Genomic DNA, 57,671 nt, shown 5'->3' with positions numbered 1-57,671 from the left:
ACTCAGCGGGCGCAGCTTCAGGTAGGCGTAATCCTTTGTCGCGGCGGCAAACACCGCAGAATCTTCCGCCGTAAGCGGGCGCTGGTCAGAATAGCCTCCCATGAGCATCTCGTCCGTCTTGCCCGCGGCAAGGTTCGCGAGGAACGTTTCCACTTCGGCCTTCGCAATCGAATCGCCATCGTCCCTGGACATGCGCTTGTTAGAAACACCCATCGCAAGCGTCACGTTTGCATTCGGTTCAAGCGTCTTGAGTTCGGCAGCAGACGCCTTGCGTCCGCCACTTCCGTATGTGCAGAACGGCACGACCACCTTGCCCGAAAGGTCGTTCGAATCGAGGAACGTGTAAATCGGCGGGGCAAAACTCCCGAACATGATGGGGTACCCCAGATAGACCGTATCGTACTTCGCAAGGTCGAGTCTTGCGTTGGCAAGTTCCGGCCACTGCTTGCTTTCGCGCTGGGCACCCACCGCGGCAATCGTGCTATCGTACGTCGAGGGGTAAGCGTTCACCAGCTGGAGTTCAATTTCGTCGGCTTTCACCGCCTGCTGCAGGACCCCAGCAAGTTTTTTCGTGGTTCCCGTCTGCGAATAATACACGACAACCGACTTCGACGCAACAGGCTTTGCCGCCTCTGCAGCAGGCTGTGCGTTACCCTCGCCCGCCTTGGACTGTTCCTGCCCCTGATTGCAAGCACACAGCGCAAACGCGGCTGCCACCATCAAACCGATTCTATACTTCATAGGAATCCTCCGGTTTTTTTTCAATTATAATATTTTCGTGGGGCTATTGCGCCACGGGCGAAACAATTTATTTTTTACAAGAAATTCCCTCTGAGATCGCGAAAAATCGCTAAAAACGGACAATTAAAAAATCGGAACTTTTTGTTTCAGTTTGTTTACACCTTTCCCTATATTTTTAGAGTATTTTTATAATAGTGGATTAGGGCAAAACAAGGAGTAACAATGAAAAAGAGACTTACAATCTCTGGTCTCGCGCTTGGCGTGACCCTTCTTGGCGTTGGCTTCTCAACCACCTTCGCCGCAGATGAAACCCTAAGATCCCTCGCCGAAAAAAACGGCATCTACATCGGCGCCATTCTGAACTCGCAGTGGTTTGGTGGCGGCCTTCCAGGCAACTACGAACAAATTCACAAGACGCAATTTAATATTGTCGTCGCCGAAAACGAGATGAAGTTCGACGCGACCGAACCTAGCGAAAACAGGTTCAGTTACGGCAACGGTGACAAGATGGTCAAGTACGCGAAGCAGAACGGCATGCGCATCCGCGGCCACGCCCTCGCCTGGCATAGCCAAGTCCCGAACTGGGTAAACAACTACAAGAACGACAAGAAAAAATTGCTCTCCGTTCTCAAGAACCACATCAACAACGTGGTCGGCCACTGGAAAGGCCAGGTGGACGAATGGGACGTGGTGAACGAGGCCATCAGCAACAACGAGCCCCAGTGGCGCGGTTACTCCGTATGGTACCAGGGAATCGGCCCCGAGTTCATTGACTCTGCCTTCGTGTGGGCGCACGCCGCCGACCCCGATGCGGAACTCTGCTACAACGACTATAACCTCGAGCAGGGTGTCAACCCGAAAGCCAAGGCAGGGTTCTTGCTGGAACAGGTGAAGCGCTGGGTCGCAAACGGCATTCCTATCCATTGCGTGGGTTCACAGACGCACGTCGAGGACACCACTACCGACAAGCACTTTATCGGTTCGCCGGACAGCCTCCGCTCGCTTGCCAGGGAACTTGCAAAGCTCAACATCAAGCTGAAAATCACCGAGCTCGATATCGGATTCAAGAGCGGCATCAACGTGAGCCAGAGCGACCTCGAACGCCAGGGAAAGACCTTCCGTGAATACCTGGACATTATCCTCGAAGAGCCGAATGCGGACACGTACCTGATCTGGGGCGTATCTGACAAATGGAGCTGGCTTGGCGGGCTCAACAGGCAAAAAGGACTTATCTACGACGACAACTTGAAACCGAAGCCGGCATTCGACAGCATTATGGTGAGGCTCCAAAACTTCGAGCCACCGCAGGACACCGCCGCTACAGATACGACTGCAAACGATACGACCGTCACCGACACGACCAAGAAGGACACGACTGTGCAGGACACCTCCATCGCGATTCCGCAGACTGCAGGCCCGGGCAGTGTCACCATGCACGTTGCCGGACATACACTGTTCATTACCGGCATGAAGTCCGCGAAGGTCGACGTGTTCGATATGCAGGGTCGCCCGGTATTCAGCGGCAAGTGCGAAAAGGGCGCTGTCGACCTGAACGTCGCCGAAGGGCTCTACATGGTGCGTGTGCGCGAAGGTTCTAGAAACCTAGTGCAAAAAATCGCCATAAAATAAGACATTACACCTCTACACTAAAAGGCTGCGACTCCAGTCGTAGCCTTTTTCCGTATTTTAAACAGGCAAAACAACGACTTACAACACTTTTGCCGCGCCCGACGGCCTTTTTCTCCTTTTTTGGGTTTATTTTTAGCAAAAAATCGGAGAGAACGATGACATTCAAAAAATCCGCAATAGGAATCGCACTCGGCGCAACCCTCTTGGGCGCAGGATTCACCAGCGCCATTGCCGCAGAACCGACCATCAGGGAACTCGCCAAGGAACGCGGCCGCTTTATCGGCACCATCCTGAACAGCGAATGGTTCAACGACGATATCGAACCGGAATTCGAAGAAATTCACAAGACGCAGTTCAACGTGGTCGTTGCGGAAAACGAAATGAAGTTCGACGCCACCGAACCGGCCGAAAACGAATTCAACTTCACCAAGGGCGACAAGATGGTCGAATACGCGAAGGCGAACAAGATTCGCGTGCGCGGCCACGCCCTCGCCTGGCACAGCCAGGTTGCCGCATGGGTCAGCAGCAACTACGCCGGGCAAAAGGAGAAACTGCTCGCCGTCCTCAAGAACCACATCGAGAAGGTAGTGGGGCATTACAAGGGACAGGTCGCCGAATGGGACGTAGTGAACGAGGCCATAAACGACGAGTATAACGCCGACTGGCGCTCCAGCGGTTCCGTATGGTACGAAGGCATCGGCGCCGAGTTCCTCGATTCCGCATTTGTCTGGGCGCACAAAGCCGACCCGAATGCAGAACTCTGCTACAACGACTATTCCCTCGAATGGGGGCTGCGCGAAGGCTCCAAGGCAAGCTTTGTCGTGGAACAGGTGAAACGCTGGAAAAAGAACGGCATTCCCATCACCTGCGTAGGCACGCAGACGCACATCGAGATTGCGCACGAAACGACACCGCAGAATGTCCGCGCCCTCGCCAAGGCGTTCGCCGAACTCGGCGTGACGCTCAACATCACCGAACTTGACATCGGATTCCCGAAAGGAGAATCCGGCAAACTCACCGCCGCCGACTATGCAAAGCAGGGACATCTGTATCGCCAGTTCATGGACGTGTTCCTCGAAGAACCGAATATGGGCGAATTCGTAATCTGGGGACTGACCGATGCGCACAGCTGGCTCGACGAGCAGCAGGGCAAGACGGAAGGCCTCCTCTACGACAAGCAATACAAGCCCAAGCCCGCTTATGACAGCATCATGGTAAGCCTCAAGGAACACCCGGCCGCAAATGTCGTCTCCCCGTATAGCGACATAGAAATCGTCGACCCGATAGACACCACCGGGACGGATTCGACCGACGTCGGGGACTCAACTATTGCGGTTAGGACGGTCGCCGGCCTTGCCGGTAGCCTTTCCATGCATGTTTCCGGACACACACTGTTTATCGCAGGCGCAAAGGCAGCGAAGGTCGACGTGTTCGACATGCAGGGCCGCTCGGTATTCAGCGGCAAGTGTGAAAAGGGTTTCGTTGAATTGAACGGCATTCCGGAAGGGCTCTACGTGGCACGTGTGCGCTCTGGGTCGGCAAGTTTGGCGAAACGTATCGCCATCAAGTAAAAAAAATGCTATCTTTGGCGCGACTTGTGCAGGTTGCACAGGCATTTAACGGAGGCTAAAATGGCTCTACAGTTCTACAACACCGCATCGCGCAAGAAAGAAGTATTCACTCTCCCGGAAGGCGTTCCCGCCGTGCGCATGTACTGTTGTGGCCCGACGGTGTACCATTTCGCCCACATCGGTAACCTCCGCACCTACATTTTCGAAGACTTTTTGGTCCGTACGCTCAAGTACTACGGCTACAAGGTGAACCACATCGTGAACATCACCGACGTGGGCCACCTCACCAGCGACGCCGACTCCGGCGACGACAAGATGGAAAAGGGAGCCGCCCGCGAAGGCAAGTCCGTCTGGGACATCGCGAAGTTCTACACCGACGCGTTTATGGCCGACTGGCACCGCCTCAACATCCAGGAACCGACCCGCTGGACGCCGGCGACACAGCACATCCAGGAACAGATTGACCTGGTGAAGACCCTCGAAGAAAAGGGCTACACCTACCGCACCAGCGACGGCATCTACTTCGACAGCCTCAAGTTCCCGCGCTATGCCGACTTTGCCCGCCTCGACGTGGAAAACCTCCGCAAGGGTAGCCGTATCGACATGGGCGAAAAGAAGAACGCCACCGACTTTGCCCTGTGGAAGTTCAGCCCGAAGGACAAGAAGCGCGCTATGGAATGGGACAGCCCGTGGGGTGTCGGTTTCCCCGGCTGGCACATCGAATGCTCCGCCATGGCCATGAAGTACAACGGCCCGACCCTCGACATTCACTGCGGCGGTACCGACCACATCCGCGTGCACCACACGAACGAAATCGCCCAGAGCGAATGCGCCAACGGCGTAACGTTCGCCCGCTTCTGGATGCACGGCGAATTCCTGCGCACCGCTAGCGAAGAAAAGTTGGAAGACGGCACGACCGAACAGAAGTTCGGCAAGATGAGCAAGTCCAGCGGCGAATTCCTGACGGTTTCGCTCCTCATGGATCGCGGCTTCAACCCGCTCGACTACCGCTTCTTCGCGATTGGCAGCCACTACCGCAACTACCTGAACTTCACGTGGGAAGCTTTGGAAGGCGCCAAGGAAGGCCTGAAGAGCTTGCACAAGAAGACGGACCCGCTGATCGGTAAGGCCACCGCGATTACAAGCGAAGCCGCCAAGGCATTCCAGCAGGAATTCAAGGACGCCATCGGCGACGACCTGAACATGCCGCGCGCCCTCGGTATCATGAACACGATGCTCAAGAGCGATATCGATGACGGCGAGAAGGCTGCACTCGTGGCCGACTTCGACCAGATTTTCGGTTTGAAGCTCGACGAGCCCCGCGAAGAATACGCCAAGAAGGGTGCCAACGACGGCGTCGATGTCGCGAAGATTGAAGCGCTGATTGCCGCCCGTAAGGAAGCGCGCGCCGCCAAGAACTGGGCCGAAAGTGACCGCATCCGCGACGAACTCGCCGCGATGAATGTTGTCATCAAGGACAGCAAGGAAGGCACGACCTGGGAAATAAAGGCGTAATAGACTAGAATCAAGGGATGACGGCTGCGAGAAGCGCCGCCACCTAATCGTCATGGCGGCCCCAGAGCCGCCATCTCCTTTTTTATATTAACGGTATGAACATCAAGCAATTTGTCGTGAACCCCTTCGGCGTGAACTGCTTTATCCTGAGCAACGACGCCGGCGATGCGATTCTCATCGACCCGAGTGTCTGCAACGAGCGCGAAGAAGCGGCGTTGGCGAACTATATTGCCACAAACAACCTGACCGTGCGCCACCTGCTGAACACGCACCTGCACCTGGACCATGTGCTGGGCAATGCGTTTGTCGCCAAGACTTATGGGGTGCAGCCCGAGGCTCACGAAGAAGACGCCTTCCTGCTTGACCTGCAAGAAGAACAGAGCCAGATGTTCGGCCTCCCGATGCGCTCCCCTTCGCCCGGACTCGGCAACTTCCTTGCCGAGGGCGATGCCGTCGAGGTGCCCGGTATCAAGTTGCAGGTTTTCCACATCGCAGGGCACTCCCCCGGCGGCATCGCGTTTTACTGCGAAAACCCGGGCGAAGTGAACGGGCAGAAAGATGTTCCTCCCCTGCTGTTCCCCGGCGATATCATGTTTGCAGGCAGCCGCGGGCGCAGCGACCTCTTCGGCGGGGATGACGATGCACTTGTAAACGGAATCAAGAGCAAACTGCTCACGCTCCCGAAAGAGACAGTCGTTTTCCCCGGACACGGACCGATGACAAGCATCGGGGATGAGAGGCGATGGTACTAGGCAACCAAACAAGAATCGGGTGGATTGACGAGTTCAAGGGATTCATCCTGTTGCTCGTCTGCCTATACCATGTGGAACAGTCGTTCCCGCAGGCGCAAATGGGCATGTTGCACCTGAGCGCGCTCCGCATGTCGGCCTTCTTCTTCATCTCGGGAATGCTTTTCAGCACGCGGCGCTTCGGCAATTTCATGGATTACTTTATCCACAAGACGCGTGTCCTGCTCGTTCCCTATATATTGCTTTCGCTCCTTTTCCTCGCGCTTGACCCGGTCTTGTACAACTTCGACCTGTTCCCGAAGGCGCCGCGCATGACCGTCATGAACATCCGCCCGCATATTGCGAGCGTCTGGGACTACATCTACTGGAACCTCGCGAAGATTTTCGTAGCAGGAAAATCCTCCATCGGGTCGGGGCCGCTCTGGTTCGTGTTCACGCTGTATTCCGTGAGCCTTATATTTTACGGGGTTCAAAAGATCTTTCCGAGACGCGCCATCTTCTTCGTTTCACTGGCAAGCCTCGCCGGCGGTTGGATCCTGTACGCAAACCACATCCGTCTGCCGCTCGGGATTGAGCGCGACTTGACCGTACTGTTCTTCTTTGCAAACGGCTGGCTGTGCAAGGGCTTGTTAAAAGGCGGAAATGACAATAAAAGGAACGCCTTATTGGCAGCAGCGACCATCGTCTCTTTCGCCGCCTACGCCTATCTCGAAGTTCCAGACCCGAACTTCAGCATCATGAACAACGACCTCGGAAAAGACCTGCGGATTTTTGTCGCCAGTTCCTTCTTCGGCATCGCGGGCCTTATAGGAACATTCGTTCTCGCCGACAGGCTGCCGAACGCAGTCCCCGTCCGATTCGCAAAGGGAATACTCCGCAACATCTCGCGCAACGCACTCGTCATCCTCGCCGTGCACTGGTACACCCTGCTCGTGATGCGGCTACTGTTCAAGACCGAAATCAACAGGCCGGGAATCGCCTACCTTGCCATCCCCGTCGTCATCGCGGTCGTGATTGGAGCCATTCCGCTATTCCGCTGCAAGCTCTACAAACTTCTCGGCAAACAAAAAATTAGCGCCCGCGAAAGCCTAAATATTAAAGACTAGCGGGCAGCGCATTTTATACTCAAATTTCGCGCGTATCTCGTAAGCGCAAAAAAAATCAGAGGTAGCTCTTGTTCATGCGCGGGACTTCCGTCTCGTGCTGTTTCTTCGGCACATACACCTTGATGGCATAGACGTTCTGTTCCGTCTCCGCCACAATGTCGCCTTCCTGTAGGTCCTCGTACAGCTCGATTTCTATTTCCACGCCGTCGCGGGCAATGCAGCGCACCGACCGCGCCGTGAGTTCCTCGCGCAAGAGCGGGACATCGACAACCTTCTTGTAGGTTCCGTGATGTGTGGTTCCGAGAATCCTGTTGCAAAACATGCCCCAAATTTAACTACATTTTGCCACATGAAAAACAAGCTCTTCGTGATGAGCGCCGCGAGCGGCGCGGGCAAGACCACCCTCAAGGACAAGGTCATCGGCGAATTCCCGGACATCGTGTATTCCATCTCGGCAACGACGCGCAAGCCCCGCGAAGGCGAAGTCGACGGCGTGCACTACTTCTTCAAGACGAAGGAAGAGTTCGAGCAGATGATCAAGGACGACGCGCTGGTGGAATACAACCTGGTGCACGGCAACTACTACGGCACGCCCAAGTTCTTCGTGGAAGACATGCTCAAGCAGGGCAAGCGCGTCCTGTTCGACATCGACGTGTTCGGCAAGGTGAACTTCGACAAGGTCTACCCCGAGGCGACGGGCATCCTTATCCTCCCACCGAGCGAGGAGGAACTCGAACGCAGGCTCCGCGGGCGCGGTACCGACAGCGAGGAGGTCATCCAGACGCGCCTCCACAACGCAAAAAAGGAGATGGAATTCGCAAAAACGCAGGGAAAATACGAGTTCACTATCGTGAACGACGACCTCGAGAAGGCCGCAAACGAGCTCCGGGCCATCCTCAAGGGCGAGGCGAAATAGTTCAAATTTTGGCGATTTTGACAAAATTTCGCCATTTTTTGTAATTTTGTACGTTAGTTTGTATGTAAAGAACGGAAAAATTTACATTTCCGTCCTTTACACACAAATGGTTTATTTCTATATTGCCCCTGCAAAAACAACAACCCCCGTCTAACGGGAACCCCAACAAAGAGGTTAAAATGGCAACTGTTATCCGTCTCGCTCGCTTCGGCAAGCGCCACAACCCGATCTACCGCGCCATCGTCATCGACAACCGCAAGGCTCGTGACGACAGCTTTATCGAACAGGTCGGTTTCTACAACCCGAACATGAAGAAGGCCGAAATCCGTTTCGATCAGGAAAAGGTCCTCAAGTGGCTCTCCGTCGGTGCCCAGCCGTCCGACACCGTCCGCAACCTCCTGAAGCAGGTCGGCATCCTCGACTTGTTCCACGAGATCAAGGCCGGCCGTTCCATCGAAGGCAAGACCGCCACTCCGCGTGCCGAAAAGAAGAAGGCCGTGAAGCTCGGCCCCAAGGCCCTCGCCAAGATTGAAGCCGAAAAGGCTGCCAAGGAAGCCGCCGCTGCTGAAGCTGCCGCTGCCGCCGAAGCTCCGGCCGAAGCCGCTGCCGAGGCTCCTGCCGAAGCATAATCTTGCTTTTCTAAAGAGTCCTGTGCCCCGCGCACGGGACTTTTTTTATCCCGCGAACGCAACCAAACCCGCACCTAACACGTACTAACCGATGTCTGATTCCGAAGAGTACATAACCGTCTGCCAGCTCATGCGCACGCATGGCGTGAAGGGTTACATCAAGGCGATGCCCCTCACCCACGACATTACGCGCCACAAGAGCCTTAAGGACGTGCGCCTGAAGAAGACGAACGGCGAGGAACTGGACCTGCGTATCGAGGATTCCAAGCAGGCGAACGACATCTGGCTCTTGAAGTTCGAAGGCTACGACACGCCCGAATCGCTCGTACATTTCGTGAACGGCGACGTGATGATTCCCGAGTCCGAGAGGCTCCCCGCACCCGAGGGCGAGTACTACATCGACGACCTGGAAGGCTACCGCGTCCATACGGAAGACGGCCGCGACATCGGCGAAGTCCTCTCCGTAGAAGAACTCCCGACGGTCAACGCGTTCAATATCAGGTTCGACGAGGCATTCCAGTCCGAATTCAGCAAGAAGCCGGTCTTCGCCCCGTGGATTGACGACTGTGTGCTCGACATCGACGACGAAGGCGAGTTCATCGTGTGCGACGCGGCCTACCTTAAGGCGCTCTGCCCCGAGGACCACAGTTCCGAGGCTCGCCCGGAAAGCGACGGGGAGGCATGATGGTCATCGACTGCATCACCATATTCCCCGAGATGTTTTCCCCGATGAAGCAGTCCATCATGGGCCGCGCACAGGCAAAGGGCCTGCTGGAATTCAACACGGTCTACCTGCGCGACTTCGCGATAAACGACTACGGCCAGGTGGACGACGTGCCCTACGGGGGCGAACCGGGCATGGTGCTCCGGCCCGAACCGCTCGCCGCCGCTATCCGCAGCACAGGCGTGAAGCAGGACGGCGGAAAGGTCATCTACCTCACGGCAGACGGCGTGCCCTTCACGCACAAGATCGCAGAGGAACTCTCGCAAGAGAGCCACCTGGTACTCGTGTGCGGGCACTACAAGGGCATCGACGACCGCATACGCCAGACCGAGGTCGACATGGAGATTTCCATAGGCGATTTCGTGGTCAGCGGCGGCGAACTGCCCGCAATGCTGGTGACCGACGCAGTCGTGAGGCTCATCGACGGCGCCCTCGGGAACCGCGAAAGCGGCGATACCGATTCCTTCGCGCAGGGCGTACTGGGATGGCCGGTCTACACGCGTCCGGAGGAATTCGAGGGCAAAAAAGTGCCCGAAGTGCTCCTTTCGGGCCATCACAAGAACATTTCTGAATGGCGGAAGCAGGAATCCCTGAAAAGAACGCAGGAAAGACGCCCCGACATCCTTGAAAAAATCAAATTAAATGCTAAATTTGGCGACAAATAATTAAGAGGTACACATTATGTCCCTGAACATCGAAGCTATCCATAGCGAAAACGTTAAGTCCGACGTGCCCGCCTTCCGCGCTGGCGATACCGTCACTGTCAACGTCAAGGTCATTGAAGGCACCAAGGAACGTATCCAGCCGTTCAAGGGTGTTGTCATCCAGCTCAAGAACTCGGGCGTTTCCAAGACGCTCACCGTCCGCAAGATGTCCGGCTCCGTTGCCGTCGAACGCATCTTCCCGGTGAACAGCCCCCGTATCGACTCCATCGTTCTCGACCGCGCCGGTAAGGTCCGCCAGTCTCGCATCTACTACATGCGCAACCTCCGCGGCAAGGCTGCCCGTATCGAAGAACGCGAAGCCTAATTAGGCTTCAAAGGGTCTTTTCCCGATGAACGGGAATTCCCGACAGCAAGTTATCCCGCCCACGCGCTCCCGCGTGAAGGCGGGTTTTGTTGTATACTCTCCGGACTCAGGCAACCGCGAACTGGTCATCCTGGACGAAGGTGAACTTGTCGCCGTCGACAAGTCGGGTGGCATGCGCGATATCAAGTTCCACATGCACGCGGGCGACATCGTCGGCGTAGCCTCCCTCTTCGAAAACGAGCCATTCCGCTACACCATTGAGGCGGCCGAGGATTCCACGGTCACCATCATTTCTGAGGAATGCCTGGAATCCGAACTCAAGAATATCCCCCTCTGGCTGCTCGCCATCATCCGGAGCCTTTCCGTCAACACGCGCCTGCACAAGGAATCCGCACGCAAGACCCCCGTAGAGAACACACTGATGAGTCTCGCGGAATACTGCGCACATCTCGACTCGGGCGTGAAGTACCCCGTCGACACGCTCACCCGCGAATTCAACTGGCTCACCCGCATCCCGCCCGTGACCATCAAAGCCGACCTCAAGGCACTCCTGCGCCGCAACTTCATCGGGCTCATAAAGGAAGGTGACACGCTCCAGCTGGTCGTCCACAACGCCATGCTCCTGCAGATCTATTCGGACTACCTGTACGCCCGCGAAGAAGGGCTCGTATGGGAACCGCTCCGCCTGAGCCTCCCGCAAAAGCGCATCCTGGTGCACCTTACCACGCTAAAGGAAGGCGTCGAGATGGAAGCTCCCGAATGGATTCGCCTCCTGAACGAACGCGAACTGCCCATCGACGTGGCCCAGTGGATTACGCTGCAGGATCTCGGATGCTTCAAGCAGGGACTCTCGAACAAGTTCCACGTGGACATGAAGAAGATCGAATACTTCCTTACAGCGCTGCGCTACGACTCTAACCTGAGGGGGGCCGTCTGATGCAAGTCCGAGAAGGCGAATACCTGTTCCTCGAAGGCGACAAGGGTACAAGCCTCGTCGTAGTCAAGTCGGGCATGCTGGTCGGCATGTCCAAGCAACTGCGCCAGAGGCACTGGCGCAATTTCGGGCCAGGTTCCATCATCGGGGAATTCAGCCTGCTCGAAAGCAAGCCCAGGGAATACACCCTGCGCGCTGCAGAGAACAGCGAAGTCATCTTCATCGAGCAGTCGGCGCTCCAGCGCGAACTCGAACTCAAGCCGGGCTGGTTCCAGTCGACGCTTTCGTTCCTCGCAAACCACTGCCATATCGCCGAAGAAAACCAGAAAAAGAGCAAGATAGTGCAGGCCCTTCCCGCACTGCTGTTCCTATTCAGCAAGCATCTCGAGGCAAGCGGTTCAGACAACATAACGCTCGCTCTCCTCCAGAAAAAGATGCTCATGCTGGACAACACAGAATTTTCCGAAACCGAGAGACTCCTACAGTTGCTCGAGGAATTCGGCATACTCAAAATCGAAGGCGAAACCGTACGCGTATCGAACCTGCAGATTATCCCGCTCCTGTACGAGGCACTCCGTTACCGGGCAATCAATAAGCAGGTATCACCCAATATACTCTCTATCACGGAACAGCTCGTACTCACCTCCTTCGTAAAGGCCGTAAGCGAGAACGGCATTTCGATCAAGAGCGGGCACGCCACAGTCAGCAAGGAACTTTTCCAACAGCAGGCAAAGAAGACCATGTTCGGGAGCACGCTTTCCATGCGTACGCTCGCACCACTCCTGCAAAGCGGCATGCTGCAGTCCGAACCTGCCTTCAACGAGAATTCCAGCCTCGACTCCATCGAGAGCATATCTGGCGACTTCGACAGGATACTCGACCTGCTCGAACTGAACCGCATTTTCCCGCTACTAGACAAGAAACTCGTATAGCGGATTTTCTATATTTACGCACGAAATAAACATTCACCTTAAAATAAGGCCTAACATGAAACTTTCCGCACTCCTCGTGACCCTTTCCTCCATCGCCGCTTTCGCACAGGAAGCCGCAGAATCCGCCGAACAGCAGCCCGGTGGCGGCATCACGGGATTCCTTCCCATTATCCTCCTGTTCGTCGTGATGTGGCTCTTCTTCATCCGCCCGCAGAGCAAGGAAAGGAAGAAGATGGAAGAAATGCGCAAGGCCCTCAAGAAGGGTGACAAGATTATCACCACGGCCGGCATCATCGGAACCATCACCTCCATCGAAGACAATTCGAACATCATTACCGTCCGCACGGGTTCCACTACGTTTATCGACTTCGACAAGTCTGCCATCGTCCGCGTGATGAACGCCGAGACCGAAGAGAAGAAGTAATCCGCGACAAGGAACAAGATAAATGGCGATTCTCCCTATCCGCATTTACGGTGACCCGGTGCTCCGCAAGAAGAGCGAGCCGATTACCGAAATCACTCCGGAACTGCGCCAGCTGGCACAGGACATGCTTGAAACCATGTACGACGCGCCGGGCTGCGGCCTTGCCGCCCCGCAGATAGGCAGGAACATCCGCCTCGTGGTCATCGACACGGCCATCCCCGGCGAGGAGGACCCGCGCCCCTATATCATGTTCAACCCGGAATGGGAAGCAGAAGAAGACGCGAAGCCCACGGACTACGACGAAGGCTGCCTCTCGCTTCCGGACATCTTCTGCAACGTGGTACGCCCCGACAAGGTGTGCGTCCGCTTTTTCGACATCAACGGCGAGCCGCAAGAAATCCATAACTGCGAAGGGCTCTTTGCCCGCTGCATCCAGCACGAGACGGATCACCTGAACGGCGACCTGTTCGTCGACAAGATTTCTACGGCAGACCGCACGATGAACCAGTCCAAGCTTCGCAAGATGGCGAAAGAGACCCAGGCGAAGCTGAAGAAGAAATAAAAGTACTCCGGAGTACACGTGCTTACGCTCCGGTCCATCATCGCGATATCCATTTTCGCCTCGTTCGCGCCAAACGCGGTTAATGCGTTTGCTGCCGAAGATGATTTCGAGCTGCCGGATCTCCCCACACCTAAAGAGGCTCCTAAAGACACTTCTAAAGAAGCGGCTAAAGATGTGCCGGCGAAAAATGCGGCTAAAGATATTTCTAAAGATGTGTCTAAAGATGTGCCGGCGAAAAATGTGCCGGAGCAATCGGATTACGACGGCCCCGTAAACTTCGCGCCCATCGAGGCTTCAAGCGTCTCCGACGGCAAAGGCGCCTCGAACAGCAGCGGAAAAATCGTCCCGAAGAAAATTCCCGAAGACCTGAACCGCCCCCTGCAAGTAGGCGTGTACATCGGCGTAAAGGAACTCTACCTGAAACTCGAAGGCGAGACCATACACATGACGCCATCGGGCAACATGGTAAAATTCCAGGGCAAGGAAAACTCCGTCACGCTCGACAACAAGGAAATCTACGGAGAAGGGAACTGCATTTCCATCGCGCCGACTAAAAAGGAACTTGCCATCGCCTGCTACCCCGGGCACTTCTACGTAAGCGCAAGCAAGGGGCTCATAAACGCAGTGAACGTGGTCGACGTAGAAGACTACCTGCGCGGAGTCGTGCCTTACGAAATAGGCAAGCTCGACAGCAGCCGCTTTAGCGCGCTCGAATCGCAGGCAATTGCCGCACGCACGTACGCCTACAAGCATTTCGGCAGTCGCGAATCCATGGGGTTCGACGTTTACGCCGACACCAAGGACCAAGTGTACAAAGGCCTGCAGAGCGCAACCCCGCTCACCGACAGTGCCGTGAAGGCGACCGCCGGAATCGTGATGACCTACAACGGCGAATTCATCATCGCCTACTACCATTCCACCTGCGGGGGCGAAACGGAAACGCTTGCTACCTGGGAACGCCCCAACCTGCCCTACCTGCAAAGCAAGCCCGACCTGCGCAAAGACGGAACGCCGTGGTGCAGCGAATCGAGCTACAGCAAGTGGGAACGCAAGTTCGGCGAAAAGGAACTGGAATCGCTTGTAAAGAAGAACGCAAAAGAAGCAAAGGCAAAAGCCCCAGACTTCAAGAGGATTAAGAACATTACTGTCAAGGACACTCTCGCGAGCGGCAGAATCTTAACGCTCGTCGTCGACACGGACAAAGGTAAGTTTGATGTCAAGGGCGACAAAGTCCGCTGGCTTTTCAAGAAGAACGGGGCCATCCTTCCGTCATCCTTTTTCAGGATTGCAAACAAGAAAAGCGAATGGATAATCACCGGCAAAGGCTTCGGGCACGGAGTCGGCATGTGCCAGATGGGTGTACGCGGCCGTAGCGCCGCAGGCCAGGACTTCGCGACAATCCTTACGCACTATTACCCCGGAATCACGCTGGAGCGGTTCGAGAAATGATCTCCGAAAGTCCGGTATTTGCCGTAATCAGCCAGGGGTGTGCAGCAAACTTCGGGGACGGGGAACGCATCGCACGCGCTCTTTCTGCAGGGCACCCGAATTGCCATGTAATCTTCCATCTACCCGGCGTTCAAGATGCCACAAAACGCGCTCCTGCTTTACAGGATATGCCGGACGCCATCTACCTGAACGTCTGTACCGTCAAGGGAAACGCGGGCGCACTGAAGTTGCTACGTACTGCGTTCGAGATGTTCCCAGATGTGCCGTTGTTCATCACGGGTTGCGCACCGAAGGACTTCCGCGAAGAAGCCCTGAAAATCGCACCGCAAGTCAAGTTCACAAGCCTCGCCGACATCGCCATTCCGAGGCCACAGGACAACGCAGCAAACGTCATTCTGAGTGCGGAGCACGAAGAATCCAGGCCTACAAAGTCAAGTACTCTGCGCGAATCGCCCTATGTAGGCATCGTGAACATCGAGGAGGGCTGCCTCGATGCCTGCGCCTTCTGTAGCACGCACCTCGTGAAGGGGCGTCTCAGGAGCTTTGCACCCGAAGTCATAGAACAGCAGGTCCGCGACCTCGTCGCAGACGGTTGCACCGAAATACAGCTTACCGGCCAGGACTGTGCCTGCTACGGGTTCGATATCGGCACAGACCTCGCCATCCTCACTCAAGGCATTCTTGCGCATGTTCCCGGCAACTACCGGATTCGCCTAGGCATGGGTAACCCGCGGCACCTATTCGGTTACGCAGACTCCTTGCTCGAATGCTTCCAGGACAATCGCCTCTACAAGTTCATCCACATTCCCGTACAGAGCGGGAGCGACAATGTCCTGAAGGCGATGAACCGGAGGCACACCGCAAGCGACTTCCGCCACCTCGCCGAAGAATTCAACACGCGATTCCCGCTAGCGACCCTCAGTACCGACCTGATTGTAGGCTACCCCGGCGAAACGGACAGCGACTTCCGCAAAACACTGCGGCTGCTTGAAGAAACCCGCCCGACGGTCTGCAACATCACCCGCTTTGTCGCCCGGCCCGGAACGGGCGCCGCGCGGATGGAGGCCGATGCAAACCTCCGCATACCGGATAGCGTCAAACACGAACGTTCCGCCATACTGGCAGAAGCCTTCCAGAAGATAGCCCGCGGGAACAATATCCCGTGGGTCGGCAAGACCTGTGACGTGGTGGTCGAAAAGCCCGGGCATCGCGCAGGCACCTCCATCGCGCGGAACGAGGCCTACCGCCCGGTAGCCCTCGTGGGCGACATCCCTGCAGGCACACGCCTTACTGCACGCATTACTGGCGCAGAACCGTTCGCACTCATCGGCGAAGCCAACATTTAAAACCAACATTAAAAAAGCAGTTTATTATTCGTCCTGCAGTTTAAAGGAAGCCCGTAGGGACTAACAGTCACTAGGGCATCCTCCCGCAGTTCATTTCATACAAGCGTAAAAGCGATAAGCCATTTTCTACCGGAGCCCTCGCTTATTCTTGGCGGAGCAGCATGTCGAAGCTTGTTGCGAGAGTGAGCGCAAACCATAGTATTTATTCAACATCTAGCGCGAACGGATCGCCACAGAACCCCGGAACGAAGTGATAGTGTGAGTGTGTTCGGCATGCACGTAGCCAACATAATATAAAAGAAACCCGGTTTTTCGCCGGGTCCTTTTAAAGTTTGCTTGTCGCCTTACTTCTTGGTTGTACGGCGGTAGCCACGCGTCGTGGTAAGGGATGCTCTCTGGTACGGAGCGTCAACGAGCTGGAAGCCACCGTTACCCATGTAGGCACAGTACACATAGTGTTCCTTAATAATGGACACCTGGTAGATGTACGGGCCAGTAGCAATCTTGCGACCCTGCTGGGAAATCGGGTACATCTTGATCGTGACCATCATTTCACCAACACCAGTCACTTCTGCCGACTGACCAGTAGAAGCGTCAACACAAACGTTCGACGTTGCATTGGGGACAGTCTGGGCCTTCATCATAGTCTGGAACTTCGTCACATCGGTAACACCTTCCGTGTACTGGCCAATGAAGTGGCCGAGGTGGTCGAACACACGCACGTTAACCTGGAACGGCTGCGATGTACGGAACGAAATGCTAGAGCAGCTTTCGGTGCCAGCGGCATCGGCATAACAACGAGCGGAAACGGCGCCATTGGGATTGTCGTCATCAATCATCACACCCGGGAAAAGCCTGTCGCTCACACCGCCAGCAGGATGTCCATTTGCACCCGTTGCAGCAGCAGTGATGTCAGTCCAGTGATCTTTGAGCCAAGTATTCTGGTCACCGCCGTCAATGAATGCAGCCGGAAGCGGCGTAATCAGGAGTTCACCCGTAGAATTAGGTTCGAGGTCTCCGCCATTGCTGCTAGCCTTGTCGGTGAGAGTCTTGTTGTCGAATTCCGGACGCACAAGGGTCGTATCCTTCATCTCGATAACCGTCGTCGGGTTCACGAGCAATGTCGCCGTAGCCCATTCCGTCGGGAAGGCATCCACAACCTTGCCGGCCTTCGAGGTAATGTAGAAAGTCATCGACTGCGTCCAGACGTTGTAGGTTTCGCTCAGCGGATCCTGGTTCGGGTAGTTGAACGCAATCTGGTCACCCGACTGGATGGTAACTTCGTTACCCGCCTTGTCCTTCACGACACCCTGGATGTCGTAAACGATACCGTCGGCACCCTTGTCGATAACGAAGTGAATGTCCTTGACGTACAGGCCCAAAGTATCGTAGGCCAAGCAAGAAGACGACGCGATATCGAAGTTAGAGCAGTGAGTAACAACGAGGGACGGAACCGTTTCGCTCTGGCCTCCGGCCATCATAGCAGCCAAGGTCTCATCAGAGAGTTCGGTATTCAAGATAAGGCTTGTCGTCGCAACACCGTCGGTCACGGTCACTTCGGCACCGGTAACCGTCGGCTGACCATACTTGGTCGGGGCAATTTCAGCAAGGGACGTACGCATGTACATGTTGGAACCATCGGACTGACGGTCAGCATAGAAGAAGTGCAAGTGGTGCCAGGTGTTGTCGGCCCAAGAGCCATCAGGCTTCAACTGGCAGTTCTGGCCCGTCGCGGTCTGGTCGGAAAGCGGCGGAAGGCCATAGCCTGCAGCACCAAGCATCGGGTCGGTCGAGCAGCCGTGGCCATTCTTGGCAAGCACGGAAATATCCACACGGCCCGGAGTAGCAAGGTGAGTACCGCCGAGGTCCACCACCAGCACGCCGTCCACGAAGATCCACATGTCGTCGTCACCCGTGAACTCGAAGATTTCCGGATCAGGCTGGCCTGTGGTGGCATTGACCTGGTTCTTGGAATGGTACTTGAACTTGGCGTAGCCCATCATGGTGAAGCCGTAGTTGCGCAAGTGGCGAGCATCGACATCAGAGCCCATCTGGAATGCGTTCAGAGCGGCGTTCGGATCCCTCGGGCCACCGGCAGCGAGCCAACGCTGGCACAGGTTAAACGTGTTGGTACCCATCATGTCGGTCTGGGTAGAGTCGTATTCGTACTTGTACGGCGGGCAGAAGATGGAGTATGTCTGCGGGCCCCACTGGTCACACTGGTCCGTTGTACAGCCGCCATTCGCCTTGGTCGCCATGCCCGAACGGACCTGCGTCGTCGTATCAACGATATCGAGCGGGAAGTAACCACCGTTACTGTAGTTGTAGTCAATGGAATAGATGTTCTTCGAAGACGTACCCGTGTTTACTGCCGGGAGCACAAGAATCGTGTTACTGCGCTTGGCAAAACCGTTTCCATCGGAATACCACTGATCAAAGTAGGTGTTGTCGCACAAGTCCTGAGCCTTCAGGATATGCACACCATCAAGCATATCGATATCGCCAGTCGGGCCCCTATCGAAGGAGAGGTAAGACTGAACCATGCCCGGCGTGTAGTACACGGGGTTGGACCATGCAACGCCGCCATTGCCGCACTTGGTACCACTGACCATGCCGTCTATGTAAGTCTTGTAACCACGCTGGATACGGTTGTTAACCTTGTCCTTGCATTCACCGTACTGGAGGGTATCCTTGGTCGACACCATCTGCAGGTAAGAGGGCAAGAACATGTTCGCTACGTTGGGGTAGCCGTCCAGGCCAATCCAAGCACCGGCCTTGGAACGCTTGTTACCGCAGGAGTTATGCATCGAAGCCAGGTTCATCCAGTTGATGTCATAACCGGGCTTGCCGGTATTATAGATCAATTCGCCGCACAATCCGGTACCGGTAGCGCCATTATTCCTGCAATATCTACCACCGTCCTTGTCACCCGTACTAGCGAATTCTTCGGAGAAGTTTTCAAAGTCGGGATGGTTCACGGGGAAGTCGCGCACCACGATGTCGAGGTTAGCGGCCCCAGCCACATCGGCGTGTGCCGGTGCGATACAGACCAAACCAAAGGATACTGCCGTAAGAGCCAGTCCAGCTGCAATATTTTTTTTCATACGTTCCAATCTCCACCTACTCGAAAATAGGTCTACAATATACAACCCTAAATATAAACCAAAATCGTCGATATCAATACTTATATTTTTGTAAAATACCCCAAAACAGGGGTTTTTGCGGTTTCCCGTGACTCAAAACAAGGACTTTGGACCACCATGGTCGGTCAGACGTCTATATTTGGGGTATGAACTGGTCCATAATTTTCGCTATCGTCATCGCATTCATCCTCCTGCGCGTCCTTTACCTCCGCCTCAAGGCCAACAGCATGCACTCCGATTCCTTCAAGAACATGAACTCGAAGGACAAGCTCGCCGTACTCAAGGAGTGCCTCCTGAACAACCCCACCCGGACAAACCTTGCAAACCTCGCCGACTTCTTGAAATCGGAAGAGATCCCTGCCGACGTAGAAAGCTACAAGTCTTTCATGGACAAGCAGTTGCAGTTGACCCACAAAAAAAATGCCATCGCCGAGGACAACGAACTGTACGCCGCAGAGTCCGCCTGGATGGACCGCATAGCGCCGCTGGAGTTTGCCGAGGCAGAAAAGGCCAGAACGGAAGGAGACTCGGCTACCTTTATCGAACGCAGCCTGGAAGGCATTTCTCGCCTGTACTCCGACGAAGCCATCATTGCAGCGTTGGAGAAACTCTCCCCCCTCTACGGCAAGGCTTCGAAGCTGCAGGCCGACTACCGTGCGCTCATGGAAGCCCGCGACACAAGCGGTGCCGACGACAAGTCCCTCGAGGCCCTGCGCAAGAAGCGCGACGCCTGGATTGAAGACCTCCTCACCGTCGACCGATAACAGACAAACTAGCACTGCCGGTCTAGGCAACAAAAAAAATCCCCGCCCGAAGGCAGGGATTTTAAACTATCATCAGTGACTTTACTTAAAACCAGCGCCAGGTCAGGCCGAAGAGCACCATCGTCTTGTACTGAGCGTCAAGATCGAGGTCCTTATCGTAGGCCATGTCGAAGCCGACCTGGAGTTCCACATACGGGACGAGGGTCACAGCGAGGAGGTTTTCCCACTTGCCGTCAATCTCGTCGACACCCTTGAAGTTCACGAACGCCCACAGGCGGCTCTTGAAGGTCGCAAACTCGTTGTAAGAGTACTTGAATTCCGTGATGGATTCCAAGCCCGGTTCATCCTTGAACTTTTCGAACTTCTTGGTATCCTTGTCATCGGCAAAACCGTAGCCGTTGGAAATCGTCATGCGGTTAGCAAAACCGATACGCTGGCTGAACATTTCGTTCGGGATATAGGCGACACCGGCCACCTGAGTTTCGTAGGCGGGGTCCATGAAGCTGGAAACGGCCTTCTTCACTTCGTTGCCATCTTCGTCTTCGCTATAAGTGTAACCGGCGAGGAACTGGGTTTCGAAACGGTTACCGGCGTAAATCTTGAAGATGTCGGTCACGTTGAAGTCAACCATGGATTCCCAGAAGATCTTGTCGGCGCTCTTGCGCTGGCCGAGACCCTCAGTCCAGGTCTTGCCCACAGCAAGGTTCACGAGGTTGCGCCAGTTGGCCACCTTCCACTTGCCCTGCACATCGGCATCATAGGTGACCAACCAGGAGTAGTTGGACGTCCCATCCTGCTGCCAATTGCTGAAGTTGTAGTAGTTCCACTTGACAGCGGCGACTACGTCGGCAGTCCAGTTCGAGTCAAGAACGCTTGAGAACATGCCGCCTTCTGCCATAGCCGGGGCTGCAAAAGTGCAAGCGGCGACACAGGCTAAAAGAAGTTTTTTAATCTTCATATTGTTATCCTCGTTATGGCCCTGGTTTTTGCCTTCCTGGGCCGGTTTCTGATTTTAAAGATAGCACTTTTGCCCCTTTTGTAAACGGTATTGGCAAAACAGGCCCTAAAAAAGGCCTTTTTTTGTGGAAATACATGCGGTTTACTATAATTAGGCACATGTTCAGCACCTGCAAGAAAATTGTGGCCGCGCTCGGGATTGCGCTCTGTGTAACAGCCGCGCACGCCGAGTCCCCCTGGAGATTCCAGGCGGGCGTTTCGGCAGGCAGGCTCACGCCGGTAATGATCGAAACCGGTATCGGGTACAAGGCCGCGCTCCTACACGTAGGCGGATTCGGCTTCCACAATGACGCCAACGATTTCTGGTGTGGCGTGCGCGGAGGGCTCGACTGGACGTTCCTACGCCACCTGCCATTCCACATCGATGCAGGCATTGGCGCAGGCTATGAATACGCGCAAGCTCCCAACAAGATGCACCAGGCCGTAAACAAGGCGAACAAGGCGAAATACCTCTACCCCTACAACTACAAGGAAAGCCTAGACGTCTCCGCCGAAATGCGCATTCATTTGTTCGGGTTCTTCACCCAGATAGACATTCCCCTGTACAACTTCATGGAACATGATGCTCCTGATATGCTCTGGCGCATCGGGTACCTGGTAGAATTCTAGCGAATGTGTAATGTGAGATGTGGAATGTAAAATGAAAAATCCCTCGGGTGCGCAAGGCAAACCGAGAGATTTTTTGACAATTGTCTTTACCGACTACTTTTTCGGGAGCTTGACTTCCTTGCCGAAGTCGACATTCGTCTTGTTGCCGAGCAACAGGGCGCGAGTCTTGAGCGGGAGGCCATAGCAGCGGATGAAGCCCGTGGCGTCCTTCTGGTCGTACATGTCAACGTCGGTGAATCCACCGAGGCCCATGTCGTAGAGGCTGTAGGGGCTCTTGATGCCGGCCGGAATGATGTTGCCCTTGTAGAGCTTGAGCGTCACTTCACCGGTCACAACAGAGTTGACTTCGTTGAAGAAGGCGTCCATAGCCTGGCGGAGCGGAGTGAACCACTGGCCATTGTACACGAGGTTCGCGTACGTCATGGACATCTTCTGGGCTTCGAACAAAGTTTCCTTGTCGAGCACGAGCTGCTGCAGGCATTCGTGAGCCTTGTACAGGAGCGTGCCACCCGGAGTTTCGTACACGCCGCGGCTCTTGAGGCCGACGAGGCGGTTTTCAACGATGTCGAGGAGGCCGCAAGCGTTCTTGCCGCCAATCTTGTTCAGGTATTCGAGGAGTTCGACAGCGCCCATCTTCTTGCCGTCGATAGCCACCGGATTACCCTTTTCGAAGGTAATCGTCACGTGGTCGGCCTTGTTCGGGGCCTTCTCATACGTGGCGGTGTGCTTGAGGAATTCGTACTTGTGTTCCTGTTCCGGGAATTCCAGGACACCACCTTCGTGAGAGAGGTGCCACAGGTTGCCGTCTTCGGAGTAGATCTTCTTCTTGCTGATGCCGTTGAGCGGAATCTTGTGGGCGGCAGCGTAGTCGATAGCGTCTTCGCGGCTATGGAACGTCCACTTCGGGTCCTTCCACGGAGCGATAATCTGGAGCTTCGGATTGAGGGCGGCGTAGGTCAGTTCGAAACGGACCTGGTCGTTACCCTTACCGGTAGCACCGTGAGCCACGGCGTAAGCACCTTCCTTCTCGGCAATCTTCACCTGGTACTTGGCGATGAGCGGACGGGCAAAAGAAGTACCTAGGAGGTACGTGCCTTCGTACTTGGCACCGGCGCGGACGGTCGGCCAAACGTAGTCTTCGAGGAATTCCTTCTTGAGGTCGAGAACGTAGCACTTGCTGGCGCCAGTCTTGAGGGCCTTGTCTTCGAGGGCCTTGGCATCCGGGAAGTCGTTCTGACCGAGGTCGGCGGCGAAAGCGATCACTTCGCAGTCGTAGTTTTCCTTGAGCCAGGGGATGATGATGCTGGTATCGAGTCCACCGCTATAGGCGAGGACCACTTTTTTCTTGGATTCTTTCTTAGCCATTTTGAATGTCCTTTAGGAAAATTTTAGACGAACCAAATATAGAATTAAAAACCAATCGTGGTGCCAAGGTACACCGACATCGCCCAGGAATCCACGGACCTATTAAAATACCGCTGGAAACCGGATTCGACCGAGACCCAGGAAGCGGAGAGGTTTCGGTTGGCCCACCGCCACACTTGGCGAAGATTAAAAGCTATTCCCGGCGAGAGCGTGAGCATCTGCGCACCGCCGAAATTGTATTCGTACAAGACACTGCCCGTCAAACCGAAATACTTGGAGATATTCACGCCGGCACCGAAATCGACACCTATAGAAAGCCCGTCGAGCGAGAACATCTTCTCGCAATCTTCGACCTCCCGGACAGTATCCTTTGGTGCAAGCGGAATCCACCACTCATCGTCGCGATTGTGCCATTCCTCGCGGAAATCCTCAAGGTCGGTAGACTCGAACCCGATTATCGGACTGACGTACCAAGACCAGCGCTCGCGAGGGAATAGGAAACGGACATTCGCCCTGTAGCGCTGGTAGCGCAACATCATGTCGGTATCGAGGTCTCCTCCAAAAAAACGCACATCGAACCCGGCACTAATCCAGTCGCTATAGAAATATTCTATCTGTCCCTGCCACACGCCCAGGCAGTCGCATTCCTTTGTCGGGTTGAAAACGCCCGCCGCAAGGCCGACCAGCAACCCGTAGCCCGTATATGCCGACTGGCGCGGAAGAGGAATGCTGTTGCCTTTGTGCCTGGAGGAATCCTTTGCCGTAGAATCCTTTGCAAGAGTGTCCGCAACAGCAACCTGTTCAACACCCGCAGAATCCTGCGCAGCAACAACAGAATCGGCCACAACGGAGGAATCCTCCGCAGCCTCGGCCGCGAAGGCACTCATAACAAGCAGGAATATCGCCAAGAATATTCGCACACCCATAAATTAAAAAAAGAATGAGGCTTTGGTGCCGCTAAAGCGCCTTTTTCTATATTTGACGCATGTCTTTTGTTCAAGAACTCAAAAAAAAGGTTATTGACGGTTACGAAATCAACCGCGAAGAGGCTGTCCGCCTGCTGGAAGCCGACCTCGACGAACTTACGAAAGCAGCAAACGAAATCCGCGAAAAGTTCCACGGCAACGATTTCGACTTCTGCTCCATCGTGAACGCCCGCAGCGGGCGCTGCTCCGAAAACTGCAAGTACTGCGCCCAGAGCAGCTACTACCACACCGGCGCACCGGAATACAAGCTCCTCAGCGCCGACGAAATCGTCGAAGACGCCAAGAAGAAAGAAGCCGCAGGAATCCCGCGCTATTCCATCGTGACCTCGGGACGCACGCTCTCGAACCGCGACGTGGAACAGATTAGTGAAGCCATTCGCCGTCTCAAAAAGGAGACAAAACTTTCCGTATGCCTTTCGGCAGGGCTCCTGAACCGTGAGCAGTTCGACAAGCTGAAAGAAGCCGGACTCACCCGCTTCCACAACAACCTGGAAACTTACCGCAGGCACTTCCCAGACGTGTGCACCACGCACACCTACGACGACAAGATTGGCGCATTGCAAAACGCGCTCGCCGCAGGGCTCGAGATTTGCAGCGGAGGCATCATGGGGCTCGGCGAGACGATGGAGGACCGCATCGACATGTGCCTCGACCTGCGCAAACTCGGAGTAAAATCCACGCCTGTGAACGTGCTGAACGCAATTCCCGGCACGCCGTACGAGAACTTGCCCAAACTCACGAATGACGAATTCTGTCGCATCGTGGCGATTTACCGTTTTATCAACCCGAAAGCGTTCATCCGCCTCGCGGGCGGACGCGGCGTACTTGGTGACGACGGTAAGCGCGCATTCCAGAGCGGCGCAAACGCCGCCATCACCGACGACATGCTCACCACAGCAGGCGTCAACAGCTGCAAGGATTTCGAGCTCGTAAAGGGGCTCGGATTTACGCCGCACGGTTTTCTGAACTAGCAGTACATTCCTTAGGCCCCAAAAGGGCCTATATGAAACGCCCTTTTTCTTTTTGGTACAAAAGAACACCCTTTCCCGTAAAAAAGGGGTTGTTTTTGCGTTTTAAAAAGATATATTGCATAATGCATGAATTTGTTCAAAAACAGTTCAAAGAAGGAATGCTAAAATGAAAGGACTTCAACTCTGCCTATTATCCCTCGCCCTGTTTTTTACAGCCTGCTCCGTCGACCTCGACTTCGTCAGCGAGGAGGCTGATGGAAATTGGGCAGAAATGAACCTGAACAAAAAAGAAGTCCACTTCGACCTCAAGGGCGGCTTAGAAACCATTTATGTCAAAAATTACAACTCGTGGTGGATCAATTCGGCATGCAACGAAAAGTGTGCCGACTCCAATTACATTCTTCCCGTTTCCCTTGATTCAGGACTTACCAACAACAGGTTCATCAGTGGAGGCTGGTGGAATGCCGAGGTTCCGAAGGGCAAGTCAAACACTCTCAACATTACAGTAAACGCCGCCGAGACATGCCTATCCGAAGACTGCGGCAAAGAAGTTTTCCCGAGAAAGGCCATTATCATCATGACCGCAGGCGATATATTCGAAAGCATTACTATCTATCAGGAATAGTTGCCTTTTTTTAATTACATTTCACAGCAATGGGTCTGTCTTCAAAAATCGCAAGCCTAATGCTTTTGCCGTTCTGCGCAGGGTTGCTCTGCTGCACCTTTCCCGAACGCACGGGTTACGACCGCAACATCGGCGACTACAAACCCATTCACGCAACTGAGCAGGTTACAGAAGTTCCGGCACAAGAAACGCACAAGGCGGAAGATACCGCAGCAAAACCGGATTCCACGGCTAGCGAACCCAAGCCGAAGCACATGAATTCTGCCGACAAGGCGAGAGCCGCGGCGAACAGGAAAGAAGCGGAAAAGGCCGCACAAAGGGCGCTCCCGACACCGGACTTCGAAACCTACGCCAAAGGATGGCTCGGTGCAAAATACGTGTACGGCGCGGCAAGCAAGACCCAGACAGACTGCTCCGGGTTTGTGATGCAGGTATTCAAGGGCTACTACAATATCGCACTAGACCACAGTGCGGCAAGGATGTACAAGGACCCCCGCGGGAAAAGTGTAGGCCGCGGCAGCCTGCGCGAAGGCGACCTGCTTTTCTTCGGAAGCTTCTGGAACATCAGCCATGTAGGCATCTACCTGAGCGGCGACAGGTTCATCCACGCAAGTTCCAGCAGAGGCGTCGTCATCTCGAACCTGAACGAGAAATATTACAAGAACAAGTATCAGGGCGCGAGAAGGTTCCGCTAGCAATCGCGCCATATGGAAAAAGCCCGCCCCGAAAGGCAGGCTTTTCTACACTTTGGATTATCTTCTCCTAGCACGCTTAAAGCCGAACGTTTTCGTCTTGTCGTCCGTTATCATGTGAGTGTCCTGCGTTTTCAGGTTCACCTCGCGGGCCTTGAACTTAAACTTCGCTATATATGCTCCTGTTCCGACCTTCTTGCCCGCCTTGGACTTGGGCGCCTCACCATCGTGGGCAAGCCATTCCAGATGCAGGTGGATGACTCCATCCGACGAAATGATTTCCCGTACCGTCTCCGCATCGATATTGACATGCAGCGTATTGATATACTGGCCTAGGTTGTCATAGACATCGACGCTGAAAGACACCTTGACGGCGAACATGGCTGTCCCGCCCCCGTTGGCGGTATCCGTCATTAGCGCCAGCGGCAACGTGATATCGATATTGAACACAGGGCCAGAATGCCTGTAGTTCAGCGAATCGACATCCATGCCAGGAACTAGCGAGTTGTCCACAAGACTCGTCAACCGTTCCTGTCCATCCTTCACCACGCTGATACGGAAGTATTCGTCAGCATCGGGCTGGAACATACCATAGCCGGAAGCATCCCCAGAGGCACCGGTAACGCCCTTTTCCAGGGTGACCACGAACTTCGTCTTGCCTGTCGCACCCGTAACCATGCGCCATGGGTTCTGCGCCGTCGGAGCATTGCCCGTCACATCCCTGTAGCGGCTTGCAAGTACCGGCAGGCGAATAGAATCGCCGGCACGGATGGCATCGTCAGCATCAGCCTTATAGGTGAACAACTGTCTTGCGCCACTCTGGCGGACCGATCGTGCACTACGCAGGAACACTCCCGCCACACCACCACGTTCGCGCTCGACATACTCAAGCTGTTCGTTATCCAGAAGAGCCAACGGTTCAGACGCAGTAACGGTAAGATTCAGATACTCGCCGGCAGAATCAGCCTTGCCCCCCATAAGCACCGGCGGGCACTTGTCCACCACATAATAGAACCTATCGAAGAATCCTCCTTCGGGGCCAAGCCTCGGTGTAACACGCCCGTATCCATCGTACGCACCGCTGGTAAGCCCTTCCCCGAATCCGTTCGACGGATTCATTCCGATGGTCACGATGCTGAACGTATCTACAGCCGTAACCTTCGTGGTAGAATCAATCCACTTGTCGTAAGGAGCGGAAAGGGAATCCCTGATGGTCCAGGAATTGTCCTTCGGGACAATCTTCCCCGAACTGGTATCCGCCTCCGTGACAAAACTCTTCTCGACGGCATTCATGCCCCAGTCCACAACAAAACTATCGAGCATGTCCCTAGGACGCAGGCGCTTCTCGAAAAGCATGTAGAATTCATCGGCATATCCGTCGCCTTCGAAATCACGCATCTCTGCAAGTTTCACCGGAACAGGTCTCGGCGTCTCGGCAACACGCACCACCTTGCATGCTGCCGCAGGGTCCAGCGCATTCATGGCATTGTCCATCACTCCGAACCCGGCCTTGACCGTCGCCTTGCCACCCAGCGGGATAACGGCTCCATTATCGTTGTCCGTTACCACATACAGCCAGCTCTTCCCATTCGTGGTTGTGGTCGCCTTGCCCACGACATTCAGCGACACACCCGCAGGGGCGCCCGCAATCTCAAGCGGCCATGTGGTAAGCGACTGCAGTTCAACCGGCTCGTTGAAAGCGACCATCACCGTGTCCTGCTCCACCTCGTGGCCAGGATTCTCGAGGATAGTGACACTCAGGAGTTGCGGAGCAATACCGTCCGTAATCTTGACCTTCTCTTCGACTACTTCACCGCCATTCTTGAGGAACACTACGGCAGCACCGCCCGGGCTTGCCGTCTTTGCGATTCCGAGACTTGCACCTAGTGGAACCGTTACCTCGGAAAGGCCCGTCACAGGCTGAGGAACGTCAATCAACGCCGTATCCGCCATTCCATCCACAAGCACCTTCATCTGCGTAAACGAATAGTTTTCATCAAGGACGTTGCTGAAGTACACGACAAGCTTGTCCGCCCTGTCGTCGCAATCGGAATCCATGGCGACGACCTTCTGCGGAGTCGGGTAGTTTGATTCGGCAAAGAACGCCGTAATCCGGCTATAGTCCTCGTCATCGTCCGGATCCTGGTACTCTACATAAATGGTATCGCCGGCAAAGAACGTTATCTCGTCAGAGCCATGGCTCCCCTTCACCGTAGGCACCGCCACAATCGGGTTCTTGCTGCGGAAGAGACCTTCCCCGATCGATTCCATCACGACCTTCAGCGTATCCTGCTTTTTGCCGTTGATTACGTTTACTGTGATTGTACTCGACGTATTCGCCTTGTCCTTATCATTCAAGTAGACATAGAACTTCTGCCTCGCCTCGGGGTCCACAACACCGTTGTTGCCGACAGGCCCACCGGCAATATCCTTCACCGTGAGCACACCCTCCGTCATATTCGGGCGGTTGAAGCGCACGTAATAACTGCGGTTTTCAAAAGCGCAGCCGCCATTCTCGGCGCATTCAGCACATTCGGGGTTGGGGCCGGCAAATACAGTTATGTCAATTTTGTTGCTACCCACATTCATGCGCACGGGGATATCCAAATCCCAAAGGTCCGTGGCAAGATTGTAATGCGCGATGATTTTACCATCGTGCAAGAGGTAGCTTTCGTTATCCTGGAGCATGTATTCCGTTTCAAGCTTCACGCCGTTTGCCCAGATTTGCGTGATGTAGCCGTTCTCGGTAATATGGGCGTGGCCCTTCACATTCACTGTCTTGCTCGTCTGGTCAATTTCTACGTAACTGCCGTTGGACACATTGAACGGAGCATCCAAAGTAACTTCCAGCTTGTAGTTGGCCTTCTTGGTCGACATTTCCGATTTAGATGGGCTATACCCCCACACGAATTCGTCCTTGCGGTAAACGGAAACGTAGGGATTTATAGGAGCAAGATCATCGTCACCAAAATTCTTGGGCAGGCACGGTATACCTTCAAAATCGGCATAATCGCCGTTCGCCTTGCTGTGCGGCATCCAGCTCCAGTCACCCGGATTCTGCGGCAGATGATCACCCGCCTGGGATTCCCAGGTCCCGTTATCGTTACAGTAGAACCGCTTCTTGGGCGTATCGTTCATCAGGTCCAGATGCGGTTCCCATTCGCTGCGCCTGTCGAACACCACATCGATTCTCATACGGCTTGATGACTTGATGACGGTCGAGCCAAGCGGAATCGGGAAATACCATTGCCACGTACCGTCCGTCGGGTCATAAGTATCCTCAATCTTCTTCGGGAACGTCACACGGAAAAGCCCATCCAATTCAGCCTGGGTTTCCGGAGAACAGGGCAAATTAAAGGCAGCTTCGCTGTAGGCCTGGCAAATATCGCGCCTGATTCCGACATCGTAATAGATTTCATCGGTACCGCGCATGTAGAGGCGAAGGGTCAGGCTGTCAAACGGGCGTTCCTCGTTATTGATGACATTGATTTCTAGCGCAGGCATCGGGTCCCACACGTACTGGGACATGCGAACAGCAAAGTCGTACTGTGTCACGGGCGTCGTGAACTTCAAGATACTGCCAGAAGAATCAGTATTCGTATAAGCACCGTTGCTTTCCACAGCATAGTAGTATGTGGTCCTTTCCTTGAGTCCACCGATCTTTACATAATGGAACTTGGTCGGCACGCCAGAAACATCCGCATTGCCCGCTCCAGTATTGTGGGCAAATTCGTTCGGATTCGTATGCGGAACCGTATCCCAGTACACCTTGGATTCGTATTCGCCGTTTGGAGTGTACCACATGATTTCGGCACTGTCTGCACTCAGGTTACACACCGTAACATTCTGGATATCCGCATTCTCGACCATGTTTAGCGTAGTAAAACTGAAGGGAGTCTGCAGGCTATCCACCAGCCACTTTTTCGAGGTATTTCCACTTCTCGGGTTCGTCGATATCGCATAGAAATAGTAAGTCGTTCCCGGCAACAAATCGCGCAAGACAATCTGGTGATTGTTCGACGGCGTCTCGGAAGAAACAATCGTAGGTTGAGCAACGTTATCTGCAGTATCAAGCGCAATATAGGCATATCCGTTCAGGTCGAGTTTTACAACAACGATAGCCGAGTCCATGCTCACGTGACGTATTTCCACCTTCATCGACGGCGCGCGATTGAGGTCCTCCGACTTGGACAGAATGACCGTAGCCGGCAAAAAGTTCGAAACGGCATCGATACAGGTATTTTCCGTCAGGTGATAGTCATCGAAGTGGACTGACAAGTCATCCATTCCCGTTCCATGCTTCGCCGGACCCAAGCCACCCACCGGCGGGCGGTACTTGTACGTATCCGTAAATCCGGCGACATTTTTCCCCTCCGGGTTGGAACCGCGGTGATGCGGATGCGAATGGTTCTTGTCACCCACGCCATAAACAAGGGAAACATCCCACGGGTTCATGCCAAGGAAGTAATTCATGTGCGAAACGGCGAGATTCAGAATTTCTTCCGATTTCCAATCCTGGAAAGTCCCGGTCTGAGGCATGATGACATTTTCCAAATCCTTCGTCACGTCGTAATACGCCAACAGTTCAAAGATATTGGAAGCTTCGTATTTTGTCCACCACTGCTCAGGATTTACGGAGTTTGTCAATCCCCAAACCGAATCGTAAGTCACCGTGGCCCCGACCCAACTGGCTTGCCCCGAAGGAAGCAGAATTTTTTGCGATCCACCCGACATGACTGCACCAAGATTTGCCGCCATGGTAAAGGCGACATCCTCGACGTAAATCATTCTCTGTTCGTCCGAAAGGCCATAGGATTCAGCCTTTTCGCGGGTTTCCAGAATCAGTTTATAGAAAGCATAAAGAGCGCTCGTGAAAAGGCTCGCCCAGTCGGATGCCGTAGTCCCTTTAAGGAAAGAAGCCTCTTCATAAGCGAACCATCCGCCATTGAACATACCGGCGCCCTTCTTGTCGGCATTGGCAAAGTCCTTCTTCGTCTGCCCACTCGCCATGGAAGATTCCTCCACGGCATCGTTCAGGTACTTCTTCTCGCCAGTCGCATAGAAAAGAGCTATTGCTGCCAAGCCCATTTCATCATAGAACTTGGTCGCGCCGCTATAAGCCATCGTACTTGCGTTACCCTTTTTTGACTTGCCGTATTCATAAAGTTCCCTCGCCACCTTCAGGCACTTCTGCGCAAATGCGGTATCCGGAACAAGCAGGGATGTCGTATCGGAAAACCGCTTGGCCAACAGGGCCAAACCCGCAGCAAAGTTGCCTCCGGCAGAACTCGCGAGTTCCGCTTTTGAATCAGGATGATCATCACTTCTCAGAATTCTGCTCGTAGGCCCGCCCCTATCTTCGAGAGTTCCGTCCTGAGCCTGGGGAGGCCCCCACCATCCATGATCCGCGCCGATACGGCCAACAGAGACCGGCATCGCAGAAATTACACCATTTGCAGCATCGTAAGCCTTCAACACATATTCGGCACCAAACCTCGCTTCCCTGAGAATATCCGGCACACCGTCGGTATTCTCCGTTTCGCCCTGGTTAAACGCATAGTTGTCCTGATCACGTTCCGCATAGACGGCATCCATAAGCGCAAGCTGGACAAAACTATAGGCAATCGTCTGGCTTTCCTTAAGGTGGTCGCCACAATCGTACCAACCGCCCGTCATATCCACGTTGGCAAGCGAGCCGTCTTTCAAGTGGCTCGGCTCATGGAACCACGATTCGGAATTGCCACTGCGATTCACTCCATAGAACTTGAGCACGGCATCGCGCAGCATGGAATACACCCTGTCGCTGATGATAAACGTAGACGAATACTCATCCCCCACCTTGATACGGAGGCGTTCATTTTCAGGCAGACCATCGGGGAGCTGACCCTTCTTGAGAGCCCCCGAAGGGCCAGTACCGGAAACCGTATAGCGGGTGTCGCCGCCCGTCGTTATTTGGGCGTTATTCGAAGCCCTGATAGTCAGGGATGACGAGACGCTGCTGGCGAGCGTCTCTGAAAAATTTCCCTGTCCCACGACATCGCCAGCCGCATTGACCACCTGGAAACTCGTAGCCGAGCCGACGTAATAGACCGACTTGTTGACATCTTGCGGGCGATAGCCGGCCTGGTTGACGCGTATGGGCGAAATATCCACCAGCATGGCATCGATAAACGCCTGGTTCAGCGTATCCGGAATCATCTCGTTAGGCGCATACGCCGCCGGAGTGTTAATATCTGGCAGAGAGTTACGCTTGGGGCCGGCAACGAAACGGTTAGAGAATACGGTACTGTCCCACGAAAGTGGCCATACCGGCCGTATTAAGTCATATGGTGTCGGCTGCTCCTGCATTGCCGCCGTGGCCACAACCACGAACAACAAAAATGGCAAAAGACCATTCTTTAAGGACATAAGTCCCCTCCTATTTTTTCCCAACAACATAAATTTATCTCTAAAAAAGCGAAACCATACCGATATATTTTTTTCGTAACAAAAAAGTGTTCTCCAAAAGTTCTCACACTCATTTACCCCCTCTTTTTCACCTTGATAACCATTCTATAAAACGCCATAAAACAATTTTTCAGCACAAAAAAAGCCTTAAAAAAGCGCGAAAGATGTAGACAGGATTTCCACCGTCTGCCACAATTCCTCCATTTACTATCTTTCCCACCATGAAGAAAATCGCATTCCAGGGCCGTCGCGGGGCCTACAGCGAAAGCGCCGCCTACCACCTATTCGGAAACGATATCGAAGTCGTCCCGATGGACACTTTCGAACAGATTTTCCAGGGCATCGAAACCGGCGCCGTGGACGGCGGGGCTATCCCCATAGAGAACTCCACCGCAGGTTCCATCTACGACAACTACGACCTGCTTTACAAGTGGCGCCACCCCATCGTAGGCGAAGTCAAGTTGCAGATTTCGCACAGCCTGTGCGCACTGCCCGGAACAAAACTTGCCGACCTGAAAGAAGTGCTGAGCCACCCGCAAGGGCTTGCACAGTGCAGCCGCTTTTTCGGGCGTAACCCGCAAATCAAGAGCACCGCGTTTTACGATACCGCAGGCAGTGCCGAAGAAGTTGCAAAGCGTGGCGATAAAACCGTAGGCGCGATTGCGAGCGCCTACGCCGGCAAGTTCTACGGCCTGGATATCTTGGCCGAAGGCATAGAGAACTTGCCGGGGGTGAACTTCACCCGGTTTTACGCCATCCAGAAGACGGCGAACCCGCTCCCGGAAACAGGAACCATCAAGACGACGCTTCTCTTTATGCTCAGCGATTCAGGCAAGTCCGGCGCATTGCACGCCGCCCTCGGGTGCTTCGCAAAACGCGACCTGAACCTCACCCGCATTGAGAGCCGCCCGCACCCTGACCGCCCGTGGGAATACATATTCCACCTTTCCTTCGAAGGTAGCCCGAAGGACCCGGCCGTCATCGAAGCCCTCAAGGAATTGCAGACCTACTGCGATTTCGTGTACCGCCTGGGCAGTTTCCGCGAAGGCACTACAGAGAAACTAACGTATTAGGGAAACATTATGGCATACGAACGTACCGACAGAAAGTTTGACGAATACCGCAATCTCAAGATGACCACCGGCTTCATCTCTAGCGCCGACGGCTCCGTCCTCATCGAAATGGGACGCACCCGCGTCATCTGCAATGCGACCCTCTTGCCGAAAGTCCCCGACTGGCTCGCCGGCCGCGGCACCGGATGGATTACCGCTGAATATTCCCTGCTCCCGCAGAGCACGGGCAAGCGCGTAGAACGCGAGCGCAAGGGCGCAAGCGGCCGTACGCAAGAAATCCAGCGCCTGGTGGGCCGCTCGCTTCGCGGCGCAGCCGACCTGGCAGCACTCGGTGAAAACGCCATCGTGGTCGACTGCGACGTGATCGAAGCCGACGGTGGCACGCGTACCGCGAGCATCATCGGCGGCTTCGTGGCCCTTGCCATCGCCCTCAAGAAAATCAAGGAACGTCTCGGCATCACGCAGCAAATTCTAAAGCATGGAATTACCGCCATCTCGGTAGGCGTCGTAAACGGCAAGCCGCTCTGCGACCTTTGCTATGTGGAAGATTCCGCCGCCGACGTCGACATGAACGTCGTGATGCAGGACGCAAAGAACTTCATCGAGGTTCAGGGCACCGGCGAACACGCAAGTTTCGACCGCAGCATGCTCAACACGCTCCTCGACCTCGGCGAGAACGCCTGCAAGGATATCTTCAAGAAGCAGATGGAACTGATCGGCGGCGAACTCCCGTAAAGAAACCGCTCGCGCCAAACTCTGGCTCTTGCGCTCCGATAAAAAGATTTGCGGTTTCTACACAAGAAGCCGCTTTCTTTTTATTCACCGTCGTTTAAATGGACTTCCGTGCCGTCGACATCCGCACTGATACCCGTGCCGCCACGACGGATCTGGCTTATCTTAAACGATCCTTCGAAGTTGTCCCCTTCAATTTGCAGTTCAAACCGAAGTTCAGTCATGTAATCGAAGAAGGCTTCTTCAATGGTTATGCTCGGGCCAAATCCCTGCTGTTCGAAATCAAGCCAGCTCAGGCAACGAAGTACCAGATTGCCAACCTCGCCAGGCCCAACAAGTGTCGCCTGCGGCAGGTCATACTCCAGTTCCCTTTCCTTCTCCGGCGACATACCCATCTTCAGGATAATCGGCGCATCAGACGTCACCATGTAGCACGCGCCACTTGTCCAGGTCTTCATATCGGAATACGCATTTTCTTCACTTCCGTCAACCTTGATGGAAACACCGAAGGTTGTCTTTCTCGACGCACCGACCACACCACCATAAGGCGAGCCCGCTAACGCATACGAGACATAGACGCCTTCCTGTTCATCAACCTCCATATTCACCGACACAAGGTCAGAAACACCGTCTTCCTTCCTGAAGGTATTCCAGTATCGGCCATTCAGCACATTGTCGTTCAGCGAATCCGAAGGCACCTGGGACGAATCGGAAACTCCAGACGATATGCCAACAGATCCTGAAGAACTAGGCAATTCGCTGTAAGAAGAACTCGATTTTCCACCAAGCGACGACGACGATTCATCATGCGCAAGCGCATTGGTTTCTTCGGTTGTTCCCGCCACGTCGCGCGTGCATGCGAAACTCAGCAAGGCGACAATGCCCAACAACGTTTTCCAGTTGTCAATCGTTCTTCTCATCAGGTACAGTCCACGAAAGGGGGAACAACTGCAAATTTAGTCTATATACCTGTGTTACTTTCTTCGTAGCGTTCGCTATGGTCACAATCCTACGGCGAAAAGCTTCGAGTTCCTGCAGAATTTGTTCGTAGGCGGCCCGGTCCACGCCCATGGTGACACCCGAAATATTTCGGTCCGACAGGGCAAAGTCATCGATAGCGGCAAGGCCGAATTTAGCCATTTCACGATGCATGGAACGGATCGCCACGGGCATGACCTCGGAATCACCTCTTAGAGCCTTATCGGTCTGGGTGTAGTTGCCCTTCCTGTCCTTCTTCAGGAGGCCTGCTTTGGTCATAAAGTCCAAGGATTCGCGCACATCGCCCGCAGAAACCCCCTGACAGCAGAGTTTCGCGATATCCCCGGGCTTCGCCCCTGGCATTATGGGCGCCAGTTCACGGATTACGGGATTCTTCCAGGTCTCAAAGTAGGCGAAAGCGTCTTCATCGACAACCTTAACCTTATGCTCCCCCGCTATGCTCAGCATTTCGTCGTACGCCTTTTTACGTTCGTAGTCCGTCTTTGCATGGGCATATCTGACCATCATGCGGAAGTAATCCACTTCGTAACCCACCAGCCTCATAGCCAATGCGGTCCGTTCCACGCCATCGTTCTTTAGTCTCGTCTTCCCCTCACAGACGAGCTTCAAATACGTCGGCGACACAAAGCCGGCCAAGCGTGCAAATTCGCGCCACGTAAACGCAGAAGTCCTCTTACGTTCATCGTAAAAGTCCTGCATGTAGCGTCGGTAATCCACATAATCGGTTATCGGCTTCATTGTATACAGGAATATAGTTTATTTTTATTCGTTTGTCAATATTTTGCGATACAAAATTTGTGTTTTTTGCAAAATTTCGTTGTTTTTTGTTGTAATTGAAAAAATCTCAAAATCTATGATACAAAAACGGCCAAATTTGAGAAATTAGGCCTACACCTCAGAAAAACCGTAACTATGAAAAACCCGGACCAAAGGCCCGGGAATGTAAAAAACGGGTTTTCCGCCCCTTTACGGGATCCATTCGCAGAAATTTTTTAGCATGGCGAGGCCCACATCGCCACTTTTTTCCTGGTGGAACTGGCTTGCAATCAGGTTATCCTTGCCGATGAGCCCCTGGAACGTCTGGGTACCGTAGGTCGTTTCGGCAAAAGCGTATTCCGCAGGCACCACCGGGTGGTACGAATGCACGTAGTAAAAATCGCAACCACTGCGGATGCCCTTCATAATCGGGTGTTCGCGGGTGAAGTTCACCTGGTTCCAGCCCATGTGCGGAATCTTGAGGCCCGGTTCGTCCTTGAAGCGAACCGCCTTGCCGGGGATGAGCCCGAGGGTCTTGACGCCGCCATCCTCCTCGCTCTCTTCGAGGATAATCTGGCAACCGATGCAGATTCCGAGCACCGGGTTGCCCGCCTTCACCACGGCCTTGATGGCATCACCGATGCCCGTGCGCGTAAGCGTTTCCATGGCAGAAGCGGCGGCACCCACACCCGGGAAAATCAGGCGCGTCGCCTTCGCAATCTCGCCTGCATCGCGGCTAGACTTCGCATCCACGCCGATATGCGCAAGCGCATTCATCACGGACGTCAGGTTACCGGCATTGTAGTCAACGACGATTATGGGATTAGCGGACATAAAACCTCTCTTTGCAGGAGCAAAGATAAAAAATTTTCGAGCCCGGGAAAAACGTTACCCGTTCAGAAAATCAAGCGCCTCGCCCGCAAGTTCCACACAGCGATTGCAGGGAATCACTGCCGCCGGGCGGATTTCCTTACACTTGGTACAGCCCTGCGCCCCGCGCTTAAAAAATTCCTCGATAGCCTCGGCATGGTCGGGCTGCATCATCTTCGCCGCATAGAGCGCCCCGCACTGGCCATCGGGGGCACGACCGCCACCAAAATTGCGGAACATCTCGGCTGTTTCCACCGCCTCCGCCTCGGACTTGCCTGTAGCACGGGCGTAGCCATAAGCCACCGACATCGCGCAGTTACCGCGCTTGTCCGCATGGAATTTTTTCGAAATTTCGGAAATCTTTTCTGCCATACAAAATCCTTTTTCCCACCAATGTAGAAAAACTAGAACGTCACGAGGACATTCACGCCCGCACCCACGTTGGCCACATCGATTATCGGAGCCACATAGACTTCCGCCCGAGGCGGCCCCCATTTACTTCTGGCGCGGCGTTTCTCATAGGCGACATAAGAGCGGTAGTAATCATCCCGCCTACGCGCATGCAAACCACGTGTCGAAACCTTGTAGACCTGATAAATAAAGAACGGCGTCGTTACTACCAGGCCAGTAACCCCCATCAAGTACAACAATGGTACACTAAAGGCCTTCCCCACCCCCTCGGCTACGCTCCCGGGGTCATCTTCCTCAGCTGCAACGGCTGCAAAAAGGAAAAATAGCCAGATGGCGTCCATCGTGCCCAAGACTATCGAAGGGAAAACACTGACATCCGCCCTCTCGTTTTCTTCGACAATCAGTTTCTTGTAAATCTGCGAACTGTCATAAGCGAGGTCCACTAAGGGCATCGCCTCAATCTGCGCATCGGTAAGGGTATCCGCCGGCGGGCGCACATCCTCAAACTTTTCGTCCAGCGTCTTTTCCGGAATCAGGAACAACAGGAGGGAAAGCAACTGAGCAGAGCTCACTCCCGCCGCAAAAAGAACAAACGCCAATGCCTTACCAAGAAATCCCATATACATTAATATACACTAAAAAAGACAAACGGGAAAAAAAGATTGCCTATTTGAAAAAAAACTCCGCAAACATTAATTGCGGAGTCTTTATAAAAACCAGGAATTTAATCCGAATTACTTGTCAGTAAGCACTGCTACACCAGGCAAGGTTTTTCCCTCAAGAAGTTCGAGGGAAGCGCCACCACCCGTAGAGGTGTGGGTCACCTTCTTGTCAGCACCGTACTTCTTGGCAGCCGTAGCGGTATCGCCACCACCGATCACGGTGATTGCGCCAGCAGCGGTAGCTTCAACGATAGCATCAGCCATAGCCTTGGTAGCCTTTTCGAAGGCTTCGAATTCGAACACGCCTGCAGGGCCGTTCCAGACGATGGTCTTTGCGGACTTGATAGCGTCAACGAAGAGCTTGGTGGACTCGGCACCCACATCGAGGCCCATCCAGCCAGCCGGAATGCCTTCGGCGTCAGAAACAGCCTTCGTGGCAGCGTCGGCAGCGAACTTGTCGGCAGCGATGTAGTCGACCGGGAGGATGATTTCCTTGCCGGCAGCCTTAGCCTTAGCCATCAGATCCGGAACGAGCTTGGCGCCTTCTTCGTCGAACAGAGAAGAACCGATTTCGATGTTGTTGAGAACCTTCTTGAAGGTGAAAGCCATGCCACCGCCGATGATGATCTTGTCGGCCTTGTCGAGGAGGTTGTTGATGAGCTGGATCTTGTCAGCGACCTTTGCACCGCCGAGGATGGCGAGGAACGGACGCGGAGGATTGTTGAGCACCTGGTCGAATGCCTTGAGTTCCTTGTTCATGAGGAAACCGGCAGCGCGCTGCGGAAGTTCAACACCAGTCATGGAGGAGTGGTCGCGGTGAGCGGTACCGAAAGCGTCGTTCACGTAGACGTCAGCGAGCTTGGTGAGGCTTGCGCGGAATGCCTTCACGGCTTCCTTGTCGGCCTTTTCCTTAGTTTCGGTGCCATCGGCGTTCTTGATCTTGCGCTTGCCTTCTTCTTCGATGTGGAAGCGGAGGTTTTCGAGGAGGATGATTTCACCCGGCTTGATAGCGGCGCAGGCAGCTTCGACTTCCGGACCCACGCAGTCGGAGAGGAACTTCACCGGCTTCTTGATGAGTTCTTCGAGCTTCTTGGCAACCGGGGCGAGCGTGTACTTCATGTTCTTTTCGCCATTCGGACGGCCGAGGTGGGAAGCGAGCACGACGGCTGCACCCTTGTCGAGAGCGTACTGGATGGTCGGGAGAGCGGCTTCGATACGCTTGGTGTTGGTGATTTCGCCAGTCACCTTGTCCTGCGGAACGTTGAAGTCAACACGGATGAACACGCGCTTGCCGGCGAGTTCGAGATCTTCGATAGAGAGCTTTGCCATTATGGATTCCTCTTTTATGGTTAAAATTTACGGGCTAAAAATTAGAATTTTTTGCAGAAAAAACCTGTAAAATCGCAATAAAGATTGTTCTATGTCATAAAATGGGGTTAAAACACTCAATTTTCCTTACTTTTTTAAACATTTGGCTTTTTTTTTATATATTTCCTTAAAAATTAGTCCATTTGGAGTAATATAATGAAGCGTTTAACACTCTTGGCAATCTGCCTCTCCATCGCAACGGCATTCGCCGGTTCTTACGATATTGAAGAATTTACCGCGCAAGACGTCGGAAGTCCCGACAACTATATCACTGCCGAATTCGGCGGCCAGCTCAAGACCGCTCCGGCAGACGAGGTCAGTTCCCTCCAGGAAGGCCGCCTGGTCGTACGTCAGAAGTTCACCGACCCGTTCGGCGAGCAGCCCACTGCCTACCAGCTCTACCAGGGCGGCAAAGGCGACATCTCTTCCCTGGTGCCCCTGACTGCCGAAGGCGTTGACTACAGCAAGCTCGTCACCACGCGTATCTATGCCCGCCGCGGAATGCCCTTTGATGATGATATCGAAAAGATTTACTTCGACGGCAAGGCTGTCTATATCCCTGGCTACTCGACCGCCATCGCCTTTATTGACGGCAACATGGTCCAACTGAAGGCCGACGAATCCGCAGCCGCAGCTGCATCTTCCAGCGATGACGAAGAGGAATCCCCGAAACCCGCCGTCGCCTCCAGCGAAGAAGAGGAATGCGACGACTACGATCCGGACTGCGAGGATGAAGACGAGGATGAAGACGAGGACGAAGACGTCGATGTCGCCGGCGACCTCGATGCCTCCAACGCCCGTGCCGACGCACGTGACTACGCCGCCAGCGGAGCAGCCGAAAACGCGACCGACCGTTTCGGTATTGCTGACGAAGTGCGTTTCTGGACCGCCGTAGGCCTTTCCGCCCTCGCCGTCACCGGCGCCGTTATCGGCGTGATGCAGCACATGGAAGCCAACAAGGCCGGCGACGCTTACGACGAGTTGAACGAAGTGCGTTCCGGCGTCATCCAGAAGATCAAGGAAGACTGCGCCTCAGACAAGGAACCCGGTGCCTGTGAAGTCGCGCTGAAAAAATACGCAGACTTCGGTCTCACGAACGACGAAACCGGCGAAAAGTACACTCTCGCCAACCTCGAAAGCCGCATGAAGACCAACAAGAACACCCAGGATTCCTACGCGTTCGCCCGCAACCTCTGGTTCGGCGTAACTGCGGTCTCCTTAACCGCGGCTATCGTACTCTTCGTATGGTAATCGAAACCGGAAAGATCTCGCTCAAAGACATTCAGTTCAACTGTATCCTCGGGACGCTCCCCTTTGAAAGGGAAAAAGAGCAGCCCGTTGTCTTGAACGTTTCCGTATGGCTCGATTTTTCCCTTGCCGCCAGGAACGATGACCTGATCCACTCTATAGACTATGCGCAGCTCTCGCAGGACCTGCAAGACTTCATCCGCATGTCCAGGTTCCAGCTCGAGGAAACCCTCGTACTCGAGACGGCAAAGCATATCCTCGCGAACTACCCCAAGGCGCAGATGGCCGAGGTCAGCATCCGCAAGCCGCAAGCTATACCAAATTGTGCGGGCGCCGAATCCAGTATCCGCGTCCGCCGGTAAGGCATTCCATTATTTTTCCAAAGTACAGCCTGCGCAAACGCAGGCTTTTTCAGTTCATGGTCCTGTAGCGCAGGGCTTCCGAGATATCCTCGATTTCCACATTCTCTGCACTTTTCATATCGGCGATGGTGCGAGAGACCTTGAGCATGCGGTAAAAGCCACGTGCACTCAGGTTCATATTGTCGGCGGCAGACACGGCGAAGCGTTCCACCTCGGGCGACATGCCCGCAAACTTCTTCGCGTATTCAGACGTCATCTCGGCATTCGACTTGAAAGGCAAGTCCGCGAACCTCCGGCGCTGGATAGCTCGCGCCGCACACACGCGCTTGCGAATGTCGGCAGAACTTTCACGCCGGCCATTGTCTACAAGCGCACCCGCTTCCATCGGCGGTACGCTCACCTGGATGTCTATGCGGTCCAGGAGCGGGCCCGAGATTTTTTCGCGGTAGCGCTTGCGCGCATCGGGCAAGCACGTGCACACGCGTTTCGGATCCATCGAGAATCCACAGGGGCACGGGTTCATCGCCGCTCCCATCATGAAGCGCGCGGGCCAAACGACAGTCCCGCTGGCGCGGCTCACCGAGATAAAACCATCCTCCATCGGTTCGCGCAAGGCCTCCAGGACACTCCGGTTGAATTCCGGAAGTTCGTCCAGAAACAGCACCCCGTTATGTGCAAGGCTCGCCTCTCCCGGCGAAAGCCGGGAGCCGCCGCCCACCAGCGACACCATCGAGGCGCTATGGTGGGGCGTGCGGAACGGGCGATTGACAACAGGCCTGAATCCCGAGGAATCGCCCGCCCGGCGAGCACATGAATGAATCCGCGTCGTCTCGAGAATTTCCTCGTCCGTCATATCGGGTAGAATTCCCGGTAAGCACCGGGCACAGAGTGTCTTGCCCGCGCCAGGCGAACCGACCAGCAGAAAATTGTGGGAACCCGCGGCCGCCACCTCGAGGGCCCGCTTCACACCTTCCATCCCGACCACATTCCTGAAGTCAGGAATATCGCGGGAGACCGCAGAGCAATCTTCCCGCGACATTCCCTTTGCGATGGCTACAAGTTCCAAGTTCCCGCTTTCCAAAAACTCAACACACTCACCCAGAGTATCAAAGCAGGCGTAGCGAAGACCTTCCACCAGCGAAGCCTCGGAGGCATTCGCCCTCGGGATTACCAGGATGTTCTTGTCGTCGCGAGGCAGGCTCATCGCAATGGACAAGACCCCTCTTACCGGCTTCAGAAGCCCGTCTAGCGACAATTCCCCGACAAAGACAAAGCGTTCAATCCCCTCAACGCATATCTCGCCGGTCGATACAAGCATCCCTATCGCAAGTGGAAGGTCAAGGGCACTCCCCTCTTTCCGCAAATCCGCCGGTGAAAGATTCACTGTTGTCCGGAATCCGGTAACGACCTTGCCGATGGACCTTATCGCCGACACCACACGTTCGCGAGATTCGCGAACAGCATTGTCGGGAAGCCCAACCAAGGTAAAGCCGGGCAGCCCCTGCGATGCGTCCACCTCAACGCTCACAGGAACAGCCTTGATTCCAAACAGACAGTACGAGCGGATTCTATGGAACAAGGTGTACCCCTATGCTACAGCAGCCTGGTACTTTTCAAGAACGCAATTCTCGATATGTTCACGCAACTGGCGCGTAACCGGATTGCAGATAGACTTGAAATCTTCACCCTTGTAGAACGGGTCCAACGGGTAACTCACGAAAAGCCCGTACTCACCGTCCATGATGCGCAGGCCACGAATGACCATCTGGTCGTTGAGGACAATCTGCGCAAGGCCCTTCATGTGTCCGAGGCTCGGACCTTCCTTGAACGGAAACACCTGCACCTGCGTCACGGCAAGGCAATCGAATGCGGAGGACTGCTTGTCCTTCATCTGGACGTCCTTGACTTCGGCGCCCTTGGATTTTTCCACCTGGACGGTGGCATCGTTTTTTTCTGCCATTTTATGGCCTCCTATAGTTTGAGTGAACCCGCAGGTAGCACCCCTTTCGTCGGGGAACCTCGGGCTACACTCTATTTGCAAGATGCATGCCAAAACAAAAACGTCATTTTTGCGCAGGAATCGCCATATCGGTAGCAGGCCTTCAAGTGATTAATCGCTTAAATCACTGATTTATCTATTTTAATCACATGCTCCTGAAACCAAACATGAACTGGGAAAAGAACTGCGGAATCGCGCTCCCGACAGTGATGGCCAACGTCAACCCCGACGGAGAATTCCTGCAAGTCGAATTCTTTGTCGAAGAGCCTCTCGACTGCTTCCGCGCCGAAGTCATGGAAGACGGCGGCCACAGCTGGGAAGATTCCTGCGTAGAAATTTTCATCGAGAATCCGGCAAACCGCTCGGAGTACTTCAACTTCGAGACGACAAGCCGCGGATTCATCCTCGCCGCCCACGGGCCCGACCGCGAAAACCGCAGCCAGCTCGACAGCGCACAGCTTGCAAAAATTGAGCGCACCAAGCAACTCGCCAGCATCATCGGGGACTTTATCAGCTGGAGCGTAAGCATCCGCATTCCTGCAGGCATCTTCGGGCTCAAAACCTTCGAGGGCGTGCAGCTGCGCGGAAACTTATACAAGTGTGCCGACAAGGCGAAGACACCACACTACCTGAGCGCCTTCCCGATAGAAACAGAAAAGCCGGATTTTCACCGGCCTGAATTCTTCGATATCCTGATTTAAATTACTTCATCTTAATTTTCATCTCGAAAACCTGGCGACCTTCGTCGTCCTCGATTTTCATGTAGGTCGCGCCCATCTTGTCGGCACGGAAAATCTTGACTTCCTGGCCTTCGTGCGTCTCGCCCATAAAGTGCACCTCGAGCATCGAAGGAATGCAGAGTTCCAAGTCTTCGGAACTGAACACGTTCAACGCAAGCTTCACGTACTCGATGTTGTTCATGTGGTGCGACATGTCGATGTGCTGGGGCAATACCTTCTGGCGGTAGACCTCCACGTATTCCGCGGGTTCTACCGGGAACTTCGTAAACTTGCTGTCCATGAACGGCTCCGGGGCGCCTTCCGTCGGGAATTCGACCGCCGAAAGCTTTACAGGGCGGTGACGTTCCAAATCCAGGCAGCACGCCTCCTGCACGGCGAGGATAATCGGTTCGCCCTCCAGCGTGGTGATGGCCGTATTCTCATATGTACGGATAGGTGCGTTGTCGGCAGGGAACGAGGTGGTGACCACCTTGTCGCGCCAGAACGGACGCTGGAAGAACTTGAATTTCGCCTTGTAGATAACCCAGTAGGCGCCCTTCTCGTGGACACAGAAGTTATCCTGCTTGATGGCACCGAAATTCTCGGTGAAGTTGTCCTGCACCATGAGTACCGTCTGCGCGATGCCCATCTTGCCCGAGACGTCGATGTATGCCGAGGTGATGGTCCTCTGCTTTTGGAACACAAGCGGATTTTTGGACAATGCATAAATATCTATCATACTACTAATATATATTATTTGGCGCTAAAATCAAGAAATCACCTATAAAAACGTAAACCCCGGCGGCGCCTACCGGGGAATAATTTGTCAGGAATGTTTTCCGTCAGGTTCTGGCTAGTTGGGCTCAGTTTTCCCCGCGGCTCATTTCCATTTTTTCGCGATCCAATGTGTGAACCAGATATTCCTTGAAATCGCGATCGATAGTTACGCCGTCGAAATCTTCGTAGTTATCGTTGATGATCCCGACGAGCGACCGGTTGTCTGTCCAGGCCTGCACATTGATTTTATCGAAAGTGAACGACTTGTCTCCGGGTTTAGCGGCTACATAGACGACCTTCGACTTGTCAACCCAGCCCTGACCGCAAGCCCCCTTGACGAGAACTTCCGCGTCCGCTTCCCTGACGATTTTTAACTCGTCATAAAAGCCGGCCGTGCAGACCACTCCTCCGCCACCGCGCTGTTCTGTCAAATCGAGATCGCCCTGTTTGGACTTAACCAGATTTCCAGCAGCGATCGCCGATGTAGCAAGCATCGCGACAGCGGTTACCATTGTGAACGTTGAGCGTTTCATGGTGTTACCTCCTTACCTGTTTGTTAACCCTAAAAACAAGGTACGAAAAATAATGTTTACAAAACCAGCCTTTTGAAAAAGTTTTTCTTTTTTTTCGCTACAAGTTGGAATACATTTCCTACCTTTTGGCCGATGTCCACCGTCATATTGTTCAACAAGCCCTTCGGAGTACTGAGCCAGTTTACACCAGAAGCAGGCCACCGCGCGCTCGATGAATTCGGGTTTCCGCCGGGAGTGTACTCTGCAGGCCGCCTCGACCACGACAGCGAAGGCGCGTTGCTATTGACCGATAACGGGAAACTCATCAAGAAACTGCTCGACCCGAAATTCGAACACCCGCGCACTTACCTCGCGCAAGTTGATGGGCAAATTACGGAAGAGGCTATTCGCAAACTCTGCAAAGGCGTGGACATCAAGGGCTACCACACCAAACCCTGCAAGGCAGAAATCGTTGAAGCGCCGGACTGGATCTGGGAAAGGGTGCCGCCCGTCCGCTTCCGTGCGAACATCCCCACCAGCTGGGTAAAGCTTACGCTCATCGAAGGCAAGAACCGTCAGGTGCGCCACATGACAGCGGCAGTAGGCTTCCCCACGCTCCGGCTTGTCCGCGTGCAAATAGGAAACATTCCCCTCGGCAACTTAGCGCCCGGGGAATGGAAAGCGATTACAGATAAAGTTATTTGACGATGAAGTCGCTGGGCTTGATGCCGTAGAACACGACATCGTCTATCCAGAATTCGGTCTCGTCGTAGGAGGCTATCGAGATGGTCGTCACCGCCCTGCTGACAACATTCCAGCCGAGATTGCCGTACATGTCGTCGCGCGGCTTGAAATTAGCAGGCTTTATGACGCGACGCTGCCATTCGTCTGTATTGAGGGTATCGTAAGCCAAAGTCTTGCCTTCTTCGTTCGAACTGCCGAGCGTCTCGAGCGCAATCGAAATGACTCCGTTCCCGCGGGCATAGAACACGATGGAATCCGTTGCAGACAAATCGCACGGCGATTCCTCCGTACAAACCCAGATTCCGTAGAACGACCAGCGTCCTTGCCCCGCAGAAGACATCCAGTGCAAGGCGTTACCGGCGCGGCCGGCATCCGCTTCTACAAAGAAATCCGCAATGTCCTTGCGCGTCTCGGGTACCATCGCCACCTCGGGTGTCGTCTTCACGCTCGTATCCGTAGAAGACATGTAACCCGCCTCGCTTATACCGAGCTCGCGGATAACAAACTGCGCATCCGCAGATTCAAAGTCCAGCACCTTGATGGAATCCGGTTCGAACGCGCAAACATTCGCGCGAGCCTCCTCGCCGGCACCAACCTTCGCCGAATTTTCAACAACACTGTCACCCACAATGACGCGCAGGCCGTATTCATACGGCGGCAACGAATCCATCTCGTAGAAGCCCTCGCTATCGGTCTTTACAAGGCGGTCGGAACCATACACCTGTACCCAAGCGTAGTCAACGCCCGCAGGCAAGTAAACCTTGCCACGCAGGCGGCCTGTTTTTTCGAGAGCATACTGTACGGAGTCTCCGCTCCTGATATCCTTGGCGCGGATCCTGGTGAACAAACCTTCGTCTGCATCGACAATTTCAATCGTAGCCTCTTTTACGCCGAGGCTATCAATGCGAATCTGCCCCAAGGAATCGGTCACGAATTCCTCGTAGTATTCCGCCCCTGCGGAATCTTCTTCAACACTGCGGACAAAACTTGCCGCACGCATGCGGGCCAAGACACCGACCGCGGGCAAGGAATCCTCGTGAACAATCTGGATCAGGTAGGCGTTTTCGGTCTCGACCGTACTGATACCGGCCACCTTATCGTTCGAGCAGGCGACAAACAGCAGAACCATCAGGAGTAAAAGCAACTTTTTCATACCTTTACCCCCTCTTTCTTTGTCCGCGGGCTATTGGAAACATCCGCGACCGGATATAGTGCAAACACGAACTGCATCGCGCGATTCGGCTTGTCGACTTCAGCCACCCTCTTTTGTACCTGGCGGCGGAATTCCAGCGTCATTTCGTTCAGGTCGGCAAAGCAATCTTCGTCGACACCCACAAGCAACGACGAGATATTGCGCTTGGCAGGCTCTACCGAAACGAGGGCGTTCTGGGCAAGCGACAAAAGCTGATTCTGGTAACTACGGATAGCCGACGTCTTCGTCGGCGAACCTGCCGACGTAAAATTGGCGGTCGTCGCGGCATAGCGTTCCGAAGCAAGCGGCGTTATGAGATTCAAATCCTTGAGTACCTTTATGGCTTCGCGCACCTGGTCTTCCGAGACGGCCGGAGATATCTGCTTTACCAGGCGCGAGACCTCGGCATGCCCTCCATTCATCTCGATAAGCGCTCGCACCACGGGTATCCACCACTTGCTCAGGAACAGGTACTCGCTGGCATTGAACTTGCGAAGGTCCACATCCTGGAGCGAAAGCGCCATCTTGTAGAGCTTATCCTTCTTCGCAGGCGACTTCGTCTTGGATGCCGCCACCAGGATTTCGAAAATTTCACCACTGCGACCCTTCAGGTCCAGCAGGTCCTTCGCCAGCGGAATGCTGCGGTTCGGCAGGTGAAGTTCCTTGTTCAGCACACGGAACATCTGGCTCGTCTCGAGCCCAAGCTTCTGGCCCATCATCTTATAGGAATACAAGGGCATATCCAGCTTGCGCTGGGTATAGTAGTTCTTGAGCAAATCCCTGTAATCGCTGATTTCGTCAATGTTGAGCATAGGCCAGTTCTCGAAAAAAGACAACTATCCAATCAATAAAATAATCTATTCCTAGCCCAAAAAGCCCCTAAAGAAAACATCGCCATTGAAAAAAATACAATGAATTGTTCTAAAACACAGCCTTTTTGACTTTTCGAGTAGGTAATTTAATATCTAGGAAATAATTTCCAGCATTAGAGTTTCATTTCCACACAAAAAAATCCCGCCGGTTGTTCCGGTGGGATTTTTTAGTTGCGAAAGATTCCCGCCTTCGCGGGAATGACGATAAGCGGGAATGACGACGCTAGATCAGGCCTTCAAAGAAGTTGTTGCCCTTGTCATCCACGAGGATGAATGCCGGGAAGTCCTTGATGGTGATCTTGCGGATGGCTTCCATGCCGAGTTCCGGGAAGGCCACGATGTCGTTGCTGAGGATGTTCTGTTCAGCGAGGATGGCTGCCGGGCCGCCAATAGATCCGAGGAAGAATCCGCCGTACTTCTTGCAGGCGTCGGTGACGTCCTGGCTGCGGTTGCCCTTCGCGACCATGATCATCGAAGCACCCTTGCTCTGGAAGCGCATCACGTACGGGTCCATGCGGTTAGCCGTCGTCGGGCCGAAGCTACCTGTGGGCATGCCTGCCGGAGTCTTAGCCGGGCCGGCGTAGTAAATCGGGTGGTCCGAAACGACCTTGAGCACGGTCTTTTCTTCGTCGGTGAGTTCTTCGCCACGTTCCTGCTTGTCAAAGATTTCAGCAATCTTCGCGTGGGCCATGTCGCGGGCCACAATCATCGTGCCCTTGAGGCTGAGGCGCGTCTTCACCGGATACTTGGTGAGGTCGGCGAGCACTTCCTTCATGGGGCGGTCAAGGTCGATTTCGACTGCCGGAGCGAGGTTCACGGCATTGCCAGACGGGATGTAGTTTTCCGGATGGTGTTCCATCTTTTCGAGCCAGAGGCCGTTTTCGTCAATCTTTGCCTTGATGTTACGGTCAGCGGAGCAAGAAACGCCGATAGAAACCGGGCAGCTTGCAGCATGGCGCGGAGCGCGAATCACGCGAACGTCGTGCACAAGGTACTTGCCGCCGAACTGGGCGCCAATGCCTGTCTTCTGGCAAATGTGGAGAACCTTTTCTTCCATTTCGAGGTCGCGGAAAATACGACCGCCTTCGGAACCGCTCGTCGGAATATCGTCGAGGTAGCCGCAGCTGGCGAGCTTCACCATGTGCGTGTTCATTTCGGCAGAGGTTCCGCCAATCACGATGGCTAGGTGGTACGGAGGGCAAGCGGCAGTACCGAGCGTCTTCACCTTTTCGGCGAGGAACTTTTCCAAGGACTTCGGGTTGAGGAGCGCCTTGGTCATCGGCCAGTAGTAAGTCTTGTTGGCAGAGCCACCGCCCTTAGCGACGAACAAGAACTTCATTTCGGCACCTTCTTCGGCGTGGATGTCGATCTGGGCCGGGAGGTTGCAGCCGGTGTTCTTTTCTTCGTACATCGTGAGCGGTGCAATCTGGCTGTAGCGAAGGTTCTTCGTGGTGTAAGCGTTGTAGATACCTTCAGAAATCGCTTCGGCATCGTCAAAACCAGTCCAGACCTGCTGGCCCTTGTGGGCAACGCAGATTGCCGTACCGGTGTCCTGGCAGAACGGGAGGATGCCCTTAGCGGCAACGCATGCGTTCTTGAGCATGGTGAGGGCGACAAACTTGTCGTTGTCCGAAGCTTCCGGATCCTGGAGAATCTTTGCGACCTTCGCCGTGTGGGCCGGGCGCAGGCAGAATTCGACTTCTTCAAAAGCGGCCTGGGCAATCTTGGTGAGCGCCTCGGGGGCGACCTTCAGAATCTTCTTGCCTTCGAATTCGGCGACAGAAACGCCATCTTTACCGAGGTTTACGTATTCGGTAGTATCTTCACCGTGCTGGACGGTAGCTTCGTATTTGAATGCCATAATAGTGTCTCTTTTTGTGGGTTGATTTTTGCCGTAAAATTTAAATTCTTTCGCATCTGCTCTCGGTCAACCGTTCTCTCGAAGAGTGTTTAAACCCGACGAGGGGACTTTTTTTTGCAAAAAACGCCGATAAAGCGACAAATTTCGCGCTTTTTTGACTTTTTTTTCTTTTTTTTTGGCAAAACGTCGCTAGAAGAGTTATTTTTTACCTAAAGTTTTAAAAACAAACCCTAACGAGGAATGGAACCTATGATGAAGAAGATCTTGCTTGCAACTGCAGTGGCCGTTGCTGTTGCTTTCGCCGCTCCGGCCAAGGCTGCCAAGGCTGCTCCCGCCGCCAAGGCCGCTCCTGCTGCCGAAGCCGCCCCTGCCGCTGAAGCCCCGAAGGCCGAAGCTGCCGCCCCTGCTGAGGCTGCTGCTCCTGCTGCCGCTCCTGCCGCTGAGGCTACAGCCCCTGCCGAAGCCGCTCCTGCCGCCGCACCCGCCGCTGCTCCTGCTGCTGAAGCCGCACCCGCTGCCGAAGCTGCCCCTGCCGAAGCCGCTCCTGCTGCCGAAGCTGCTGCTCCTGCCGAAGCCGCTCCTGCTGCTGAGGCTGCCGCTCCTGCCGAAGCCGCTCCTGCTGCTGAAGCTGCTGCTGCTGACACTGCAAAGGCCGAAACCGAAGTTCTCGAAGCCAAGAAGGAAGAAGCCACGGTCGACAGCGCTGCTCTCGCCAAGGCTGAAGAAGAAAAGAAGGCTGCCGAAGCCGAAGCTAAGGCCAAGGCCGAAGAACAGCAGAAGATGGAAACCGCTTCCATGGGTTCTGCTAAGACCACCATCATGGAAAACCCGTGGGAATTCCTCGTGGTCTCCGCGCTGTTCGTTGCTTCTGTCCTCGTGATTATCTTCACCGGGGACTAAGTTAAAAGACCGTTCGCGCTCTTCATCCGGGTATTGAATTACTCCGGTATGCACTCACTCTCACAACCACGCCTCGTTAATACGAGGCGTTTGTTGTTCACAGAAGACCGTTCGCGCTTCATCCGGGTATTGAATTACTCCGGTAGGTGCTCGCTCCCACCTAAAGGTGGCCATGTACACTAAGGCAACAAGTTGCCAAGTGTCCAAAGGTCGCAATCGCCCCAGTTTGATAACTGGGGCTTTTTTGTATGGAAAAAGATTATGTCATGCGGCGAGTAAGTTCACATGACGCCATATCGCGAAGTTTATAGACGAATTTTCTTAGGTGGAGAACTTTTTATTCGCATGAGCTTCGACAACATTCACCACGTAGTCGCCGAGCTTTTCGCAGTCGTTCACCACGTCCATGTAGTGGACACCCATCTGGTAGCTGTATTCCTGGTTCTCGATATCAGTGACGTTCTTCTCCTTGAGGAGCTTGCGGTAGTCGTTGATTTCGTTCTCCAGGTTCAGTGTGCGGTTCGCATCAGCCGATGCATGGTCGCTAATGACATCGATCATGTTCGTGAGCGCGTTATCGCACAGCTGCATTATATGCTTGATATGGCCGTACTGGTTCTCCGTAAAGTCTTCCTTGCTGCGGAACTTGCGGTTGATCGCGCGCGCCATGTTGTAGCAGGAGTCGCCGATGCTTTCGATTTCAGAAATTTCCCTGAGCATCGACTGGATGTTCGTCTTACTTTCGGGACTCAGGCGGCCTTCAGAAACCTTGTTCAGGTAGTTCGCAATCTCGATTTCCATGTTGTCGCTAATGCCTTCGTACTTCTCGATGCGGGCAAACAACTTGACGAAGTCGTTTTCGTCCTTCATCTCGAGCAGTTCGGGCACCATGCGGAACATCTTCTGCGTGCGGGCCGCAAACAAGTTAATTTCCTTGCGGGCTTCGAAGAGCGAAAGTTCTGCGGTACTCATGAGGCCCGCGCTGATGAACTTGACCTTGAAATCCTCGCCATCTTCCTTCTCACGGATAATCTTGCAGATGATTTTTTCCATCGGCTTGATGAACCAGATGAGGATAAGCACGTTGCAGAGGTTGAATGCCGTATGGAAGGCAGATAGCGCGTAGGTCACACGGACGCTCGCCTGGGCAACTTCTTCTTCGGTATGCGGCACGAACGTCGGGTCGAACCCCACGATGCTGCACACCATGTTCACGAACGGGCGGAACACTATCAATACCCACACCACGCCGAACACGTTGAAGAGCATGTGCGCCAAGGCCGCGCGCCTCGCCTGCGTACTTGCCGAAAGGGCCGCCAGGTTCGAGGTGACCGTGGTACCGATGTTTTCGCCCATCACGAGCGCGATGCCCTGGTAAATCGGGAGCACGCCGCTACTGCAGAGCAAGAGCGTAATCGCCATGATGGCGGCAGAGGACTGCACACACATGGTAAGGATGCTACCCAGCAACAGGAAGAGGAGTGTGCTGAAGATACCCCAACCGCCGGTCGTCGAAAAGAAGTTGATGACCGCCTGGTTGTGGGCCAGGTCCATCGCCACCGCATTTTCGCGCAGCGTGGTAAGGCCCAGGAACATGAACGCGAAACCGAACACGAATTCGCCGATACTCTTGGTCGAGTTCTTCTTGGTGTAAGAAAGGATGATGCCGAGGGCGAAGAAGGGCCACACCACCGAGCTCATGTTGAACTGGAACCCGAATATGGACATGATCCACGCCGTGGCCGTGGTACCGATGTTCGCGCCCATGATAACAGGAATGGCCTGACTCAATGTGAGCAGGCCAGCGTTAACGAAGCTTACGGTAAGGACGGTCGTAGCGGTAGAAGACTGCACCGAGGCCGTGACGAACGTGCCTGTAAGGAGGCCTCCGATACGGTGCTTGGTCATGGTGCCAAGGACTGCGCGGAGGTGACCGCCGGTGAGTTTCTGCAAGCCTTCGCTCATCGTCTTCATGCCGAACATGAGCAGCGCAAGGCAACCAATCATTTTGAGAATCATAAGTGTCATAGGACATTCCTACGGAACGCCACTACCGGATCATCGTCGCTGCCTTTCAGCTAGTTCGGGCTCATGGCGGTGAATTGTTTATTTGTAATGCTGGCGTAAAATATAGAAATAAACCCCGTAAAAGCGGGGTTTACATATGTGTATTTTCTTGTCACCAAGATGGCAATAATTAAATACAATTAGCGTTCCTCAAGGCAAGCGGAACGCATTGTATCAAAAAACTACCGCACGTTTACCAGGCGCGACGACTTGCCGCTACGTACCAGGTAACGCCCTGCCCTCGGGACAGACAAGTTCGCCATGCCGCCATGAATGCGGGCCGAAGCCACCAGGCGCCCCTTCAGGTCGAGCACGAGCACCGGGCTGTTCTCCATAAGGCCAAAGACCGCGATATCCCTCGCCGAAACCTCGACCTGCATCGGGAGCAGTTTCACCTTCGGGTCGGCCGTCTTCGGGGCCACAGGAGTCGGGCCATCGTTAATCTCGCCCGCGCTGGAATCCGCCATGACGACGGTCACGACGTAGCCCACCTTGTACGGTTCCTCAGCATCGCCGAAGAAGTCCTTGACCACGCTTACGGCACAGGTAGAGGTCGTGTCGCTCTTGGCCACCGGCATGCAGCCCTTGTCCACCCAGTCGGCATCAGCAAAGCTCCGGGACACCTGCGTGATGGACGGATACATCATCTCTTCGAACGTGAGCGCCTCAATCAAGGAATCCTGGGCTGCAGCGCCAGCATCCTCGATGACAAACGTCGGTAGATTTCCCGTGTTCGACCCGTAAATCGCTTCCTTGAAGGAACGCGAGCCGGTCACCTTGTAGAATACGTTGGCCACGTTCTTCCCGTACAACGTATCGATATAGGAATAGGCGTTCCAGACAATTGAGGAATCCACCGCCGCGGCAAAGCCACCCGTCGCAGACGAATCCAAATCCACCTCATTTATGACGCCGCCCCTGTTATAGACTTTCTGCAGGAGGAAACCCTTCCCCTCACCAACAAGGCCGCCCACATAGGATTTCACACTTGCGGACTTGACATGCACCGGGCCGTAGTTAAAATCATTCGCCAAGGTCGTAACAATGAAATACGTGTCATCCGTGTACATTATCTGACCTTCTACATAGCCGACAAGGCCTCCCGCCCAAACTTTTTCACCGGAAAGTGCATGCACGCGGCCCCAGTTTCCGCTATTCGTCACGGAACCGGAAGAGTCAATCCAACCCACAATGCCGCCTACGTAAACAAACTGGTCCGACGAAACCTCGACAAGGCCCGAATTAAAATTATTGGATATGGTCGTCGCTTGGGCAACACCCACAATACCTCCGGCAAGGGAAAAATTCTTTTTTACATAGGAAAGCACCTTTCCCGTATTGGAGCAAGTGCTGACAAGGTTCGACGCACCCTGAGCAAGGCTGAACGTAGTGCCCACAATGCCACCCACAACATCGCCAGACACCCGACCGGAATTACTCAAGTCGCTCAGCACGCCAGCAGATGTCACGGCAATACCGCCAGCACTGCAGTAATTACAGGCGATTACCGTCGTGTTCTCGTTTTTCGAACTCAGGATTACACCCGTATTCTGGTCATAATTGTAGACGACAAGCCCTCCGGCATGGCCTCCGTGCACCAGGCTGTTGCGGATATTCACGTTTACGATGGTACCGCCATTCCTGATGGCAACACCCGCGACAGGCAATTCAAGCTCGTTTTCAAAACGGCTGTTCGCAATCGTGAATCGCCGCATCACCGCCCCCTGCGCTATGCAGTTGAACATCGCACGCGACATATTGAGCCCATAAATCGTATGACCCTGACCGTCGAAATCGACGTCCACACACTTTGAATTTGTATCGATGGACATCTGGTGCGTAGGCAAGTGGGTCGAATCCCTACCCATCACGATATCTTTTGCCAGCTGGACCCTGACCCCCTTCCGGCTCGGCGCAACAAAGAGGTTAGGCATCGCGAGGAAAGTCGCCAGTTCTTCGGCCGTAGAGACGGTATAGACCAGCGTGTCGTTCTCGACACTCGACGGAGGCATCGCATATCGCTGGATATCGGAGTAGGCAGAATCGTTCATGTACAAGCTGTCGAAAGTCAACACGGGATAACCACCGCGACGCACCCATATCTTGCGGTCCGCCACCGTACCGTTCGACGTATTCAGCATGGCAAGCATCTCGTCGCTCTGGAGCTGCTTCGTAGACTTCGCGCATCCATCGCACTTCACAGAATAACTAGACACACCAAAGGCTCCAATATCGGCAAGGGTACTGTCGAAATAGGTAATGAGGGGCCAATTCGGAGATCCGAACCATCCGGCAATAGTGCCGATGGCTTCGCCCTTGATGTAGGGAGTTGCGCTATACGAATTACGGACCGAGTATTCAGAATAATTGTAGGAGCCAAAAAATCCGCCGGCATGGCTAGAAGCTCCGACAACCTTACCCTTGGCAACCACTGCCCCCCGGTTATAGACATCTTCGAGAATGTCCGTAAGGCAGTTACCTACAAGGCCGCCAACTTCCAGCGCCTCGGCCGAGACTACGTCATCGGGGATACTCCCCGTCACATTGCCGTAGTTAAAGGAACGCGACAATACGGGCTTGTCGGACGAGAACCGTTCCAGTTCGCCCAGAAGGCCTCCCACATAGACCTCGCCCGAAGCCTCGACATTGACATTGCCGCGATTCGAGAGCCCTTCAATACCGGGCAAGTTGAGGAAAGTGGACGAATAGCCGGCAACACCGCCCACCTTAAACTTCGTGTAATCGCTAAGGCTTTTCACCTTGACATTGACCGCACCCTTGTTCATCGCATTGCGGTAGTGGGCCTTGCTTTCGCCAAAGACTCCACCAACAAAGAATTTCTCTTCGTAGCCCCGCGTCTTGGCAAGGAGTTCAACTTCGCCCTCGTTCACGAAGTCGCGGATTTCGCCATATTCGTTCTTGCGGAAATGCTTGGTACCGGCAACGCCACCGACATAGACATTCACCTTACTCGTTTCGGAAAAGCTTTCGCCCGCATACGAAATGTCGGCAAGGACCTTCCCGTAGTTCTGCAGGTTAGAAACATTCCCCAGCACAAAGCCGACGATACCGCCCACATAAATATTGCCGTTCACCGTCTTGAGTTCGACTTCGCCACGGTTGACGCTGTTCTCGACGGCAGTGCCGTCCGTGCCGTCGGCATACCCGACAATACCGCCGATATAGGCCTCAGAATCCTTAGTACTCCCTTCCGCATCGGCAAAGGAGACCTTCGCCGAATTGCTACAGCCGGCGACACGGCCCGCAGCATACCCGACAATGCCGCCCACATAACCGCCCGCCTTGACGGAGCCCCCGACGACGTTGCCGTTCAGGATATACGCTATCTGGTCATCCGCCGGGCTCGACATGTTGGCCGCAATGCCGCCCGCATAATAGACGGCACGCACATCCGTATTGTAGACATTCACGTTCCAGAGGCCCGCATGCAGTTCGGTCACGACCGCGGCTGCATAGCCTGCCGTATCGCTACCGAAGGAACTGTTAGCCACGTTCAGGTCGTGGATTGAGCCCGCGCTCGTGCCCACGACATCGAACAGCGCCTGTTCCGCATTCAGGCCATAAACCGTATGGCCCCTGCCGTCGAAATCACCCACGAAGTACTCGTTGCGCTTCGTGGTCGTCCACCTCTTTGTGGCCAGCGTGGAGGTATCGGCACCGAACACGATGTCGTTCTTCAGGTAGGCACGTAGAGTCTCGTCGGCCCTGTTCGAAGTCGTCACGGATTCGAGAAAGCCGATCAGTTCCTCGGGAGATGTAATTTCGTAGGCACCTGACACAACCTTCGGGAGTTTCGCAGTACCGTCCCAGGCCGCAAAGGACAACTGAGCCAAAGCAGATACGGCACATATGGCAAGCCATTTTCTCATTATTTTTCCTCCATTCTTGAGACTATCCTAAATATAGTCTTTTTGTCCCCGAAAATTTTATACAAACTATAAACTGCGGACCATCGCGATAGCCTGGCTCGCAATGCCTTCGCCCCTGCCCGTAAACCCGAGCTTTTCGGTCGTGGTCCCCTTGATGCCGACCTGCTTTACGTCAATCCCGAGCACGCGGGCGATGTTTGCCTTCATGGCATCCTTGTGCGGGTTCACCTTCGGGCGTTCGCACATCACGATGCTATCGATATTGACAATCTCGTAACCGGCTTTGCGGACTTCCTCGCCCACCTTGCGCAGCAGCTCCAGGCTGTCGGCGCCCTTGAACGCGGGGTCCGTATCCGGGAAGTACGTGCCGATATCGCCGAGGCCAGCAGCGCCCAGCAGGGCATCGCTTATCGCATGCAGCAACACGTCGGCATCGCTATGGCCCAAGAGGCCCTTCTCGTACGGGATATCCACCCCGCCGATAATGCACTTGCGGCCTTCCACCAATTTGTGAACGTCAAAACCGATACCCGAGCGATAAATCTTATCCATAAATAAACCTGCTTTTTTCACAAATCTAAAAAAACATCCTAGTCCTTCACGCAGCGCACGGAGAACGAACGGCTCATAGAATCTTCATTTATCGTCGGGCTCCCAGAAGAATAGGTAAACTGTATTACAGCATTACGCCTTATCCTCGAACTCGCATCGATTTCCGACGTGGCAAAATAGGCCGAAGCATCGGTAGTCCAGGAAACCGGCGCCACAGAAAAGCCGAATAT

The 57,671-nt window shown here is 54.3% G+C and carries 52 protein-coding genes (2 of these 52 cut by a window edge); 28 read left to right on the top strand and 24 right to left on the bottom strand.

All coding sequences use genetic code 11. From position 1 onward, the window contains the following. On the bottom strand, positions 1-741 hold the 5' portion of the coding sequence (locus tag B7994_RS02305; protein ID WP_088636850.1) for a flavodoxin. It extends 147 nt beyond the left edge of the window; the window shows 741 of its 888 coding nt (coding positions 1-741); its start codon is at positions 739-741; its stop codon lies beyond the left edge, outside the window. A gap of 222 nt (positions 742-963) precedes the next feature. Here B7994_RS02305 and B7994_RS02300 point away from each other — a divergent pair, with 222 nt between their 5' ends. From B7994_RS02300 to B7994_RS02280, 5 genes are all read left to right on the top strand, one after another. Continuing rightward, positions 964-2,370, top strand: a complete 1,407-nt coding sequence (locus tag B7994_RS02300) for an endo-1,4-beta-xylanase (protein WP_088636849.1) — start codon at positions 964-966, stop codon at positions 2,368-2,370. Positions 2,371-2,525: 155 nt separating this feature from the next. Further along, positions 2,526-3,941, top strand: a complete 1,416-nt coding sequence (locus tag B7994_RS02295) for an endo-1,4-beta-xylanase (RefSeq protein WP_088636848.1) — start codon at positions 2,526-2,528, stop codon at positions 3,939-3,941. 60 nt (positions 3,942-4,001) lie between these two features. After that, positions 4,002-5,456: a cysteine--tRNA ligase gene (gene cysS, locus B7994_RS02290; protein WP_088636847.1), complete on the top strand. Its 1,455-nt coding sequence runs from the start codon at positions 4,002-4,004 to the stop codon at positions 5,454-5,456. Between the two features lie 95 nt (positions 5,457-5,551). After that, positions 5,552-6,208: an MBL fold metallo-hydrolase gene (locus B7994_RS02285; RefSeq protein ID WP_088636846.1), complete on the top strand. Its 657-nt coding sequence runs from the start codon at positions 5,552-5,554 to the stop codon at positions 6,206-6,208. Next, positions 6,199-7,311: an acyltransferase gene (locus B7994_RS02280; RefSeq protein WP_088636845.1), complete on the top strand. Its 1,113-nt coding sequence runs from the start codon at positions 6,199-6,201 to the stop codon at positions 7,309-7,311. The genes B7994_RS02285 and B7994_RS02280 overlap by 10 nt, the downstream gene beginning before the upstream one ends. A 55-nt stretch (positions 7,312-7,366) precedes the next feature. Here the strand turns inward: B7994_RS02280 and B7994_RS02275 are convergent, their stop codons facing one another. Continuing rightward, positions 7,367-7,633 (bottom strand): hypothetical protein, encoded by a 267-nt coding sequence (locus tag B7994_RS02275; protein ID WP_088636844.1) that lies wholly within the window; start codon positions 7,631-7,633, stop codon positions 7,367-7,369. Between the two features lie 27 nt (positions 7,634-7,660). Here B7994_RS02275 and gmk point away from each other — a divergent pair, with 27 nt between their 5' ends. The 11 genes from gmk (at position 7,661) to B7994_RS02220 (ending at position 16,256) form a co-directional block, all read left to right on the top strand. Further along, positions 7,661-8,227, top strand: a complete 567-nt coding sequence (gene gmk / locus B7994_RS02270) for a guanylate kinase (RefSeq protein ID WP_088636843.1) — start codon at positions 7,661-7,663, stop codon at positions 8,225-8,227. Between the two features lie 179 nt (positions 8,228-8,406). Further along, the gene (gene rpsP, locus B7994_RS14375) at positions 8,407-8,856 is read left to right on the top strand and encodes a 30S ribosomal protein S16 (protein WP_088636842.1); all 450 of its coding nucleotides are present in this window, start codon (positions 8,407-8,409) and stop codon (positions 8,854-8,856) included. Positions 8,857-8,947: 91 nt separating this feature from the next. Further along, a complete protein-coding gene (rimM, locus tag B7994_RS02260) occupies positions 8,948-9,541 on the top strand; it encodes a ribosome maturation factor RimM (protein ID WP_088636841.1) in 594 nt (197 codons plus the stop codon). Further along, positions 9,541-10,245 carry a tRNA (guanosine(37)-N1)-methyltransferase TrmD gene (gene trmD, locus B7994_RS02255; RefSeq protein ID WP_088636840.1) on the top strand — a complete coding sequence of 235 codons (705 nt, stop codon included), beginning with the start codon at positions 9,541-9,543 and terminating at the stop codon, positions 10,243-10,245. Before rimM ends, trmD begins: the two co-directional genes overlap by 1 nt. 16 nt (positions 10,246-10,261) lie before the next feature. Further along, positions 10,262-10,609, top strand: coding sequence for a 50S ribosomal protein L19 (gene rplS, locus B7994_RS02250; protein WP_088636839.1), 348 nt, complete (start codon positions 10,262-10,264; stop codon positions 10,607-10,609). A gap of 25 nt (positions 10,610-10,634) precedes the next feature. Continuing rightward, on the top strand, positions 10,635-11,546 hold the full coding sequence (locus tag B7994_RS02245; RefSeq protein WP_088636838.1) for a cyclic nucleotide-binding domain-containing protein: 912 nt from the start codon (positions 10,635-10,637) through the stop codon (positions 11,544-11,546). Further along, the gene (locus B7994_RS02240) at positions 11,546-12,475 is read left to right on the top strand and encodes a Crp/Fnr family transcriptional regulator (RefSeq protein ID WP_088636837.1); all 930 of its coding nucleotides are present in this window, start codon (positions 11,546-11,548) and stop codon (positions 12,473-12,475) included. The genes B7994_RS02245 and B7994_RS02240 overlap by 1 nt, the downstream gene beginning before the upstream one ends. A 55-nt stretch (positions 12,476-12,530) precedes the next feature. Further along, a complete protein-coding gene (yajC, locus tag B7994_RS02235; RefSeq protein WP_088636836.1) occupies positions 12,531-12,899 on the top strand; it encodes a preprotein translocase subunit YajC in 369 nt (122 codons plus the stop codon). 22 nt (positions 12,900-12,921) lie between these two features. Further along, the gene (gene def, locus B7994_RS02230) at positions 12,922-13,461 is read left to right on the top strand and encodes a peptide deformylase (protein WP_088636835.1); all 540 of its coding nucleotides are present in this window, start codon (positions 12,922-12,924) and stop codon (positions 13,459-13,461) included. Positions 13,462-13,479: 18 nt separating this feature from the next. Next, positions 13,480-14,910, top strand: a complete 1,431-nt coding sequence (locus tag B7994_RS02225; RefSeq protein WP_233142947.1) for a SpoIID/LytB domain-containing protein — start codon at positions 13,480-13,482, stop codon at positions 14,908-14,910. Next, a complete protein-coding gene (locus B7994_RS02220) occupies positions 14,907-16,256 on the top strand; it encodes a MiaB/RimO family radical SAM methylthiotransferase (protein ID WP_088636834.1) in 1,350 nt (449 codons plus the stop codon). The genes B7994_RS02225 and B7994_RS02220 overlap by 4 nt, the downstream gene beginning before the upstream one ends. Positions 16,257-16,600: 344 nt before the next feature. Here the strand turns inward: B7994_RS02220 and B7994_RS02215 are convergent, their stop codons facing one another. Beyond that, positions 16,601-19,360, bottom strand: coding sequence for a fibro-slime domain-containing protein (locus B7994_RS02215; protein WP_088636833.1), 2,760 nt, complete (start codon positions 19,358-19,360; stop codon positions 16,601-16,603). A 185-nt stretch (positions 19,361-19,545) separates the two neighbouring features. On the opposite strand from B7994_RS02215, the gene B7994_RS02210 reads away from it, so the two are divergent. Beyond that, positions 19,546-20,163 carry a hypothetical protein gene (locus B7994_RS02210; protein ID WP_088636832.1) on the top strand — a complete coding sequence of 206 codons (618 nt, stop codon included), beginning with the start codon at positions 19,546-19,548 and terminating at the stop codon, positions 20,161-20,163. A gap of 85 nt (positions 20,164-20,248) precedes the next feature. Here the strand turns inward: B7994_RS02210 and B7994_RS02205 are convergent, their stop codons facing one another. Then, positions 20,249-21,121, bottom strand: a complete 873-nt coding sequence (locus tag B7994_RS02205) for a DUF3078 domain-containing protein (protein WP_088636831.1) — start codon at positions 21,119-21,121, stop codon at positions 20,249-20,251. A 134-nt stretch (positions 21,122-21,255) separates the two neighbouring features. On the opposite strand from B7994_RS02205, the gene B7994_RS02200 reads away from it, so the two are divergent. After that, the gene (locus tag B7994_RS02200; RefSeq protein WP_144063711.1) at positions 21,256-21,789 is read left to right on the top strand and encodes a hypothetical protein; all 534 of its coding nucleotides are present in this window, start codon (positions 21,256-21,258) and stop codon (positions 21,787-21,789) included. A gap of 93 nt (positions 21,790-21,882) precedes the next feature. Here the strand turns inward: B7994_RS02200 and B7994_RS02195 are convergent, their stop codons facing one another. Next, on the bottom strand, positions 21,883-23,154 hold the full coding sequence (locus tag B7994_RS02195; protein ID WP_088636829.1) for an argininosuccinate synthase: 1,272 nt from the start codon (positions 23,152-23,154) through the stop codon (positions 21,883-21,885). 44 nt (positions 23,155-23,198) lie between these two features. Further along, entirely contained in the window at positions 23,199-24,041 is an 843-nt protein-coding gene (locus B7994_RS02190; RefSeq protein WP_144063710.1) for a hypothetical protein, read from the bottom strand. 98 nt (positions 24,042-24,139) lie between these two features. Between B7994_RS02190 and bioB the strand changes: the two genes are divergently transcribed. The 3 genes from bioB to B7994_RS02175 all read left to right on the top strand — a co-directional run bounded on the left by bioB (position 24,140) and on the right by B7994_RS02175 (position 26,431). Continuing rightward, positions 24,140-25,111: a biotin synthase BioB gene (gene bioB / locus B7994_RS02185; protein ID WP_088636827.1), complete on the top strand. Its 972-nt coding sequence runs from the start codon at positions 24,140-24,142 to the stop codon at positions 25,109-25,111. Between the two features lie 166 nt (positions 25,112-25,277). Further along, positions 25,278-25,736: a hypothetical protein gene (locus B7994_RS02180; RefSeq protein ID WP_088636826.1), complete on the top strand. Its 459-nt coding sequence runs from the start codon at positions 25,278-25,280 to the stop codon at positions 25,734-25,736. Between the two features lie 29 nt (positions 25,737-25,765). Further along, entirely contained in the window at positions 25,766-26,431 is a 666-nt protein-coding gene (locus B7994_RS02175) for a C40 family peptidase (RefSeq protein ID WP_233142946.1), read from the top strand. Positions 26,432-26,488: 57 nt separating this feature from the next. Here B7994_RS02175 and B7994_RS02170 read toward each other — a convergent pair whose 3' ends face one another. After that, the gene (locus B7994_RS02170) at positions 26,489-32,836 is read right to left on the bottom strand and encodes a glycoside hydrolase family 9 protein (protein WP_158213044.1); all 6,348 of its coding nucleotides are present in this window, start codon (positions 32,834-32,836) and stop codon (positions 26,489-26,491) included. A 260-nt stretch (positions 32,837-33,096) separates the two neighbouring features. On the opposite strand from B7994_RS02170, the gene pheA reads away from it, so the two are divergent. Together pheA and rph are read left to right on the top strand one after the other, a co-directional pair. After that, entirely contained in the window at positions 33,097-33,948 is an 852-nt protein-coding gene (gene pheA, locus B7994_RS02165; RefSeq protein WP_088636823.1) for a prephenate dehydratase, read from the top strand. 9 nt (positions 33,949-33,957) lie between these two features. Continuing rightward, complete coding sequence (gene rph / locus B7994_RS02160; protein ID WP_088636822.1) at positions 33,958-34,683, top strand: ribonuclease PH; 726 nt, start codon at positions 33,958-33,960, stop codon at positions 34,681-34,683. A gap of 80 nt (positions 34,684-34,763) precedes the next feature. Here rph and B7994_RS02155 read toward each other — a convergent pair whose 3' ends face one another. The 6 genes from B7994_RS02155 to pgk form a co-directional block, all read right to left on the bottom strand. Beyond that, on the bottom strand, positions 34,764-35,600 hold the full coding sequence (locus tag B7994_RS02155; protein WP_144063709.1) for a hypothetical protein: 837 nt from the start codon (positions 35,598-35,600) through the stop codon (positions 34,764-34,766). Beyond that, positions 35,584-36,417 carry a TIGR02147 family protein gene (locus B7994_RS02150; RefSeq protein WP_088636820.1) on the bottom strand — a complete coding sequence of 278 codons (834 nt, stop codon included), beginning with the start codon at positions 36,415-36,417 and terminating at the stop codon, positions 35,584-35,586. Before B7994_RS02150 ends, B7994_RS02155 begins: the two co-directional genes overlap by 17 nt. 228 nt (positions 36,418-36,645) lie before the next feature. After that, positions 36,646-37,269 (bottom strand): imidazole glycerol phosphate synthase subunit HisH, encoded by a 624-nt coding sequence (gene hisH / locus B7994_RS02145; RefSeq protein ID WP_088636819.1) that lies wholly within the window; start codon positions 37,267-37,269, stop codon positions 36,646-36,648. Between the two features lie 54 nt (positions 37,270-37,323). Continuing rightward, positions 37,324-37,677: a hypothetical protein gene (locus B7994_RS02140; RefSeq protein WP_088636818.1), complete on the bottom strand. Its 354-nt coding sequence runs from the start codon at positions 37,675-37,677 to the stop codon at positions 37,324-37,326. A 32-nt stretch (positions 37,678-37,709) separates the two neighbouring features. Then, entirely contained in the window at positions 37,710-38,336 is a 627-nt protein-coding gene (locus B7994_RS02135) for a hypothetical protein (protein ID WP_144063708.1), read from the bottom strand. A gap of 114 nt (positions 38,337-38,450) precedes the next feature. Beyond that, positions 38,451-39,707 (bottom strand): phosphoglycerate kinase, encoded by a 1,257-nt coding sequence (gene pgk, locus B7994_RS02130; protein ID WP_088636816.1) that lies wholly within the window; start codon positions 39,705-39,707, stop codon positions 38,451-38,453. A 195-nt stretch (positions 39,708-39,902) separates the two neighbouring features. Between pgk and B7994_RS02125 the strand changes: the two genes are divergently transcribed. Together B7994_RS02125 and B7994_RS02120 are read left to right on the top strand one after the other, a co-directional pair. Beyond that, positions 39,903-40,997, top strand: a complete 1,095-nt coding sequence (locus B7994_RS02125; RefSeq protein WP_088636815.1) for a hypothetical protein — start codon at positions 39,903-39,905, stop codon at positions 40,995-40,997. After that, positions 40,991-41,356 (top strand): dihydroneopterin aldolase, encoded by a 366-nt coding sequence (locus tag B7994_RS02120; RefSeq protein WP_233142944.1) that lies wholly within the window; start codon positions 40,991-40,993, stop codon positions 41,354-41,356. The genes B7994_RS02125 and B7994_RS02120 overlap by 7 nt, the downstream gene beginning before the upstream one ends. 49 nt (positions 41,357-41,405) lie before the next feature. On the opposite strand, the gene B7994_RS02115 is transcribed toward B7994_RS02120, so the two are convergent. Beyond that, positions 41,406-42,935: a YifB family Mg chelatase-like AAA ATPase gene (locus B7994_RS02115; RefSeq protein ID WP_088636814.1), complete on the bottom strand. Its 1,530-nt coding sequence runs from the start codon at positions 42,933-42,935 to the stop codon at positions 41,406-41,408. Between the two features lie 9 nt (positions 42,936-42,944). Further along, entirely contained in the window at positions 42,945-43,316 is a 372-nt protein-coding gene (locus B7994_RS02110; RefSeq protein ID WP_233142942.1) for a SpoVG family protein, read from the bottom strand. 188 nt (positions 43,317-43,504) lie between these two features. Between B7994_RS02110 and B7994_RS02105 the strand changes: the two genes are divergently transcribed. Beyond that, on the top strand, positions 43,505-44,056 hold the full coding sequence (locus B7994_RS02105; protein WP_088636813.1) for a carbohydrate-binding family 9-like protein: 552 nt from the start codon (positions 43,505-43,507) through the stop codon (positions 44,054-44,056). A gap of 1 nt (position 44,057) precedes the next feature. Here B7994_RS02105 and B7994_RS02100 read toward each other — a convergent pair whose 3' ends face one another. After that, complete coding sequence (locus B7994_RS02100; protein ID WP_088636812.1) at positions 44,058-44,813, bottom strand: acyl-[acyl-carrier-protein] thioesterase; 756 nt, start codon at positions 44,811-44,813, stop codon at positions 44,058-44,060. Positions 44,814-44,937: 124 nt separating this feature from the next. After that, complete coding sequence (locus B7994_RS02095; RefSeq protein ID WP_088636811.1) at positions 44,938-45,384, bottom strand: hypothetical protein; 447 nt, start codon at positions 45,382-45,384, stop codon at positions 44,938-44,940. Positions 45,385-45,516: 132 nt separating this feature from the next. Here B7994_RS02095 and B7994_RS02090 point away from each other — a divergent pair, with 132 nt between their 5' ends. After that, the gene (locus B7994_RS02090; RefSeq protein ID WP_088637211.1) at positions 45,517-46,068 is read left to right on the top strand and encodes a pseudouridine synthase; all 552 of its coding nucleotides are present in this window, start codon (positions 45,517-45,519) and stop codon (positions 46,066-46,068) included. Here B7994_RS02090 and B7994_RS02085 read toward each other — a convergent pair. The 3 genes from B7994_RS02085 to B7994_RS02075 form a co-directional block, all read right to left on the bottom strand. Next, positions 46,061-47,260 (bottom strand): hypothetical protein, encoded by a 1,200-nt coding sequence (locus B7994_RS02085; protein WP_088636810.1) that lies wholly within the window; start codon positions 47,258-47,260, stop codon positions 46,061-46,063. The two genes, B7994_RS02090 and B7994_RS02085, sit on opposite strands and share 8 nt — an antisense overlap. After that, complete coding sequence (locus tag B7994_RS02080; RefSeq protein ID WP_088636809.1) at positions 47,257-48,111, bottom strand: DUF4423 domain-containing protein; 855 nt, start codon at positions 48,109-48,111, stop codon at positions 47,257-47,259. The genes B7994_RS02085 and B7994_RS02080 overlap by 4 nt, the downstream gene beginning before the upstream one ends. Before the next feature lie 283 nt (positions 48,112-48,394). Beyond that, entirely contained in the window at positions 48,395-50,032 is a 1,638-nt protein-coding gene (locus B7994_RS02075; RefSeq protein ID WP_088636808.1) for a fumarate hydratase, read from the bottom strand. A 249-nt stretch (positions 50,033-50,281) separates the two neighbouring features. Between B7994_RS02075 and B7994_RS14135 the strand changes: the two genes are divergently transcribed. Next, positions 50,282-50,932 carry a hypothetical protein gene (locus tag B7994_RS14135; protein WP_198957811.1) on the top strand — a complete coding sequence of 217 codons (651 nt, stop codon included), beginning with the start codon at positions 50,282-50,284 and terminating at the stop codon, positions 50,930-50,932. Positions 50,933-51,253: 321 nt separating this feature from the next. On the opposite strand, the gene B7994_RS02065 is transcribed toward B7994_RS14135, so the two are convergent. The 4 genes from B7994_RS02065 to B7994_RS02050 form a co-directional block, all read right to left on the bottom strand. Further along, on the bottom strand, positions 51,254-52,960 hold the full coding sequence (locus B7994_RS02065) for a Na/Pi cotransporter family protein (protein ID WP_088636807.1): 1,707 nt from the start codon (positions 52,958-52,960) through the stop codon (positions 51,254-51,256). A gap of 221 nt (positions 52,961-53,181) precedes the next feature. Continuing rightward, positions 53,182-56,889 carry a peptidase A26 gene (locus B7994_RS02060; RefSeq protein ID WP_144063707.1) on the bottom strand — a complete coding sequence of 1,236 codons (3,708 nt, stop codon included), beginning with the start codon at positions 56,887-56,889 and terminating at the stop codon, positions 53,182-53,184. Between the two features lie 66 nt (positions 56,890-56,955). Continuing rightward, positions 56,956-57,441 carry a 2-C-methyl-D-erythritol 2,4-cyclodiphosphate synthase gene (ispF, locus tag B7994_RS02055; RefSeq protein ID WP_088636805.1) on the bottom strand — a complete coding sequence of 162 codons (486 nt, stop codon included), beginning with the start codon at positions 57,439-57,441 and terminating at the stop codon, positions 56,956-56,958. Between the two features lie 38 nt (positions 57,442-57,479). After that, positions 57,480-57,671, bottom strand: partial view of an FISUMP domain-containing protein gene (locus tag B7994_RS02050; protein ID WP_158213043.1) — the end only. 2,739 nt of this gene lie beyond the right edge of the window; the window shows 192 of its 2,931 coding nt (coding positions 2,740-2,931); its start codon lies beyond the right edge, outside the window — the gene reads right to left on this strand; its stop codon occupies positions 57,480-57,482.

Origin of the sequence: Fibrobacter sp. UWR2, assembly GCF_002210285.1 — a bacterium.
Classification (GTDB): domain Bacteria; phylum Fibrobacterota; class Fibrobacteria; order Fibrobacterales; family Fibrobacteraceae; genus Fibrobacter.
Note: the sequence above shows the minus strand (reverse complement) of the source record. Positions and strands in the feature narration are given on the sequence as shown.

Excerpts from the sequence above, each read along its gene's own strand:
- gmk (WP_088636843.1), top strand. The coding sequence starts at position 7,661 with ATGAAAAACAAGCTCTTCGTGATGAGCGCCGCGAGCGGCGCGGGCAAG.
- B7994_RS02155 (WP_144063709.1), bottom strand. The coding sequence starts at position 35,600 with ATGAGAAGAACGATTGACAACTGGAAAACGTTGTTGGGCATTGTCGCC.
- B7994_RS02180 (WP_088636826.1), top strand. The coding sequence starts at position 25,278 with ATGAAAGGACTTCAACTCTGCCTATTATCCCTCGCCCTGTTTTTTACA.
- B7994_RS02275 (WP_088636844.1), bottom strand. The coding sequence starts at position 7,633 with ATGTTTTGCAACAGGATTCTCGGAACCACACATCACGGAACCTACAAG.
- B7994_RS02105 (WP_088636813.1), top strand. The coding sequence starts at position 43,505 with ATGCTCCTGAAACCAAACATGAACTGGGAAAAGAACTGCGGAATCGCG.
- pgk (WP_088636816.1), bottom strand. The coding sequence starts at position 39,707 with ATGGCAAAGCTCTCTATCGAAGATCTCGAACTCGCCGGCAAGCGCGTG.
- B7994_RS02295 (WP_088636848.1), top strand. The coding sequence starts at position 2,526 with ATGACATTCAAAAAATCCGCAATAGGAATCGCACTCGGCGCAACCCTC.
- B7994_RS02175 (WP_233142946.1), top strand. The coding sequence starts at position 25,766 with ATGGGTCTGTCTTCAAAAATCGCAAGCCTAATGCTTTTGCCGTTCTGC.
- cysS (WP_088636847.1), top strand. The coding sequence starts at position 4,002 with ATGGCTCTACAGTTCTACAACACCGCATCGCGCAAGAAAGAAGTATTC.
- B7994_RS02080 (WP_088636809.1), bottom strand. The coding sequence starts at position 48,111 with ATGCTCAACATTGACGAAATCAGCGATTACAGGGATTTGCTCAAGAAC.
- B7994_RS02210 (WP_088636832.1), top strand. The coding sequence starts at position 19,546 with ATGAACTGGTCCATAATTTTCGCTATCGTCATCGCATTCATCCTCCTG.
- B7994_RS02060 (WP_144063707.1), bottom strand. The coding sequence starts at position 56,889 with ATGAGAAAATGGCTTGCCATATGTGCCGTATCTGCTTTGGCTCAGTTG.
- B7994_RS02075 (WP_088636808.1), bottom strand. The coding sequence starts at position 50,032 with ATGGCATTCAAATACGAAGCTACCGTCCAGCACGGTGAAGATACTACC.
- B7994_RS02090 (WP_088637211.1), top strand. The coding sequence starts at position 45,517 with ATGTCCACCGTCATATTGTTCAACAAGCCCTTCGGAGTACTGAGCCAG.
- B7994_RS02215 (WP_088636833.1), bottom strand. The coding sequence starts at position 19,360 with ATGAAAAAAAATATTGCAGCTGGACTGGCTCTTACGGCAGTATCCTTT.
- B7994_RS02240 (WP_088636837.1), top strand. The coding sequence starts at position 11,546 with ATGCAAGTCCGAGAAGGCGAATACCTGTTCCTCGAAGGCGACAAGGGT.
- B7994_RS02220 (WP_088636834.1), top strand. The coding sequence starts at position 14,907 with ATGATCTCCGAAAGTCCGGTATTTGCCGTAATCAGCCAGGGGTGTGCA.
- B7994_RS02120 (WP_233142944.1), top strand. The coding sequence starts at position 40,991 with ATGGTAATCGAAACCGGAAAGATCTCGCTCAAAGACATTCAGTTCAAC.
- B7994_RS02085 (WP_088636810.1), bottom strand. The coding sequence starts at position 47,260 with ATGAAAAAGTTGCTTTTACTCCTGATGGTTCTGCTGTTTGTCGCCTGC.
- B7994_RS02300 (WP_088636849.1), top strand. The coding sequence starts at position 964 with ATGAAAAAGAGACTTACAATCTCTGGTCTCGCGCTTGGCGTGACCCTT.
- B7994_RS02065 (WP_088636807.1), bottom strand. The coding sequence starts at position 52,960 with ATGACACTTATGATTCTCAAAATGATTGGTTGCCTTGCGCTGCTCATG.
- B7994_RS02280 (WP_088636845.1), top strand. The coding sequence starts at position 6,199 with ATGGTACTAGGCAACCAAACAAGAATCGGGTGGATTGACGAGTTCAAG.
- B7994_RS02195 (WP_088636829.1), bottom strand. The coding sequence starts at position 23,154 with ATGGCTAAGAAAGAATCCAAGAAAAAAGTGGTCCTCGCCTATAGCGGT.
- B7994_RS02110 (WP_233142942.1), bottom strand. The coding sequence starts at position 43,316 with ATGGCAGAAAAAAACGATGCCACCGTCCAGGTGGAAAAATCCAAGGGC.
- B7994_RS02100 (WP_088636812.1), bottom strand. The coding sequence starts at position 44,813 with ATGATAGATATTTATGCATTGTCCAAAAATCCGCTTGTGTTCCAAAAG.
- pheA (WP_088636823.1), top strand. The coding sequence starts at position 33,097 with ATGAAGAAAATCGCATTCCAGGGCCGTCGCGGGGCCTACAGCGAAAGC.
- B7994_RS02205 (WP_088636831.1), bottom strand. The coding sequence starts at position 21,121 with ATGAAGATTAAAAAACTTCTTTTAGCCTGTGTCGCCGCTTGCACTTTT.
- ispF (WP_088636805.1), bottom strand. The coding sequence starts at position 57,441 with ATGGATAAGATTTATCGCTCGGGTATCGGTTTTGACGTTCACAAATTG.
- B7994_RS02135 (WP_144063708.1), bottom strand. The coding sequence starts at position 38,336 with ATGGGATTTCTTGGTAAGGCATTGGCGTTTGTTCTTTTTGCGGCGGGA.
- rpsP (WP_088636842.1), top strand. The coding sequence starts at position 8,407 with ATGGCAACTGTTATCCGTCTCGCTCGCTTCGGCAAGCGCCACAACCCG.
- hisH (WP_088636819.1), bottom strand. The coding sequence starts at position 37,269 with ATGTCCGCTAATCCCATAATCGTCGTTGACTACAATGCCGGTAACCTG.
- B7994_RS02170 (WP_158213044.1), bottom strand. The coding sequence starts at position 32,836 with ATGTCCTTAAAGAATGGTCTTTTGCCATTTTTGTTGTTCGTGGTTGTG.
- yajC (WP_088636836.1), top strand. The coding sequence starts at position 12,531 with ATGAAACTTTCCGCACTCCTCGTGACCCTTTCCTCCATCGCCGCTTTC.
- bioB (WP_088636827.1), top strand. The coding sequence starts at position 24,140 with ATGTCTTTTGTTCAAGAACTCAAAAAAAAGGTTATTGACGGTTACGAA.
- B7994_RS02200 (WP_144063711.1), top strand. The coding sequence starts at position 21,256 with ATGCGGTTTACTATAATTAGGCACATGTTCAGCACCTGCAAGAAAATT.
- rplS (WP_088636839.1), top strand. The coding sequence starts at position 10,262 with ATGTCCCTGAACATCGAAGCTATCCATAGCGAAAACGTTAAGTCCGAC.
- B7994_RS02095 (WP_088636811.1), bottom strand. The coding sequence starts at position 45,384 with ATGAAACGCTCAACGTTCACAATGGTAACCGCTGTCGCGATGCTTGCT.
- B7994_RS02125 (WP_088636815.1), top strand. The coding sequence starts at position 39,903 with ATGAAGCGTTTAACACTCTTGGCAATCTGCCTCTCCATCGCAACGGCA.
- rph (WP_088636822.1), top strand. The coding sequence starts at position 33,958 with ATGGCATACGAACGTACCGACAGAAAGTTTGACGAATACCGCAATCTC.
- trmD (WP_088636840.1), top strand. The coding sequence starts at position 9,541 with ATGGTCATCGACTGCATCACCATATTCCCCGAGATGTTTTCCCCGATG.
- B7994_RS02245 (WP_088636838.1), top strand. The coding sequence starts at position 10,635 with ATGAACGGGAATTCCCGACAGCAAGTTATCCCGCCCACGCGCTCCCGC.
- B7994_RS14135 (WP_198957811.1), top strand. The coding sequence starts at position 50,282 with ATGATGAAGAAGATCTTGCTTGCAACTGCAGTGGCCGTTGCTGTTGCT.
- B7994_RS02285 (WP_088636846.1), top strand. The coding sequence starts at position 5,552 with ATGAACATCAAGCAATTTGTCGTGAACCCCTTCGGCGTGAACTGCTTT.
- def (WP_088636835.1), top strand. The coding sequence starts at position 12,922 with ATGGCGATTCTCCCTATCCGCATTTACGGTGACCCGGTGCTCCGCAAG.
- B7994_RS02150 (WP_088636820.1), bottom strand. The coding sequence starts at position 36,417 with ATGAAGCCGATAACCGATTATGTGGATTACCGACGCTACATGCAGGAC.
- B7994_RS02140 (WP_088636818.1), bottom strand. The coding sequence starts at position 37,677 with ATGGCAGAAAAGATTTCCGAAATTTCGAAAAAATTCCATGCGGACAAG.
- rimM (WP_088636841.1), top strand. The coding sequence starts at position 8,948 with ATGTCTGATTCCGAAGAGTACATAACCGTCTGCCAGCTCATGCGCACG.
- B7994_RS02190 (WP_144063710.1), bottom strand. The coding sequence starts at position 24,041 with ATGAGTGCCTTCGCGGCCGAGGCTGCGGAGGATTCCTCCGTTGTGGCC.